This is a genomic window from Vibrio sp. H11 (genome assembly GCF_004804295.1).
Lineage (GTDB): Bacteria > Pseudomonadota > Gammaproteobacteria > Enterobacterales > Vibrionaceae > Vibrio > Vibrio ostreae.
In genome coordinates this window covers 1-57,671 of record NZ_SSHN01000006.1, presented here as the reverse complement: position 1 = coordinate 57,671, position 57,671 = coordinate 1, and the positions used below count along the sequence as shown (strand labels likewise).

Sequence of the window (57,671 nt, the reverse complement as noted above, 5' to 3'; positions counted from 1 at the left end):
TGCACAGTGGCGAGGCTCTTATGGGGGACCTTTATTTACACTGGCGCTAGCATGGAGTGTACGGGGTGGGATTTTTTTTGGGTAATGAAGTAACAGACGCAGATCTCAATTTACTTAACTTTTTTGAAAATAACACTGCCCTGATGTGGGAGGCTCGCTTTATTGATGCGAATCAGGATAATGGAGCGCAGTAACCAATCGTCATGAGGCCAGGTTTATGCATATTCATATTTTGGGGATCTGCGGTACGTTTATGGGCGGCGTCGCTATGCTGGCGCGTCAGCTGGGGCATAAAGTGACCGGCAGTGATGCCAATGTTTATCCGCCAATGAGTACCATGCTTGAAGCTCAGGGTATTGAAATTATTGAAGGTTTTGACCCTTCGCAACTTGAGCCCAGACCGGATCTGGTGGTGGTGGGTAACGCCATGAGTCGTGGTAATCCGTGTGTCGAATATGTGCTGAACCACAATTTGCGCTACACCTCCGGCCCGCAATGGCTGCAGGATTTTCTCTTGCATGATCGCTGGGTGCTGGCGGTATCCGGTACGCACGGCAAAACCACCACTTCCAGTATGCTGGCCTGGATTCTGGAAGATTGTGGTTATCAGCCCGGATTTTTGGTTGGCGGTGTGCTGGGCAACTTCGGAATTTCCGCCCGGCTGGGCGAAAGCATGTTTTTTGTGGTCGAAGCGGACGAATATGACAGTGCTTTTTTCGATAAGCGTTCTAAGTTTGTGCACTACCATCCCCGCACTCTGATCCTGAATAACCTTGAGTTCGATCATGCGGATATCTTTGATGATCTGGAAGCGATCAAGCGACAATTCCACCATTTAGTGCGCACTGTGCCAGGTAATGGCCGCATTCTTGCTCCGCGTCAGGATCCAGCGCTGCAGGATGTGCTCAGTCGCGGCTGCTGGAGTGAAACCGAGTTCAGCGGCGAGCAGAGTGACTGGCAGGCGCATAAACTGCAGCCGGATGGCAGCCAGTTTGAGGTTCTGTTCCAGGGGCTGCTGGTGGGCACTGTGCAGTGGGATCTGGTTGGCGATCACAACGTCAGTAATGCCCTGATGGCGATTGCTGCGGCGCGTCATGTCGGCGTAACGGCCGATCTGGCCTGTGAAGCGCTGGGTCGCTTTATCAATACCAAACGTCGTCTTGAGCTGAAAGGCGAACAGAACGCTGTGACGGTGTATGACGATTTTGCTCATCATCCGACCGCGATTAAGCTGACGCTGGGCGGGCTGCGTAATAAAGTCGGTACCGCGAAAATCATTGCGGTGCTAGAGCCGCGCTCGGCTACCATGAAACTGGGCGTGCACAAACAGACGCTGGCGGCTTCGCTGGACGAAGCTGATTCCGTTTATCTGTTCCAGCCGGATAATCTCTCCTGGTCGGTGCAGGAGGTTGCCGAGCAGTGTCGCCAAGCGGCGCATGTCGGCACTGATATGGCGCAGTTTGTCGCCCAGATTACCGCAGAAGCGCAGCCGGGCGATCAGATTCTGGTGATGAGTAACGGTGGTTTTGACGGCATTCATGCCAAGTTGCTGGCGGCTCTGGAACAGCGCGAGTGTGCGGCCGGTTAATCAGCCCGGGCGTCTCATCAAGGATAACAGACGAATATAATCATTATGACAACAGACAACAAAGCCATCACTTTAGCCTGGACCGGCGCATCCGGCGCACCGTACGGACTGCGTCTGCTGCAGTGCCTGCTGGCAGCCGATTACACCGTTTACCTGCTGATCTCTTCAGCGGCGCGGGTGGTGCTGGCAACCGAGCACGGGCTCAAGTTACCATCAGGCCCGGATGCGGCCAAACAGGCGCTGGTCGAACACCTCGGCTGCAATGCGGATAAACTGGTGGTGTGCGGCAAGGAAGACTGGTTTTCTCCGGTGGCATCGGGTTCAGCGGCACCGAAACAGATGGTGGTGTGTCCGTGCTCGGCCGGTAGTGTCGCTGCTATCGCGCATGGCATGTCGGATAACCTGATCGAGCGGGCTGCTGATGTGGTGCTCAAAGAGCGCGGCCAGTTATTGCTGGTGGTGCGCGAGACACCGTTCTCAACCCTGCATCTGGAAAACATGCATAAACTGTCGCAAATGGGCGTCACCATCATGCCGGCGGCGCCCGGTTTTTATCATCAGCCGCAGTCGATTGAGGATCTGATCGACTTTATGGTGGCGCGCATTCTGGACCATCTCGGCATTGAGCAGAAACTGGTCGCGCGCTGGGGCTACGATCAGCGCGTGTGAGTCGCTTTTTAACGCAATTCGACATACAATCGCAACCACTCATCGGGGAGCTTACCATTGTCGGCGTGAATAGGATTATTTGCACCGTCGTGGCGCTGAGATCAAGCCAGGCTTGGGACCCGCATTAGTCACAAACTCCGCTGCCTGTGCGTCACTCGTACCCGCAGGCCAGGGATGTGGTTAGACACCTGAACCAGATAATGCTGGCGTAGGAATTGAGCAGGGTTTGCGATACCGGACTCCGGACTGACCTCATCCTCCCCTCAAGCCTGTGCCGCTCAATGAGGAGAGCGAGCCTTGAACATCACTCATACTGCGGTTGCTGTGGCAACCTTATATTCTGGCGCCTTACTGGCCGCCACGCCAACGCTGACCGTCTACACCTACGATTCGTTTGCCTCTGAATGGGGACCGGGTCCGGCGGTGGAACAAGCCTTTGAAGCCCGCTGCGGCTGCGATCTCAATTTTGTCACGCTGGATGACGGCGTGTCGATTCTAAACCGGCTGCGCCTGGAAGGCAGTAACACTAAAGCGGATGTTGTCCTCGGGCTGGATGACAATCTGATGACGGAAGCCAAACAGACGGGTCTGCTGGCCAGACACGCGGTGGATACCTCGGCGCTGACCCTGCCAAACGGCTGGCATGACGATACCTTTGTGCCTTATGACTACGGTTACTTTGCGTTTGTGTATAACAAACAGAAGCTGGCCCATCCGCCCGCCAGCCTGAAAGAGCTGGTTGAGCAGCGCGATGACCTGAGCGTGATTTATCAGGACCCGCGCACGTCGACACCAGGACAGGGCTTGCTGCTGTGGATGAAATCGGTCTATGGAGACCAGGCTGGGGCGGCGTGGCAGCAGATGGCACACAAAACGGTGACGGTGACCAAGGGCTGGTCGGAAGCGTATTCCATGTTTTTAGAGGGTGAAGCCGATATGGTGCTGTCGTACACCACTTCGCCTGCTTATCACCTGATCGCTGAACAAGATGATCATTATGCGGCGGCGAACTTCACTGAAGGCCATTACATGCAGGTTGAGGTGGCGGCGAAAGTCAAAAACTCACCTCAGGCGAAACTGGCCGATGAGTTTCTGCAATTTATGCTCAGCGATGCATTCCAGGCGGTGATCCCGACCCATAACTGGATGTATCCGGCCACGGCGGTCACGCTGCCGGACGGTTTTTCGACGCTGACCGTGCCGGACAAGGCGCTGGCCTTCACGCCGGAACAGGTTGCCGCCCAGCGCAGAAGCTGGATTCGTGAGTGGCAAAACGCGCTGACGTTCTGATCCTGATGCAAGTTACTGTTCCTAAAACCGGTCTTTGGGTCGCGGCGCTGGTCGCGGCCTTTGTGTTTTGTGCGCTGGCCGCTTTGTTGTGGCAGGCCCCGCAATTACAGCTCAGTCAAATCTGGGGCGATGCTTATTATCGCCATGTCACCTGGTTCAGCTTTTACCAGGCGTTGTTGTCAACCCTGCTCAGTGTCGGCCTGGCGATCCCGGTTGCTCATGCGCTGAGCCGGCGTCGCTTTCGCGGCCGGGCGCTGCTGCTGCGCTTGTTTGCCAGTACTTTGGTGCTGCCGGTGCTGGTTGGCGTGTTTGGCCTGCTGGCGATATACGGCAAAAGTGGCTGGATTGCAGACTGGCTGCAGCAATGGCAGATAAAAATGCCGTTTTCGATTTATGGCCTGAGCGGCATCCTGCTGGCGCACGTGTTTTTTAATCTGCCGTATGCGTGCCGGTTGTTGCTGCACAGTCTGGAGAGTATACCGGCCGAGCAGCATAAGTTATGTGCTCATCTTGGCATGAGCGGTTGGGATAAATTCAGGTGGGTGGAGTGGCCGCGTATGCGCCAGCAACTGGCTAATGTCAGCGGCATGGTATTCATGCTCTGTTTCACCAGTTTTGCCACTGTAATGGCGCTGGGCGGCGGGCCGAAGTCGACCACTATCGAGCTGGCGATTTATCAGGCGATCAAGTTTGATTTTGATTTACAGACCGGTGCACTGCTGGCGTTGTGGCAGATGCTGTTGTGTGGCGTGCTGGCGCTGGCGCTGCAACGGTTATCTCGCCCGTTACCTGTCAGCACGGGCGCTTGGTCTGACCGGCAGTGGCTGACGGATTCACGCCTGGCGCGCGGCTGGGATGCGTTATGGATTGGCTTGGCGCTGTTACTGGTGGTGCCACCGCTGCTGATGGTTGTGGTGAGCGGGCTCAACAGCAAGCTGTGGCCGGTGCTGAGCAGCGGGCCATTCTGGTCTGCGCTCGGCGCATCGTTGCAGGTGGCGACACTGGCGAGTTCTCTCGCGCTGCTGGCCGGGATCAGTATCGTGCTGACCAGCCGCCACTGGCGTTTGCACTATCAGCCACGCCGCGCCAATTCGATTGAACTGATCGGAACCATTATTCTGGTTACGCCGGGTCTGGTGATCAGTACCGGTCTGTTTCTGCTGCTGCGTAATCTGACCGATGTGTTCAGCCTGGCGTACTGGATTGTGGTGGCGGTCAATGCCCTCATGGCGCTACCGTATGTGGTAAAAAACCTCAGTCAGCCGATGTTGCAGGTCGCACAGCAATACCAGTTTTTGTGTGCCAGTCTCGGCATGCAGGGCTGGCAGCGTCTGCGTCTGGTCGAATTGCGCGCGCTGCGCAAGCCGCTGGCTTACGCCTTTACCCTCAGTTTTCTGCTCTCGATGGGCGATTTGAGTGCGATTGCCCTGTTCGGCAGTCAGGAGTTTCGTACTTTGCCGCTCTATTTATATCAGCTGCTGGGCAGCTACCAGATGCAAGCGGCTGGCGTGGTCTCTGTGGTGATGCTGCTGCTGAGTATTGGATTGTTTTATTTGATCGAGCGTTTGTTCCACAGCCGCTTGATAAAGGCCAGACACGGAGAGAAGCATGTTAGTGCTGGATAATGTACGTTATGAATACCAGAACGAATGGTTTCACTTTGAAATGACGGTCGAACAGGGCAGCATCGTCGCCCTGATGGGGCCGAGCGGAGCTGGTAAATCGACCTTGCTCAGTCTGGTGGCGGGATTTATCGACCCGGACCTGGGCGATATTCGCGCCGGAGCCGGGCTGATGAGCTCGGTGATTGGTCTGGCACCATTTCAGCGCCCGTTTTCGATGTTGTTTCAGGAGCACAATCTGTTTGCGCATCTGACGGTACGCGAGAACGTGGGTCTCGGCCTGCATCCGGGGCTGAAGCTGAGTCAGATTCAGCAGCAGCAGGTGGCTCAGGCGGCGCAAATGGTCGGGGTCGGGCATCTGCTGGAACGGCTACCGGAGCAATTATCCGGCGGGCAGAGACAACGGGTGGCGTTGGCACGCTGCTTTGTGCAGCCCAATCCGGTTTGGTTGCTGGATGAGCCGTTTTCTGCCCTCGATCCTGTGCTGCGTGAAGAGATGCTCAACCTGGTCCGCAGCCTGGCCGCTGAGCGTAACATTACCGTATTGATGGTGACTCACCATCTTAGTGATGCGCGTGCGATCGCTTCGCATTTTGCCTTTATGGCTGAGGGACAGGTGCAGTGTATGGCTCCGATTGGCGAGCTGACCGCCAACCATCCGCATCCGCCGTTGGCGGCATTTGTCCGTGCCGGCGAATAAAAAAAGAGGTTGGCATCAGCCAACCTCTTTGCATTGATTACATCACAAGCCGCTAATAATGCGCTCGCTCGTTTAATACGGTTGATCGTTGAGTATTTTCAGAACCTGGAAAATCTCACGCGACGCTTTCGGCGCTTTATTCGCTTGCTTCTCTTTTTTCGCCTGACGCGCCAGTTGGCGCAGACGCTGACGATCCGCTTCCGGGTACATTTCCATCACGTCCTCAATCGCACTGTCGCCTTCTTCCACCACACGATCACGCAGCTGTTCCAGTTTGTGCAGCACGGCACTGGACTGAGAATGCTTGTTACGTAATTTATCCAGCGCCGCTTGCAGTGGCTCAGGATCGATATTACGCATCAGGCGACCGATGTATTGCAGTTGACGACGGCGCGCTTCATTTTTAAAGCGCTGTGCGTCTTTAATTGCCTCGGCCAGATCGTCAGGTAACGGGAATTTTGCCAGAGCAGAAGGTTTGAGAGCCACCAGCTCTTCACCGAGCTTTTGCAGTTCAATCATATCGTTTTTCAGCTCGGTCTTACTGACCAAGATGATTTCTTCTTCATCTTCCCAAGGGGCTTTTTGATTCTTACGCGCCATCTTCATTCACTAATGAGTTATTTATGTCTGCTATTTTAGCAAGAATCGTGGGGAGAAAGCGAAATTCTTGTTATCCTAACCAGATTAAAGCGCAACAGTTGGATGAGATATGGATGTAAAACAGCAAGTCGCTGCGCAACGAGCCGAGCTTGAAGCTGCCGTTGCAAAAGCGCTCGACATGGCTTCAGCTCAGGCTGACGCCGCTGAAGTCGCCATTACCAAAAGCACAGGTTTAAGCGTTTCGACCCGCATGTGCGAAGTGGAAAACGTGGAATTCAACAGTGACGGTGCTCTGGGCATTACCGTTTACCGCGGACAGCGCAAAGGCAGCGCATCAACGTCGGATTTGAGTGAGAAGGCTATTCAGCAGACGGTGCTGGCGGCGCTCGATATTGCACAGTTCACTTCGGAAGATCCGTTTGCCGGCCCGGCCCCGAAAGAGTTGATGGTACAGGATGTGCCGGATCTGGATCTGTTCCATCCGGATGAGCCGAATCCGGACAAAGCGGCGCGTATTGCGATTGAAGCCGAGCAGGCTGCGCTGGCCTACAGCAAGAAAATCAAACAGAGTGACGGCGGCAGCTACGACAGCCACTACGGCGTTAAAGTATATGGTAACAGCCATGGTATGCTCGCCAGTTATGCGTCCAGCCGCCAGAGCATCAGTTGCTGCGTGATTGGTGTTGGTGAAAATGGTGAGATGGAGCGTGATTACAGCTACACCGTGGCGCGCCATATTGATGATCTGTGGTCACCGCAAGCGGTGGGTCTGGAAGCGGCAAAGAAGACAGTATCGCGTCTTGATGCGTGCAAGATGAAAACCGGCCACTATCCGGTGATGTTTGCTGCTGATGTGGCGACGGGCCTGATGGGCCATCTGGTGATGGCGATCAGTGGCGGAAACCTGTACCGCAAAGCGTCGTTCCTGCTTGATCATCTGGGTGAGCAAATCCTGCCGTCGTGGTTCAATATTGCTGAGCGTCCGCATGTACTGCGCGGACTGGCTTCGAGCCCGTTTGACAGTGAAGGTGTGAAGACCGAAGATCGCGAAATCATTACCGATGGTGTTCTGGCCAGTTATCTGCTGACCAGCTACGCGGCCCGCAAGATGAAGATGACGCCGACCGGCCATGCCGGTGGTATCCACAACTGGTTTGTGAAGCACACCGGCCAGGACTTTGAGCAGATGCTGCAAGAGCTGGGTACCGGCCTGTTAGTCACCGAAGTGATGGGGCAGGGTGTCAATGTGGTCACCGGTGATTACTCGCGCGGCGCGGCGGGATTCTGGGTTGAAAACGGCCAGATTCAGTATCCGGTCTCCGGTATTACCATTGCCGGTAACCTGAAAACCATGTTCCAGCAGATTGTGGCAGTGGGCAGTGATACTGAAACCCGCTCACAGATTCAGACCGGTTCGATGCTGATCGAATCCATGAAGGTGGCGGGTGAATAAACGGCCCCGAAGCAAAAAGCGCTGACCTGAGGTCAGCGCTTTTTTGTTGCTTGGTTGATAACCTTATGGCCGGTTATCCGGTAAGCATGATCAGGTAATGAACATCAGGTAATGAACAGGGTCGCCAGGCCAAGGAAGACCGACAGACCGACTACATCCGTCACGGTGGTCAGTGCCATCCCTCCCGCCAGGGCCGGGTCGATATTCATTTTCTTCAGCACTACCGGAATCGTCACTCCGGCGATGCCGGCCACCAGCAGGTTGGTGAGCATAGCCGCGGAAATAATCCCGCCTAGCAGCCATTCCCCTTTCCAGGCGACGACAATCGCACCGATGATCAGTGCCCAGGTGATGCCGTTCAGCAGGCCGATCGCCGCTTCTTTAAGCAGCAGTTCACGCCGGTTACTGTCACCGATATGACCCAGAGCCAGGCCGCGGATCACCAGCGCAACCGTCTGGTTACCGGCCACCCCGCCCATTGAAGGGACGATGGTCATCAGAATCGCGATTGCCGCCATCTGTTCCAGCGTGGCTTCAAACATGTTGGACACGGAAGCGGCGGCCAGTGCGGCCAGCACGTTGGCACCAAGCCAGATGCTGCGCTTGCGAGCCGATTTAAACACCGGTGCAAAGGTATCTTCGTCATCGTCCATACCGGCCATACTCATCATCGAGTGTTCGGCATCTTCACGAATCACGTCCACCACGTCATCGATGGTGATCCGGCCGACCAGGTGCTGATTCTCATCCACCACCGGCGCCGAAACCCAGTTACGCCGTTCAAACAGACTGGCGATGTCTGAGTCTTTGGTATCGACCCGAATCGCTTCGTCTGCGTCGTCCATCACTTCACTGACCGGAACATCCGGCTGGGTGGTGATCAGCGTGGTCAGCGATAGATGGCCAATCAGGCGGCTTTCATCATCAATGACGTACAATGCATCTGTCGCCGCCGGCAGTTCGCCGCGAATGCGCAGATAACGCAATACCACGTCGACGTCGACATCACCGCGAATGGTGATAACGTCGGTGTTCATCAGGCCGCCGGCGGTATCTTCCGGATAGGAGAGCGCCGTTTCGACCCGTAAGCGGTCGGCGGCATCCATCTGGGCCAGCACTTCCCGTGACAGCCCGTCCGGTAGACTACGCAGAACGTAGGCCACATCGTCGGTGTCCATGCCTTCAGTGGCTTCCGCCAGTTTTTCTGGTGCCATTTTGGACACCAGCGCATCTTTGACGTCTTCGCTCAGCTCGTCGAGGATCTCACCATAATCTTCCGGGTCGGTCAGTTGCCACAGTACGTCACGTGCTTTACGTGGCGAGGCTTCTAACAGGTTGGCGATGTCTTCGGGTTCCATGTCCTGCAGTTGGCGACGAACATGGACAAAGCGGCCGTTTTCCAGCGCTTCGGTGATCTCTTGGAGGGTGAGGTGAGCTTGGTCAAATTCAATCTGCTCTGCCATAGCTTCCCCCTAATCTGTGAATGGTGACAATATTTTGAATAATATCGTACTTTTATGTCTTATTTAATAAGAAGTTATTAATCGTCAGCCGATAGTTTGGTTAATGAAACTTCTTTCTGTGTGGCACAAAGTGTCATCGGGGCAGAGGTTTGCTTGGTAACAGGCATTTACTTGTTAACAGGCGTTGTATCCGCACCAGACATTCAGTCATCTTCTTCAAATTTGTCTTCGATCAGATGGCAGACGGCATCCAGCGCCTGCTCAGCTTGTGAGCCTTCCGCGCAGATGGTGACATTCTGGCCCTGAGCGGATTCCAGCATCAGCAGTCCCATTACGCTGTCGGCGGTGGCTTCTTTGCCATCCTGACTCTGAATGGTGAGCACGGCATCAAAAGATTGCGCCAGCTCGACCAGTTTGATGGCGGCACGGGCGTGAAGACCAAGACGGTTCTGGATAAGAACAGTACGGCAAGCTTGTGGCATGTCTGCTCCTTATGAGCGATTTTTTTCTAACGAGGTGTGGCGGATCTGAACCTGATGCCCCATTTCGGCAAAATATTCGCCCAGCTGCTGGGTCAGGTAGACCGAGCGGTGTTTGCCGCCGGTACAGCCGATCGCTATGGTCAGATAGCTGCGGTTGTTTTTTTCCAGCAGGGGTAACCAGTGTTCGATAAACTTCTGGATCTGATATTTCATCTCCATCACATCGCTGTGACTTTCCAGAAACGCTTTGATTTGTGCATCAAGACCGGTCAATGGTCTTAAGTCCGGCTGCCAGTGCGGGTTAGGTAAAAAACGCACGTCGAACACGTAATCAGCGTCGCTCGGCAGGCCGTATTTAAAACCGAAGGATTCAAACACCATCACCAGGTCTTTGCGTTCACGTCCTTCGATACGGCGTCTGACTGTTTCACTCAGTTCATGCAGTGACAGGTCACTGCTGTTGAGCACCAGATCGGCGCGCTCTTTGAGCGGTGCCAGTAACTGGATTTCCATCTCAATCGCCTGATCCAGGGTGGGCTTGCTTTCGCTCAGCGACAATGGATGGATGCGGCGGGTTTCACTGTAGCGTTTGAGTAGTGTCTGTTTACTGGCATCAAGAAACAGCACGCTGACATCATTGTTTTGTTTGAGCTGGTCGAGGACATCATCAACCAGGCCCGGCTCTTTCGGCAGGTTGCGGATATCAATGCTGACCGCAACATTCTGCTGACTGCCTTGGACTGAGTGAATAAAGGCGTCCAGCAAGCTGACCGGCAGGTTATCCACACAGTAGTAGCCGAGATCTTCCAGTACCCGCAGCGCGACACTTTTTCCGGCTCCGGATTGACCACTCACAACAATTAAACGCATGGTGAGACCTATTGAGGTTGGTTGACCATGATACTGTACAGCTCTTGATCGCTTTTGGCGCCACGCAGCTGTTTAAGAGTCTGCTTGTCATTCAGGCGTTCAGCCATCGACGACAGCGTTTTCAGGTGTTGCTTACACTGTTCTTCCGGCACCAGCAGAGCGAACAGCAGATCGACCGGACGGTTATCGATAGAGTCAAACTCAATCGGCTCTTCGCACTGCAGCAGCACCGCAACCGCTTCGTCGCTGGCAGTCATACGGGCATGAGGGATGGCAATGCCGTTACCGATACCGGTACTGCCCATTTTCTCGCGGCTCAGCATACATTCGAACAACTCGGTGGCGTTCAGACCTGTGTGCAGGGCGGCTATCTCACTGATGATTTCCAGCGCTCTTTTTTTGCTAGAACACTGGACTGCACTCTTGGTGCAGTCCAGTGAAAGTACTTCGCTTAATTGCATGTTAGTGGCTACTTAGCTTTTCTTTATGCTTGTTGAGTTGACGAGAGAGTTTGTCCACCAGGCCATCAATCGCTGCGTACATAACATCTTCTTCCGCAGTGGCGTGGACTTCTCCTTGGTTAATATGAAGCGTAGCTTCAGCGATTTGGCGCGTTTTTTCAACACGTAAAATCACCTGACAGTTATTAATATGGTCGAAAAATCGCTCAAGCTTTTGAAATTTAGAGTGAACATAGTCTTGCATTGAATCGGTAAGTTCAATGTGATGGCCTTGAATATTGATTTGCATAGACTTTCCTTCTCAGTTAGGCCTTATAGCAGGCGTTTGCGCTGACTCGATGGGGAAATACCCAAGGATTCCCGGTACTTAGCAATAGTACGTCTTGCTACCTGAATCCCTTGATCAGCGAGTAGGGCCGCGATCTTACTGTCGCTTAATGGTTTGGCTGGGTTTTCCGCAGCGACCAGTTTTTTGATCAGAGCTCGAATCGCGGTAGATGAACATTCTCCGCCGTTGTCGGTACTGACGTGGCTGGAAAAAAAGTACTTCAATTCGAATATGCCACGTGGGGTATGCATGTATTTCTGTGTGGTAACACGAGAAATGGTTGATTCATGCATGTCCACCGCCAGCGCGACGTCATTAAGAACCATCGGCTTCATGGCTTCTTCACCATACTCGAAGAAATCACGCTGATGTTCAACTATGCACTTGGCAACTTTGAGCAGCGTCTCGTTTCGGCTCTCCAGACTCTTAATTAACCATTTCGCTTCTTGCAAATTGCTGCGGATATAGTTGCTGTCGGCATTGTTACCGCGCACCATATCGGCGTACTGCTGGTTGATCTTGAGTCTTGGCACGCTGTCCGGATTGATGGTCACAATCCATTTGCCATGTTCTTTAAACACCGACACATCGGGAATGACATACTCCGCATGCTCGGTGGCAATCCGGCTGCCCGGACGCGGGTCCAGTTGTTGGATCAGTTGCAGCACTTCACGTAACTCTTCCTCTTTGAGTTTAGTCTCTTTCAGAATGAGTTTGTAATCGCGGTTGCCAAGTAGGTCGATGTACTGAGACAGGAGGAGTTTGGCTTCGTCCAGCCAAGGGGTCTCTGCCGGAAAGGTGGCCAGTTGCAGCAGCAGGCAGTCCTGCAGGTTGACGGACGCCACACCCAGCGGGTCAAACTGCTGAACCCGCTTTCTGACCGCTTCAATTTCACCCAGCTCAATCGCTTCACCGGCAATCTCTTCGCCGGTAAAGTTTTCCAGAATTTCTTCCAGTGACTGGGTCAGGTAACCGTAGTCGTCGACGGCATCGATCAGCGCCATTGCAATCGTGCGGTCGGTTTCACTAAACGGCGTGAGATCCAGCTGCCACAGCAGATAGTCCTGCAGTGACTGGGTGGTTTCGCCCTGATAAACAGGCGCATCGTCGTCAACAGAAATACCGGTGCTGCCGGTATTGGCACTGTAGACATCTTCCCAGGTGGTATCGATTTCCAGTTCTGAGCTGATTTCCGATTTTTCGATCAGCTCTGAGCTGTCCTGAGGTTCAGGTTCGGCAACATCAGCACTGGCTTCTTTTTCCTCACGATGGGGCTCGGGTTCAGACGGTGCCGCGAACTCTTCCATCGACTCTTCAACATCAAGCAGCGGGTTCGATTCCAGCGCTTCCTGAATTTCCTGTTGCAGATCCAACGTCGATAGTTGCAGCAGACGAATCGCCTGTTGCAACTGGGGTGTCATGGCTAACTGCTGACCTAGCTTGAGCTGTAATGAGGGTTTCATTCAGTATTGACTGCCTTGTTTTTGTTAGGATTGATCTCAATCTATGTTAATCATAGACGGAATTGTTCGCCGAGATAAACCTGTTTCACTTGCTCGTTGTCGAGCACTTCCTGTGGTGTGCCTTCCGCAATTAAGCGGCCCTGACTCACAATATAAGCTTTTTCACACACATCCAAGGTTTCCCGGACGTTGTGGTCGGTGATCAGCACGCCTAAACCGCGATCACGCAGATGTTCGATGATTTTTTTGATGTCGATAACCGAAATCGGGTCAACCCCGGCAAACGGTTCGTCGAGCAAGATAAATTGCGGATTGGCGGCCAGCGCTCGGGCGATTTCCACTCGGCGGCGTTCACCACCGGACAATGCCATACCGGCACTGTGGCGAATGTGCTGGATATGAAACTCTTCCAGCAGATCCTCCAGTTTATCCTGGCGCTCTTCACGGGTCATCTCTTCCCGCGTTTGCAGCACAGCCATGATGTTGTCTTCCACCGACAGCTTACGGAAGATGGAAGCTTCCTGTGGCAGGTAACCGATACCGAGCCGTGAACGGCTGTGCATAGGCAGCACGCTGATGTCTTGTTCATCGATGCTGATGGTCCCTTCGTCACGTGCAACCAGGCCTACAATCATGTAGAAAGAGGTGGTTTTACCCGCACCGTTCGGACCGAGCAGTCCGACGATCTGACCGGATTCAACCTTAAGGCTGACGTCGGAGACCACTTTACGCTTTTTATAGCTCTTGGCTAAATGTTCTGCTTTAAGTGTTGCCATAGTCGTTCTTATTGGGCCGCTTGAGGCTGCAGTACGGTCGAGACACGTCCGTTGCCTTCACCATCTGCAATCAACTTCTGCGACGAAATTTTGTAGCGGATTTTTTTACCGCGGATTTCACTGTCATCCTGAGCCAGCATCGCTTTTTCAATCATGGTCAGTTCGTCTTCGGACATCTTGTAATGCAACTCTTTCGCTTCACCGTACAGAGTCTTACCCTCATCCGTCAACTGGGAAAAAGTCGCCAGGTTGCCATAACCTTCGATGGTTTCAATCTGGCCGGATTTGGCATCGCGTACCACAACCAGTTTATCGGCGTTAATGTTGATGCTGCCCTGCTTGAGTTTTACATCACCCAAAAAGGTCACGCGGTTGCTTTTCATGTCCAGTTGCTGACTGTCTGAATCGATGTAAACCGGTTGCTTAGAATCGGTGGTCAGAGCCAGTGCCTGGCCGGACGCCAGCAGGCAAGCAATCAAACTAAGGTGTGAGAATTTCATATCTACCTTGCACATGGTTATACAGAACAGCCGAGTGTTCGGAGAAATTTCCTTTCATCGCCTGTCCGCGAGTTTCAAACTGCGGGCCGTTCATTTTAACTTCGCTGTCGGCCCAAAAATCGCGGTTATCGAGCTGAATACTCAGCTTGGCCGTTGACAGTTCGTCAAAGGCAGAGCCCGCCAGTAAGTTGTTTGCCATCACGTTGTCATACAAAATCAGCACATGGTCTTTGGTCAGAATGCCGCGATTGGCGGTGACCTGCCACTCCTGGGTAACCCCTTGCTGATAGACTTTCAGTACCGGATATTCGAAAGTGGTGTTGCCACTTTTCGCGTAGTAATCCAGATGCTGTGAAGTAATAACATAGTTCCGCACGCCTTGCTGATTATACGAGACGTTATCCAGATTTTTACCACTAAACATCGGCAACTCATAATTAGGAGCCACCTGAATAGCGCTGTTTTGCTTTTTGTCCAGCAGGTAATAGGCTGACCAGGAAGCAATAAAGAGAAGTATCGCGTAAAGGATACGAGAAAAACTCATATACTCAGGCCTTTATGTACGTCGAGCTCATTCCGTGCTTGTAAAATTAAATCACACACTTCGCGTACTGCGCCGTGTCCGCCTTTGATGCGGGTCACGTAATTGGCCCGCTTGGCCAGCAGAGGATGGCCGTCAGCCACACACACTTTGAGGGCGACTTTTTCCATCACCGGCCAGTCGATCAAATCATCACCAATGTAACCGGTATGCTTTGGGTCGATCGCCAATTTTTCGCAAATATCCTGATAGGCTTTGACCTTGTCGTCCTGACCTTGGTAGATCAAAGAAATGCCCAGCGCCTGCATCCGGTTTTCGACGATTTGCGAACGTCGTCCGGTGATAATGGCTATCTCAATGCCGGCATTCATCAGTGATTTTACGCCATATCCGTCGCGGGTATGAAATGTTTTCAGCTCTTCGCCCTGATTGCCCATGTAGATAAGCCCGTCAGAGAACACGCCGTCTACATCACAAATCAGCAGTTTTATCTGCCCGGCGGTAGCCAGAATATCAGCAGCGACCTCGCCGTACAGAGTTTCGACCATCTGGCTCATTACATCACTCCTGCTTTTAATAAGTCGTGCATATTCAAAGCACCGACCACCTGGCCGTTTTCGACCAGCATCAGGCCGTTAATGCGCTTGTCCTGCATCAGGTTGAGTCCTTCTACGGCCAGAAGATTCGGTGAGGCGACGGTCGGGTGACGGGTCATCACTTCGCTGATTGTCGCGCTGTGAATATCGATGCGTTTGTCCAGGATACGACGTAGGTCACCATCAGTGAATATGCCGACCAGCTGATCATCACCCTCGACCACTGCGGTCATCCCGAGCCCTTTGTGACTGATTTCGAGCAGGGCATCACGTACCAGCGCATTCGGCTGAACCTTGGGTAAAGCGTCACCCGAATGCATGATATCGCTCAGCTTCATCAGCAGTTTACGCCCCAGAGCGCCCCCTGGATGCGATAAAGCAAAGTCTTCGGCGGTAAAGCCGCGCGCCTGCAGCAGAGCAACCGCCATCGCATCTCCCATCACCAGCGTGGCGGTGGTGCTTGAGGTCGGCGCCAGGCCGAGTGGACACGCTTCTTTCGGTACCGTCATCTGCAGGTGAATATCGGCCAGTTTAGCCATATTCGATTGCGGATTACCCGTCATACTGATGATACGATTATTGAGGCGCTTTAAAACCGGGAACAGAGCGAGAATTTCGGACGACTCACCGGAGTTGGAAATGGCTAGGACAATATCGCCGCTCTCAATCATACCCAGGTCGCCATGTGAGGCTTCGCCGGGGTGAACAAAGAAGGATGAGGTGCCTGTGCTGGCGAAGGTGGCCGCCATTTTACGGCCGATGTGGCCGGACTTGCCGATGCCCATCACCACGACTTTACCGCTTTTATTCGCCAGAATCATCTCACAGGCACGGCAGAAGTCATGGTTAAAATATTGGTCCAGTTGTTGTAGTGCTTCGATCTCCGTTGCCAGCACCTGGTTGGCAACACTGCGGTAGTCAAAGTTATCCGACATCCTACACTCCCGTTAAGCGGTCATATTCATGAACAGGTAAATCTGATATGCCAAAAAGGCAACGAACAGGATAGTGCCTTCAATGCGGTTGATGCTGCGTGATTTACCCAGCGCCATCATCAGCAGCAGGACCGAGACCGCCAGCATCACCCAGAAATCGCGCCCCATTGCGTGCTCACTCAGCACGGAAGGGTTGAGAATGCCCGGCAGGCCCATGACCGCCAGAATATTAAAAACGTTGGAGCCGATAATATTACCGACTGCCATGTCATCTTCACCTTTCAGAACCCCTGCCAGAGAAGCCGCCAGCTCTGGCAGGCTGGTCCCAATCGCAATAATGGTCAGGCCGATCACCAGATCGCTCATACCGAAGTATTTAGCAATCACCACGGAATTATCGACCAGCATACTCGCGGCAATCGGCAGTAAAATCAGGCCAATCACCACCCACATGCCCGCTTTCATATTACTTACCCCTTGCGGGATCTCTGATTCGTGCTCTTCGAGCAGGGCATCGCCATTGCTCTGCTCACTACGGCTGATTTTCAGCATCGCCAGAATAAACAGTGCAAACAGGACGAACAGCAGGACGCCTTCGTAAAAGCCCAGTTGGTTATCCCACAACAGTGCGCCGGCTAATAAAGTGACACCAAGCATCAGCGGCAGTTCACGACGAATCACGGTTGAGCTGATCGACAGCGGTTTGATCAGGGCGGTAATACCAAGAATCAGCGCGATGTTGGCGATGTTCGAGCCCAGCACGTTACCGACTGCGGTATCGGTTTTGCCTTCCAGCGCAGCCGTGGCGGACACCATCATTTCCGGAGCCGAAGAGCCCATAGCCAGAATGGTCATACCGATCACCAGCGGTGAAATGCCTACGTTGCGCGCCAGGGCGGCAGAACCGAAAACCAGTTTATCGGCACTCCAGACGAGCAAAATGAGACCTACAATAAGAAACGCAATGGCTTCGAGCATGACAATTCCTAACTTTATGAATAACTGAACGAGTAACCGCTAATTTTGACGTGTTGGTCATTAAAAGGGAAGTCGAAGATACAATTTATTGTCGCATTTTCGTGGTTCTGTGTGGTGATGATGCGCTGTTACTGATCGCATGTTTTGCTGTTTTCATCATCACAAGCGGATGTCGGTGGGTATTGATTTGATGATATTATCAGCAAACCAGAACTGCAGGCCGAATGGGGCGTGAATTGCTAATTGTCGGTTAAATGTAATTGAACGGTGCTTTTAATTTCGCAGTAATGTGCTTATGATTGCCCATTCTTAGCAGGAAATCCGACAACAGCGAATTGTGAGTATGTCTGAAACCGAATTAATCACCATCAAAAATCTGACCTTCTCCCGTGCGGAGCGCGTGATTTTTGATGACATCAGCTTGCAGGTTCCGAAGGGGAAAGTGACCGCCATTATGGGGCCTTCTGGTATCGGAAAAACCACCCTGTTACGTTTGATTGGCGGCCAGTTACTGCCCGAAAAAGGCGAAATCTGGTTTGACGGCCAGAACATTCCCGCCCTCAGCCGCAGTAAATTATACAAAATCCGCAAAAAAATGAGCATGCTGTTCCAGTCCGGAGCCCTGTTCACCGATCTTAATGTGTTTGACAACGTGGCGTTTCCGCTGCGCGAGCATACTCAGCTTGATGAATCGCTGATCAAAACCCTGGTGCTGCTTAAGCTGGAAGCGGTCGGCCTGCGTGGCGCAGCCCAGCTGATGCCCAGCGAGTTGTCGGGTGGTATGGCCCGCCGTGCTGCGCTGGCGCGCTCTATTGCGCTCGATCCTGAACTGATCATGTTTGATGAACCGTTTGTCGGGCAGGATCCGATTACCATGGGTGTGCTGGTTGAGCTGATTCGTAATCTCAATCAGGCGCTGGGTGTGACGTCTGTCGTGGTGTCGCACGATGTGCCGGAGGTAATGAGTATTGCCGACTGGGTCTATTTACTCGCTGACGGTAAAGTGATTGCGTATGGCACGCCAGAGGAATTGCGTCGTAACGAGGATCCGCGCGTGCAGCAGTTTTTGCAAGGCAATGCTGATGGTCCGGTACCGTTTCGCTTCCCGGCGCGGCCGATAGAAAAGGATCTGTTCCATGTTGGATAATTTAAAACACGGTATCAGTGGCCTGGGCCGACGTTATTTTGCCGTGTGTGAAGCGTTCGGCCGGGCCAGTCTGATGTTATTCGGCGCCTTAGCCGGTCGTCCGCGGCCACTGAAAAATCTGCCGCTGCTGATCAAGCAACTCTACAGTGTCGGCGTTCAGTCGCTGGCGATCATTATCGTTTCCGGCCTGTTTATCGGCATGGTGCTCAGCTTGCAGGGGTACGTCATTCTGGTCGATTACGGCGCAGAAACCAGCCTGGGGCAAATGGTGGCATTGTCGCTGCTGCGTGAACTGGGCCCGGTGGTGACCGCCTTGCTGTTTGCCGGTCGTGCCGGTTCGGCGCTGACGGCAGAGATTGGCCTGATGAAAGCCACTGAGCAGCTGTCCAGTCTGGAAATGATGGCGGTTGATCCGCTCAAGCGTGTCATTGCGCCACGCCTGTGGGCCGGACTCATTTCTATGCCGCTGCTGGCGATGATCTTTATGGCGGTCGGTATCTGGGGCGGGCAGTTGGTCGGTGTCGACTGGAAAGGCATTGACCACGGCAGTTTCTGGTCCGCGATGCAGGCCTCGGTGGAGCTGGGACAAGATATTGGCAACAGTGTGATTAAATGTGTGGTGTTTGCCATTACTGTCACCTGGATTGCTCTTTTTAATGGCTATGATGCGATTCCGACGTCTGAAGGCATCAGCCGTGCAACAACACGAACCGTAGTGCATTCGTCACTGGCTGTATTGGGCCTCGACTTTGTACTGACCGCACTGATGTTTGGGAATTAATCATGCAACAAACACGTAAACTAGAATTTTGGGTAGGCAGTTTTGTGCTGGCAGGAATTTGCGCAATTCTGGTAATGATTTTTCAAGTCGCTGACGTGAAAAGTCTGGGCTCTGGGGATACTTACACGCTCAAAGCGGAATTTGACAATATTGGCAGTCTGAAAGTGCGCTCGCCTGTGAAAGTGGGTGGCGTAGTGGTTGGCCGGGTGGAAGACATTTCGCTCGATAAAGAGCGACTGCTGCCAACCGTGACCCTGTCTATCGACAGCCGTTACAGTCAGTTCCCGGATACGTCCAGCCTGCAAATTCTGACCTCAGGTCTGATTGGCGAGCAGTACATCAGCCTGATCCCGGGCTTTGTATTTGAAGATGAACAGATGCTGAAAGAGGGTGATCGGATTGAAGACACCAAATCAGCCCTGGTTCTGGAAGATTTGATTGGTCAGTTCCTCTACAGCGTAGGTGGATCTGACGATGAGAAAAGTGAGTAATCTATGATGACTAAATCTATGATGTGGAAGCGTTATTTTGTCCTGCTGCTCAGTGTTCTGGTCTCTTGGTCGGCAAGTGCGGCGCAGGACGTTGATCAGACCAACCCGTATCAGATGATGAAACAGGTCGCTCAGCAGGCGTTTGACCGCCTTAAAGCGGAACAGCCAAAAATCCATCAGGATCCGAACTATCTTAAAGTGATCGTTGAAGAAGAACTGATGCCGTATGTCAATGATCAATACGCAGCTCTGAAACTGCTGGGCTCTAACCTGCGCGGCGCGAAACGCGAAGAGGTGGGTGAGTTTATTCAGGCCTTCCGCGCTTATTTGATCACTAACTACGCTCAGGTGCTGACCCAGTACACGGATCAGACCCTTGAATTTGCGCCGGAACTGCCAGTCGAAGATGACCGCCGCATCACCAGTGTGAAAGTTGATATCATTGATGCGCCGCGTCCGAACATCAATCTTGAGTTCAAACTGCGCAAAGAGAAATCCGGTGAATGGCGTGCTTTTGACATGGTTGCGGAAGGCATCAGTCTGCTGTCGAGTAAGCAATCAGAGTGGAACACGAAAATTCGTCAGGAGGGTATTCTGGCGGTGGCCAAAGAGCTGGAAAAACAGGCGCAGCAACCGATCCGTTTTGAGAGTAAATCCGAATGAGCCATCCGCAATGGCAAGTCCTCAGCCCCGAGCAGTGTGCTCTGAATGGCGCGCTGGACCGGGACAAAGTCCCGTCTTTGTGGGTGATTTTACAGCAATGGCAACCACAAAGTGCGCGTTGTACCCTCTCTTTGCGTGATGTATCACGAGTCGACTCAGCAGGGATGGTAATGTTAATTCATTTAATAGAGCATGCAAAAAAACAAAACTGTCATATAATGCTCAGTTTCGTGCCAGAACAACTGCGCACACTGTTTCAACTGAGCAACATCGAAACCATGATGGCTCAGCACTTAGAACAACCAGCCGGGGTGAATTGTGGATAGCGCACAAGTACAACAGATATTAGAACAAGCACTCGAACTTCAAGAGATTCACGTCAAAGGTGAAGGCAGCCACTATGAAGTGCTGGCTGTGGATGCTGCATTTGAAGGTATGAGCCGTGTGAAGAAACAGCAGATGATTTACGCTCCGTTAATGGAGTACATCCAGCGCAACGACATTCACGCCGTTTCGATTAAAGCGTTCACGCCAGATGAGTGGGCTCGCGATAAGAAGTTGATGTCGCTTTAAGGTTTGTGAATGGATAAGTTTCGAGTTATCGGGTCAGATAAGCCCCTGCAGGGCGAAGTGACCATCTCTGGTGCAAAGAATGCTGCACTGCCTATTTTATTTGCTTCGATTCTGGCTTCTGAGCCGGTCGAGGTCGCCAACGTTCCGCATCTGCGTGATATTGACACCACGATGGAGCTGCTTAAGCGCCTGGGGGCCAAAGTTGAACGCAACGGTTCAGTGCATGTCGATCCAAGCCAGATTGACCAGTACTGCGCGCCGTATGACCTGGTGAAAACCATGCGTGCTTCTATCTGGGCTCTGGGTCCGCTGGTGGCGCGTTTTGGCCAGGGTCAGGTGTCTCTGCCGGGCGGCTGTGCAATTGGCGCACGTCCGGTCGACCTGCACATCCATGGCCTGGAGCAACTGGGTGCGACCATTGCTCTGGAAGACGGTTACGTCAAAGCCAGTGTCGATGGCCGCCTGCAAGGCGCTCACATCGTGATGGATAAAGTCAGCGTCGGTGCCACCATTACAATTATGTGTGCTGCGACACTGGCAGAAGGCAAAACCGTGCTGGATAACGCCGCGCGTGAGCCGGAAATCGTCGATACCGCGATGTTCCTCAATCAACTGGGGGCCAAAATCAGTGGTGCCGGCAGCGATACCATCACCATTGAAGGCGTGGAACGTCTGGGTGGCGGTAAACATTCGGTGGTGGCTGACCGCATTGAAACCGGTACTTTCCTGGTTGCCGCGGCCGTATCAAATGGCAAGATTGTGTGTCGTAACACCAACGCAAAATTGCTCGAAGCGGTACTGGCTAAGCTGGAAGATGCCGGCGCACTGATTGAAACCGGTGATGACTGGATCAGTCTGGATATGACCGGCCGCGATCTGAAAGCTGTGACGATTCGTACCGCGCCGCATCCGGGTTTTCCGACCGACATGCAGGCTCAGTTCACTCTGCTTAATATGATGGCGAAAGGTGGCGGCGTGATCACTGAAACCATCTTTGAAAACCGTTTTATGCATGTGCCTGAACTGATGCGTATGGGCGCTAAAGCAGAGATCGAAGGGAATACTGTGATCTGTGGTGATGTCACGTCTCTGAGCGGTGCTCAGGTGATGGCGACCGACCTGCGTGCATCGGCCAGTCTGGTGATTGCCGGCTGCATTGCCAAGGGTGAAACCATCGTTGACCGGATTTATCATATCGATCGCGGTTACGAAAAGATTGAAGACAAGCTATCGGCACTGGGCGCCAACATTGAGCGCTTCAGCGAGTCGAGTTAAACTGCTGTTTTGTTTATGGGCCGAAATCCGTGGGTTTCGGCTTTTTTATTCGAGCTCCTTTGGAGAATCTGGATGATTGCTTTATTGCGTATTATTGCGGTGGTGATGTTTGCTGTCGTAATGTTTGTGTTTGGTTGTGGCTACTGTCTGCTCAGTCCGCGTAACCCGAAGCACGTGTTCACGTTTGGACGTATGTTCGGTGCGATGTCGAAAGTGTTCGGCATTAAACTGGAGCTGCGCATTCCGGACAATGCTTATAACCGCGGCCAGGCGATTTACATTGCCAACCACCAGAACAACTGGGATCTGGTTACGGTTTCTTCGGCAGTGACGCCAAAAGTGGTGACGGTCGGTAAAAAGAGCCTGGCGTGGATGCCGTTGTTCGGTCAGCTTTACTGGCTGACCGGTAATATTCTGATTGACCGTGCCAATAAGACTAAGGCGAAAGGCACGATCGATCAGGTTGTCGACAGCATGAAAAACAGCGATGTGTCGGTATGGATGTTCCCGGAAGGGACCCGTTCGCGCGGTCGTGGCTTGCTGCCGTTTAAAGCCGGTGCATTCCACGCGGCGATCGGCGCCGGTGTGCCGATTATTCCTATCGTGTGCAGCTCAACCGATAAACTGCGTATTAACCGCTGGAACAATGGTCATATCATTGTTGAGATGCTGCCACCGGTCAGCACGGAAGGCCTGGGCAAAGAGCACGTGCGTGAGCTGACTAAGCAGTGTTACCACGACATGAAAGCTAAGCTGCAGGAGCTGGATGAAGAAGTTGAGCTGCTGAACAGCCACAAGGTGACATCCAACAGCTAAGGCTCAAGCTCAGCACTGCCTCAATAGCAGCAGGAGTGGATCGTCAGCGATAAAAAAGGTTGCTCAGAGAGCAACCTTTTTTGATCCGGTCACGGATGATTGGCGCACTGCAGTTTATTTGTGTACTGCAGTTTACTTGCGTACGGGAATCTATTTACGTACTGCAATCGCTTCGATTTCGATGCCAACATCTTTTGGCAGACGAGCAACTTCCACACAAGAGCGAGCAGGGTAATGAGCAACCTGGTGCTCATCAAAGAACTTGCCGTACACTTCGTTCACTGTGCCAAAATCGTTGAGGTCTTTGACAAACACGGTCAGTTTGACGATGTCGCCAACAGTCAGGCCTGAAGACTCAACCACAGCTTTCACGTTTTCCAGTGACTGGCGAGCTTGCGCGGCGATATCAGCCGGAACTTCACCTGTTGCCGGGTTTACCGGGATCTGACCTGAAGTCAGAACCATGTTACCTAGGTCTACGCCCTGAATGTACGGGCCGATTGCTGCTGGTGCAGACTCAGTATGCAGAACTTTAGTCATGCTTGTTTATTCCATTGTTTAAGCAAAAAGCGGGACGATTAGTGTGCCTGTTCTTGCCTGAGAGGTAAAGAGCCAGTCACCCATTCCGTGCGACTGGCCGTCGTATCCGATCACTGAAAATGACCTCATCAGGCTTCGCGTTCAGTCACGATTTCGCGTGAGAATACTTTTTCGCAGTACTTACACTTAAGGCGGATATCGTGGTTTTTTTCGAAAATGCGGAAGCTGCTTTCCACCGGTTCATTGTGTGAAATGCAGTTGCTGTTCGGACAGGCGAAAACATCGTTGATACGCTCAGGCAGCACCAGTTCAAGCTTCTTCACCACCTGATAATCTTCAATCTGGTTCACGGTCGCGTGTGGCGCATACAGCGCCAGCTTGTTGGCCTGCTCTTCACTGATGAACACGTTCTCTATTTTGAGCAGATCTTTATGGCCCAGAGCCGAAGAGGGCAGATTCAGGCCGATCGTGACACGCTGACTGGAGTTGTGCATATCAAACAGGCGCAGCACCTTGATGCCGACTTTGGCCGGAATGTGGTCGATCACTGTGCCGTTTTTAATCGCTTCGACTTGCAGTTTGGTTTCTTTACTCATAACAGACTCCGGTTACAGTGATTCATTCAGGACAAGGGCAAGCAGGGCTTCACGAGCGTACACACCATTTTCTGCCTGCTGGAAGAAGTACGCGTGCGGAGTCTTATCGACATCTGTGGTGATCTCGTCCACGCGTGGCAGCGGGTGCAGCACTTTCATATTGGGACGTGCGTCCTTCAGGTGATCGGCAGTCAGCACGTAAGCCGATTTGATATGTGCGTATTCCGATTCGTCAAAACGCTCTTTCTGCACCCGGGTCATGTACAGAATATCAAGTTCAGCAATCACGCTTTCCATATCATTGTGCAGGCTGTATTCAATCCCGGCGTCGTCAAGATCTTCACAGATGTAGTCCGGCATCGCCAGTGCTTCCGGCGCGATGAAGAAGAAGCGGTTGTTATTGAACTTCGCCAGCGCCTGAGTCAGCGAGTGCACCGTACGGCCATATTTGAGGTCACCGACAAAAGCCACGTTGAGGTTATCCAGACGGCCCTGGGTTTCATACAGCGAGAACAGATCGAGCAAGGTCTGGCTCGGATGCTGGTTAGAACCGTCACCGGCATTGATGACCGGCACGCCGTTGGAGAATTCAGACGCCAGACGCGCCGCACCTTCCTGCGGGTGGCGCATCACAAACGCATCCACGTAAGAAGAGATAACCTGCACCGAGTCAGCCAGGGTTTCGCCTTTTTTAGCCAGAGAAGTGTTACCGCCGTTATCAAAACCGATCACACTGCCGCCGATACGCTGAATCGCCGTTTCAAACGACAGGCGGGTACGGGTTGATGGTTCAAAGAAACAACTCGCGACCACTTTGTTCTTAATCAATTCCGGATTTGGCTGCGCTTTCAGCTGGCCCGCGGTTTTGACAATCAGTTCCAGCTCTTCACGAGACAGCTCAGAAATGGAGATGATGTGCTTTTGATAAAGCGAATTCGCCATGATCTTCTTCCCTTTAATATGTAGCAATACAAAGCTTTTAGCCATAAAAAAGCCCCCCGATCTGGGAGGCTTTAAAATCATTGGTGAGGAGCAAAAAATAGCAGGCCCTGTAAGCATAGTCGCTTACCAAACGTGCTTGCAGTATCTAGAACCTGATTCAGTTTCACTGGCTACCCCTCAGACAAATTGCTCGGAATTATACGCCTAGTTTGTGTGAGCGCAAGGATAATCAGCTGCCGAGGGTCGCGACCATAATCGCTTTGATAGTGTGCATGCGGTTTTCTGCTTCATCGAACACGATAGAGTGGTCAGACTCAAATACCTCTTCGGTGACTTCCAGTCCTTTCATGCCGTATTTCTGCGCCACTTCTTTACCGACGGTGGTTTCATCGTTGTGGAAAGCTGGCAGGCAGTGCATGAATTTGACCTGCGGATTGCCGGTGGCTTCCACTACGGCCATGTTAACCTGGTACGGTTTCATCAGCGCAACCCGCTCATCCCAGGCTTGCGGAGCTTCGCCCATTGATACCCATACATCGGTGTAGAGGAAATCGACTCCGTTGACACCTTCATTGACATCTTCGGTCAGCGTGATGCTGGCACCGGTTTGCTCGGCGATTTGCTGGCAGGTTTGCACCAGTTCAGCTTCCGGCCAGTACGCTTTTGGTGCAACCAGACGAATATCCATGCCCATTTTCGCTGCGCCGACCAGCAGGGAATTGCCCATGTTATTACGGGCATCACCCAGGTAAGCAAAGCTCAGCTGATGGAGTGGTTTGCCGCCACCGTGTTCTTGCATGGTGAGAAAATCGGCCAGGATCTGGGTCGGATGGAACTCGTCAGTCAGGCCGTTCCAGACCGGAACACCGGCGTATTGCGCCAGCTCTTCAACGATCGCCTGACCATAACCACGGTATTCGATGCCGTCATACATACGACCCAACACCCGAGCGGTGTCTTTCATTGATTCTTTATGGCCGATTTGCGAGCCGGACGGGCCGAGATAGCTGACTTGCGCACCCTGGTCAAATGCGGCCACTTCAAACGCACAACGGGTACGGGTTGACGACTTTTCAAAGATAAGCGCGATGTTTTTTCCCACCAGCTTTTTCTGTTCTGAACCTGTGTATTTAGCACGTTTCAGATCCGCCGCCAGGTCGAGTAAAAATTGAATTTCCTTCGGCGTGAAGTCGAGCAGTTTGAGAAAATTGCGGTTACGTAAATTGAAAGCCATATCTCAGTCCTTAGCAATAACAATTGAGTCTGGCTAGTAAAACATACTAATGCGGTTAAAGTGAATAATTATTTTAAATAAATGGCGAGATATTCGAGATATCTCGCCAGATGTGATTATAAATTCTCTTCGGCGAATTCGGCCAGACGGCTGCGAACCACGCCATTGAGGTGGATGTTAGCGCTGCCTTCAAAGTTTTTGAAGCGCTCTACCATATAAGTCAGGCCGGAGGTCACCGGAGTGAGGTAAGGGGAGTCAATCTGCGCCAGGTTACCGGAGCAGACGATCTTAGTGCCTTCGCCACAGCGGGTAATGATGGTTTTGATTTGCGAGGCAGTTAAGTTCTGGCATTCATCAAGCAGCACGAACGCATTCTGAATGGAGCGGCCGCGCATAAAGTTAATCGATTTAAACTGGATATTGGCTTTGTCGACGATGTACTTGAGCGAGCTCTCGGTACAGTGGTCATGTTTGTGCAACGCTTCCAGGGTATCGGTGACCGAGGCCAGCCACGGCATCATTTTCTCTTCCTCGCTGCCGGGCAGAAAGCCGATGGATTCGCCGATGTCGGGCGTGTTGCGGGTTACGATGATCTTATCGAACATTTTCTTCTCAATGGTCTGCTCCAGCGCTGCCGCCATCGCCAGCAGGGTTTTACCGCTCCCCGCTGCCCCGGTCAGGATCACCAGGTCGATATCGCGGTCAAGCAGGGCGTCCATCGCCATACCCTGATAAATATTTTTCGGGGTAATGTCCCACGCTTTGCGATGCAGCATACGCTCACGGCTTAAATCGCGCAGGGTAATTTTGTCTTCATTGATGACTTCAACCCGGGCAGCAAAGTCACTCTCTTCATCCAGCACATACTGGTTGATGTAGGTCGGTTCAAATGGTTCACGGTCGAGTTTATGGTAGGTTTTGCCTTCCAGGGTGTAGCTGTCGACATTGCTGACCTGGTCCCAGAAATTACCCGGCCGGGTCTGGAAGCCTTTGGTCAGGTACTGTACGTCGTCGATCAGTTGGTCGCTGCGGTAATCATCGACGAAGCGTACCCCGGCGCCTTTGGCGCGCAGGCGCATGTTGATGTCTTTCGTGACCAGCACTACTTCACGCGGCGCACGTTTATTTTGCAGGTGCAGCACCGCGTTAAGAATGCGATTGTCGCCTTCCTTGTCGGTGAAGGCTTTCACGGTTTCCGGCACGTCATAATCGGCCAGGATGGCTATTGAGCCGGACGCGTTCGTGTGAGTGGTGAACGGGATGCCTTCGGTGATTTCATCCGGGGTGGCGTCGTGGAACAGGTTTTCCAGCGCCCGGATGGCGACGCGTGCGTCGCGCGCGACATCGCGTTTACTGTCTTTGATTCGGTCGAGTTCTTCGAGCACGGTCATTGGGATGACCACATCATGTTCTTGGAAGGAGTAAATGGCTAGTGGTTCATGAAGCAGGATATTGGTATCCAGGACAAACAGTTTCCGGTCGGTATCGCCCATAAGCGTCTCCTTGCTACTGTGTAGCTTGCTAAGCAATGGATGTTTGCATTCATTGCCCTGTCAGGGGATCGTACGCTTAGGGGTATGTGTTCGATCACCTGACGGCTGACTGCAAACCCGTGTTGATACTCTCTGTTTGAACTTGCAGACTTTGTGCCAGTTTTACTGGCTGTCGTGCGCCTTCTCGCTGAGTATAGCAACCCTTGCTGAATAGAAATGCCACTTGTTTCTTACAGTTTGATGTCAGACAGATCTTGACGAAAAAAAGCCGGGTTTGCGCGTGACCTCTATCACGCCATCAAGTAAGATTAGCGACCTTTTTCTGCACCACTCTTTTTGAACCACCATAATGTTATCCAAACGATTTTAAACCCAGTGTCTGTGCTGGTTTGTGGTCGGGTTTCCCTTCTGTGGGTGCAGTGTCAGTAGATATATTCCATTCCAAATTGATGAGGTAGTCGATACATGACTTTTGCTTTGGGGCAGCGCTGGATTAGCGATACGGAAAGCGATTTAGGTTTAGGTACAGTCGTGGCTCTGGATGCCCGTACTGTGACTTTGATGTTCGCAGCATCGGAAGAAAACCGTGTTTACGCGCGTAATGATGCCCCGGTCACCCGAGTGACTTTTAACGTGGGTGATGTCATCGACTGTCAGGAAGGCTGGTCGCTGAAAGTGGAGCAGGTGCTGGAAGAGAACAGCGTGTTCACTTATATCGGTACCCGCGAAGACAGTGGTGAGGAGGGGGTTGCGCTGCGTGAGATCTTCCTCAGCAACCAGATTCGCTTTAATAAACCGCAGGACAAATTGTTTGCCGGCCAAATCGACCGGATGGACAATTTCGTGCTGCGTTACCGCGCTCTGAATAACCAGTACCAACAACACAAAAGCCCGATGCGCGGCCTGTGTGGTATGCGCGCTGGTTTGATTCCGCATCAGCTCTATATTGCCCATGAAGTGGGCCGTCGTCATGCGCCGCGTGTTTTGCTGGCGGACGAAGTGGGCCTGGGTAAAACCATCGAAGCCGGTATGATCATTCACCAGCAGGTGTTGTCTGGCCGGGCGGAACGCATTCTGATCGTGGTGCCGGAAACCCTGCAGCACCAGTGGCTGGTGGAGATGCTGCGCCGCTTTAACTTGCACTTTTCAGTGTTTGACGAAGAGCGCTGTGTGGAAGCCTTTGCTGAAGCCGATAACCCGTTTGAGACCCAGCAGTTCGTGTTGTGTTCGCTCGATTTTCTGCGCAAAAGCCGCAAGCGTTTTGAACAGGCGCTGGACGCGGAATGGGATCTGCTGGTGGTGGACGAAGCGCACCACCTGGAGTGGAGTGTCGATAATCCAAGCCGCGAATATCAGGTGATTGAAGCGCTGTCGGAAAGTACACCGGGTGTACTACTGCTGACGGCAACACCGGAACAGCTGGGGCGTGAAAGTCACTTTGCCCGTTTGCGCCTGCTTGATTCTGACCGTTTCTACGACTATGAAGCTTTTGTGCAGGAAGAAGCGCAGTACGAACCGGTGGCGGATGCGGTCAGCGCGCTGTTCAGCGGTCATGCGCTGGCGGATGACGCTAAAAATCAGATCGCCGAGCTGCTGTCCGAGCAGGATGTCGAGCCGCTGTTCCGTATTCTGGAAAGTGACAGTGACCAGGCACAACAAGAGGCAGCGCGTCAGGAACTGATTGATAACCTGATGGATCGTCACGGTACCGGCCGCGTGCTGTTCCGTAACACCCGTGCCGCGATCAAAGGTTTCCCGGTACGTAATGTCCATCTGATGCCGATGGAGATCCCGCAGCAGTACACCACGTCGATGCGGGTGGCGGGCATGATTGGCGGCAAGATGAGCCCGCAAGCGCGGGCGATGAAAATGCTTTATCCGGAAGAGATCTTCCAGGAATTTGAAGGCGATGATGCCAGCTGGTGGCAGTTTGACTCACGGGTGAACTGGCTGCTGGAGAAAATCAAAGCCAAGCGCAGCGATAAAATTCTGGTGATCGCGTCGCGCGCCAGCACCGCGTTGCAGCTGGAGCAGGCGCTGCGCGAGCGCGAAGGCATTCGTGCCACGGTATTCCATGAAGGTATGTCAATTCTGGAGCGTGATAAAGCGGCGGCTTACTTTGCCCAGGAAGAGGGCGGCGCCCAGGTGCTGATCTGCAGCGAAATCGGCTCTGAAGGACGGAACTTCCAGTTTGCCAGCCAGCTGGTGATGTTTGACCTGCCGTTTAACCCGGATTTGCTTGAGCAGCGCATCGGTCGTCTCGACCGCATCGGTCAGAAACAGGATATCGATATTCACGTCCCGTACCTGAAAGGCACCTCGCAGGCAATTCTGGCGCGCTGGTATCACGAAGGGCTGAATGCCTTTGCTGAAACCTGTCCGACCGGCCGTGCGGTGTATGATGAGTTTGCTGAGCGTCTGATTGCATTGCTGGCCTCCGGTGAGGAGACTGGCCTGGATGAGATTGTGGCTGCATCCGCGCAGATGAACAAAACCCTCAAAGCCCAGCTCGAGCAGGGCCGTGATCGCCTGCTGGAAATGCACTCGAACGGTGGTGAACGGGCGCAGAAAATTGCCGAGCAGATTGCCGCGACCGATGGTGACACCAATCTGGTGACCTTCGCGCTGAGCCTGTTTGATACCGTAGGCCTCAATCAGGAAGATCGCGGAGAGAACGCACTGGTAGTGACGCCGTCTGAGCACATGATGGTACCAAGCTATCCGGGACTGCCGTATGAAGGTGCCACGATCACCTTTGATCGTGATACCGCACTATCGCGTGAAGACATGCACCTGATCAGCTGGGAGCACCCGATGATTCAGGGCGGTATGGATCTGCTGATGAGTGAAGGTGTCGGTGTGTCGGCGGTGTCGCTGCTGAAAAACAAAGCTCTGCCGGTCGGTACTATTCTGATTGAGCTGGTGTACGTGGTCGATGCCCAGGCACCGAAACGCAGTGGGATCAGCCGTTTTCTGCCGAAAACACCGATTCGTATGCTGATGGACTCGCGCGGCACTGATTTGTCGGCTCAGGTGGATTTTGAATCGTTCAACCGTCAGCTCAGCCCGGTTAACCGTCATCTGGCGAGTAAACTGGTCAGCTCGGTACAGAATGATATTCATCGTCTGATCAGCGCCAGTGAAATCCCGGTGGTTGAACATGTGGCGGCGATTCGTACTCAGGCCCAGCAGGAGATGCAGCACAGCCTGAACGGCGAACTGGAGCGTTTGCAGGCGCTGAAAGCGGTCAACCCGAACATTCGTGATGAAGAGATTGCAGCCCTGGAGCAGCAGATTGTAGCCCTGAACGGCTACATCAGTGAAGCGCAGTACCAACTCGATTCACTGCGTCTGATTGTGGTAGCACACAACTAACGTTTGCTGCCGGCAACGAAAAAGGCTTTCCCGCGGGAAAGCCTTTTTTATCGCTGTTATCCGGTGCTAAACCAGCTGAGGTACTGCAGCGGCTTACATCAGCCACTTCCACCATACAAACAGGGCCAGGAAGCCGAACAGGTAAACCAGGCCAATGATTGACAGGGCTTTCAGTTTCGGGCCGACTTTGAGCTCGTCCGGCAGTTCAGTACGGGTAACCAGAGTGTAGTTGAGCAGGGCAAACACCGGCGTGGTCATAAATGCCATGATCATGGCGAAATTGAGCATCGGCATCAGCGCAGAGGTAAAGAAGCTGACAATCGCCAGTGCTGCTGCAGAGACCAGTACAATCCAGCCTTGCAGCACTTTCGGGCTTTGTTGTTTTTGCTCTTTGAGCAGGCGCTGAGATTCGGCGATCACGCGCGAATAGCCGTCAATCACGGTAATCGTGCTGCCAAAAATACAGAAGAAGGCAATCACAGCAATCAGGTAACGTGACCATTCACCAATTGTCGAAGCGTACATGCCAACCAGCTGGTGCGAAAAGCCCATGCCGGATTTGGACAGCTCAACGCCAGTGCCGTGGATAACCAAGGCGCCCAGCGCCAGGAACACAATCGCCAGCAGCGCGGTGCCGATGTAACCAACGTTGAAGTCAAACAGTGCCGACTGTGCCGTCACTTTTTGCTGGCGGCACTGGCTCTTGAGCCACACCGAAGTCAGTGAGGAGATCTCGATCGGAGCCGGCATCCAGCCCATGGTCACCACCAGAAAGCCGATCGCAGCCAGAGTCCATGGTGACGGGCCGTCGGTGACTGCTGAGGTGACCGGCGCCGGGTTAAAGGCGGCAATCGCCACAGCCAGCAGGGTCGCGATGGTCAGCACCGCCATGATGACTTTCGATAAGGTATCCAGAGCGCGGTAATGACCGGCAAACAGAATAATCAGGCAAGTGGCCAGGATTATCGCGCTTAATACTGCCAGCGGCAGCTCAAACGGCACAAAGATGCTCAGCAGACTGGCGCTGAACAGCAGCAGGGCTGCGGTATTGACGATGCCGGAGAACACCGCCAGCACGGCAAAAATCCACAGATAAGGTTTGCCTAGTCTGGCGTAGCCTTCGACCAGGCTTTGACCTGTGCCCATGGTGTACTGAACGCCGGCGCGGAAAAATGGGTATTTCAACAGATTAACCAGCAGAATCAGAATCGCCAGTTGCCAGCCGTAGATGGCTCCGGCTTTAGTTGAAGCGACCAGATGAGAACCACCCACGGCAGCGGCAGCCATCATGATGCCCGGGCCCAGTGAACGCACCAGTTGGGATAATGACAGCCGCTGTTGCGATGGATAAGGGACGGCATTTTCCATTCTTGTTCCTTACAAATTTTGATGTTGTGTTGTGCGAGTAAAAGCGGCGCCTGCCTGCGTGGGCCGGCGCTCATTTTTTTATCAATATTGACCATCAATATCACAGTTAATATTCGTGTCAATTTTTAGTTACAATTTATCCAAAACTTTTTTTCATGTCCTTATTTGACCTTTGTCGATTGTTGTTTTAAACGGCACATGTCAACAGCGCAGAGAGGGTTTGCCTGCTGCATCCCGCAGGCAGTTAGGGTTATAATGCGCCGATTTTTTACTGACCTGTTGGAACGAGATAGCACATGGCGATGACTGAGTACCACCCACCGACCGATCCATGGATTGACGTGGTTTTCGAAGATGATTACATCCTGGCGGTGAACAAGCCTTCCGGTCTGCTTTCCGTCCCGGGTCGGCTGGCCGAGCACCACGACAGTATGTGGAGCCGCCTGCAGGAGCAGTATCCCGAGATCCAGGTGGTGCATCGTCTCGATATGTCGACTTCAGGCCTGATGTTGTTCGCCAAAGATAAATATATGGAAGCCGCCCTGAAAAAGCAGTTTCAGTATCGTCTGACCCATAAAATTTACTACGCCCGGGTGTGGGGCAAGGTGCAACAGGATGAGGGCGAGATTGATCTGCCCCTGATCTGTGACTGGCCGAACCGGCCCAAACAGATGGTGTGTCATGACACGGGCAAGCCGTCCAAAACCTTATATCAGGTGGTTAAACGTGAGGCGCATACCTCGGTGGTGCGTCTGTTTCCGGTTACCGGTCGTTCCCACCAGTTACGGGTTCATATGATGGCCATCGGCCATCCGATTGTCGGTGATGAATTCTATGCGCCGCAGGAGGCGATCGACTTTACTGACCGTTTGGAGTTGCATGCAGCCGAGCTGAGCTTTTATCATCCTCGTAGTCATTGGCTACGCTCGCTGTTTGTTGCGTGTGATTTCTATCCCGAAGCGCAAGAACAGATATTGCAGCATTTCGATCCTGAGCGAAAATTACCCGATTATAAAACTCTGCCCCGTCCTTAACTGCGAACAGTGGGCAGACCGAGGAGAAGTTATGTCGTTACCCACTGTTGTATTCCTTGACCGCGCCACCATACCGCGCCATATCCACCTGCCGGCACTGACCTTTTCTCATCGTTGGCAGGAGTTCGATACCACAGCGCCAGAGCAAGTGGTTGAACGCCTGCAGGATGCGGAAATCGTCATTACCAACAAAGTCGTGCTCAGTGCCGAGATCCTGGCTCAATTGCCGAATTTGCGTCTGGTCGCGGTATCAGCCACCGGCGTTAATAATGTCGATGTTGATTACTGCCGGATTCATAATATCGCGGTGTGTAATGTGCAGGGTTATGCGACCCGTTCGGTGCCGGAACATGTGGTGGCGATGATGTTTGCTCTGCGGCGTAATCTGATGGGCTATCACCATGATATCGCTGCCGGTGAATGGCAGCGCAACAAGCAGTTCTGTTTTTTTACCCACTCGATCGGTGATATTGCCGGTAGCACGCTCGGTCTGATTGGTGGCGGCGCGCTCGGCCAGGCAACTGCTGCTCTGGCGCGCGCTTTGGGGATGCAGGTGCTGTTTGCTGAACATAAAGGTCAGGCTGAATGCCGCGCCGGTTATACCCCGTTTGAACAGGTGCTGCGCGAAGCGGATGTGTTATCGCTGCACTGCCCGCTGACCGAGCAGACAAGTAATTTGATTGCTCAGCCTGAGCTTACCTGTATGAAGCCGACCGCAATCCTGATCAATACCGGCCGTGGCGGCCTGGTGGATGAAACCGCGCTGGTGGACGCGCTCAAGCAGCGTACCATTGCGGGGGCCGGGGTCGATGTATTTACCCAGGAGCCGGCGGATATTAATAATCCGCTGATTGCCAATATGGATTTGCCGAATTTGTTGTTAACGCCGCACGTCGCGTGGGGCAGTGACTCTGCCATTCAGCAACTGGCTAACATCTTAATCGACAATATTGAGGCATACGCCGCCGGTAAACAGCAAAACCGGATTGTGTAGGCGTGAGTCGGGCCGGTAAAGCGTTCATCCAGCCGGGCAACGGATACAAAAAAGGCAGCGAATTCGCTGCCTTTTCTTCATCCTGATAACTTACAGAGCGGCGATGGTCGCTTTCTGCTCTTCCAGTTTAGTCAGGGTCTCTTTGTAGCCGTCCAGCTTCTCACGCTCTTTGGCAACCACAGCTTCCGGCGCTTTGGCGACGAAACCTTCGTTACCCAGTTTGCCTTCAATGCGTTTGATCTCGCCTTGAGTTTTCGCGATCTCTTTCGCTAGGCGATCCAGTTCGGCATCTTTGTCGATCAGGCCCGCCATCGGGATCATCAGCTCAGATTTACCCACCAGTGCGGTCGCACAGGCCGGCGTTTCTTCACCTGATGCCAGGATGCGTACGCTTTCCAGTTTCGCCAGCGACATCAGTACTTGCTGGTTAGCCTGCAGACGCTGTGCGTCGGTCTCGTTGGCTGCTTTCAGCATCACTTCGAGTGGTTTACCCGGGTTGATGTCGTACTCTGCACGCAGGTTACGGATGCTGGTGATGAAGGCTTTTACCCATTCGATGTCATCCAGCGCTTCCTGATGGAAGTTGTCGGCATCGTACTGAGGCAGTGCCTGCAGCATAATGGTGTCGCCTTCCACACCCTCAACCAGTGGCTTAACGCTTTGCCAGATAGTCTCGGTGATGTACGGCAGAACCGGATGAGCCAGACGCAGGGTCTTCTCCAGCACAGTGATCAGGGTACGGCGTGTCGCACGTTGCTGCGCTTCGTTACCTTTCCACAGCACCGGTTTGGTCAGCTCCAGGTACCAGTCACAGAACTGGTTCCAGATGAACTCGTACAACGTGTTCGCGGCCATATCGAGGCGGTAGTTGTCGATGTGTTCGTTGAACGCTTTCGCTGCCAGTTCAAACTGAGATTCGATCCATTTGTCGGCCTGTGAATACTCAAGTGCAGCGCCTGCAGCAAAGCCACAATCCTGCTCTTCGGTGTTCATCAGTACATAACGGCTCGCGTTCCACAGCTTGTTACAGAAGTTACGGTAACCTTCCAGACGCTTCATATCCCAGTTGATATCGCGACCGGTGGATGCCATTGCTGCCAGGGTAAAGCGCAGTGCATCGGTACCGTAAGGTTCAATCCCGTTTTCGAATGTTTTACGCGTGTTTTTCTCGATCTTGGCCGCCAGTTGTGGCTGCATCATGTTGCCGGTACGTTTGGTGACCAGCGATTCCAGATCGATACCGTCGATCATGTCGATCGGATCCAGCACATTACCTTTTGACTTCGACATCTTATCGCCGTTTTCATCACGGATAAGACCGGTGACGTAAACCGTCTTGAACGGGACTTGTGGCTTGCCGTTTTCATCTTTGATGAAGTGCATGGTCATCATGATCATGCGCGCCACCCAGAAGAAGATGATGTCAAAACCGGTCACCAGAACTTCTGACGGATGGAACACTTTCAGGGCGTCCGTGTTTTCCGGCCAGCCCAGGGTACCGAAGGTCCACAGCGCCGAAGAGAACCAGGTATCCAGCACGTCTTCGTCTTGGCTCAGGGCAACATCAGCCGGGATGTTGTTGTCAGCACGGACTTCGTCTTCGTTACGACCCACGTAAACGTTGCCGTTGGCATCGTACCAGGCCGGGATGCGGTGACCCCACCACAACTGACGAGAGATACACCAGTCCTGAATATCACGCATCCAGGAGAAGTACATATTTTCGTACTGCTTAGGCACAAACTGAATGTCGCCATTCTCCACCGCTTCAACCGCAGGCTGGGCCAGAATACCGGCACGCACATACCATTGGTCAGTCAGCATAGGTTCGATCACCACACCGCCACGGTCACCGTAAGGGACAGTCAGGTCGTGATCTTTGATTTCTTCCAACAGGCCAAGCTGCTCAAATTCTGCCACGATCGCTTTACGTGCCGCAAAACGTTCCAGGCCTTGGTACTGAGCCGGGATCTCGGTGCTGTAAGCGTCGCTCGCTTCACCGTTCGAATTGAACACTTCCGCTGCAGCGCGCACGTTAGCATCAAAGGTGAAGATGTTGATCATCGGCAACTGATGACGTTTACCCACTTCATAGTCGTTGAAGTCGTGTGCCGGGGTGATTTTCACACAGCCGGTACCTTTTTCCATGTCAGCGTGTTCATCGCCGACAATCGGGATACGACGGCCCACGATAGGCAGCAGGACATCTTTGCCGATCAGATCTTTGTAGCGTGGATCTTCCGGGTTTACCGCCACACCGGTATCACCCAGCATGGTTTCCGGACGCGTGGTCGCGACGACAATGTAGTCTTTACCTTCAGCAGTTTTGGCGCCATCGGCTAACGGGTAGCGGAAATGCCACATGTTGCCTTTAACGTCTTTGTTTTCCACTTCCAGATCAGAAATCGCGGTGTGCAGTTTTGGATCCCAGTTAACCAGACGCTTACCACGGTAAATCAGGTCGTCTTTGTACAGACGGACAAACACTTCCTGTACTGCTTTGTAGAAGCCGTCATCCATAGTGAAACGTTCACGGTCCCAGTCAACCGAAGCACCCAGGCGGCGCAGCTGTTGAGTGATGGTGCCGCCAGATTCGTTTTTCCATTCCCAGATCTTGTCGATGAAGGCATCACGACCGTAATCGTGTTTGGTTTTGCTCTCTTCTGCCGCGATCTTACGCTCAACAACCATCTGAGTCGCAATACCCGCGTGGTCAGTACCGACTTGCCACAGGGTGTTCTTACCCTTCATGCGCTGGCAACGAATCAGGGTATCCATAATGGTGTCTTGGAATGCGTGACCCATATGAAGGCTACCAGTGACGTTCGGTGGCGGAATCATGATGCTGTAGGCGTCTTTTGATGTGTCACCGTGAGGCTTGAAGTAGCCTTTTTCTTCCCAAGTCTGATACAGATCTTGTTCGATTGATGTTGGGTTATATGTCTTTTCCATAGCGCTCTTAAATGGATACTTTGATGGTTAATACTGGCAATCTTTATAAGTGAGGTCTCTCAACAAGAGAGCTTAACTATAACGATGAACCATTATGGGTATTGGATCTCGATGGTTTGCAGCTGATAGCCCGCCTGGCGGTACAACTTATAACGTTCACGAGCCCGTTGTTTCGCATTTTCTTCGTTGGGGACGAAGTCTACCACCTCTGCGAAGGCCTTCGCAAAGGTTGTATGATTATCGGCCAAATTTATTGCCAGTTGCCGGTTCCAGGTAGGTTTGACCCCGCAGTGACCGATTTCGATCGCCGTGCCGTAGCGCGGACCTTCTCCAACCAGATTATGGGCAATAAAGTCCGTCGCGTCGACCTGCCAGAAGCGCTCTGCCATCTGCTCGGCATGGGCTTTATCATTGCATTGCAGATACACTTTGGCGCCCTGACGGGCAAAATGCTGACTGAGGAACAGCGCATAGTCAGCCAGACCGGATTCCGTCGCCTGCGGGGAATCGGGCTGGACGATATAAAACGTTGCTGTTGCCATACTTGTGCCTCATTCGGTTCACGACCAACACTCGCCGTTATTAAACATAGTTATCGATAAACATAGTTAGCGGTAAAAATAGTTAGCGGTAAACCTCGATTCGCGATAAACAAAAAAGGGCCTGACGGCCCTTTTATTTTCGGGAGTATTACTCCTCGCTATCCTGGCCACTGCGATTGAGCAGGAATTGGACCAGCATAGAGACCGGACGACCGGTTGAACCTTTCGCCGCACCAGAGCGCCACGCGGTACCCGCGATATCAATGTGGGCCCAGTTGTACTTCTTAGTGAATTTCGACAGGAAGCAACCCGCGGTGATCGCGCCACCCGGACGGCCACCGATGTTCTGCATATCGGCAAACGGGCTTTTCAGCTGTTCGTGGAATTCATCCGCCATCGGCAGACGCCATGCGCGGTCGCTGGCCTGCTCAGAAGCATTGACCAGTTCATGGGCCAGCGGGTTATGGTTGGCCATTACACCACTGATGTGGTGACCCAGTGCAATCACACAGGCACCGGTCAGCGTGGCCACATCGACCACACAATCGGGTTCGAAGCGCTCTACGTAGGTCAGGGCATCACACAGAACCAGACGGCCTTCTGCGTCAGTGTTGAGGACTTCAACCGTCTGACCTGACATGGTCGTCAGGATGTCACCCGGACGGTAAGCGTTACTGCCAGGCATGTTTTCACAGCCAGCCAGAATACCCGTCACGTTAAGTGGCAGGTTCAGTTTGGCAATCGCTTTCATGGTACCAAATACTGACGCGGCACCACACATGTCGTACTTCATCTCATCCATCGCTTCGCCTGGCTTGAGTGAAATACCGCCTGAATCGAAAGTCAGACCTTTACCAACCAGGACAATCGGCTTGGCATTCGGATCCGGGTTGCCCTTGTACTCGATGACTGACATCATGGATTCGTTCTTCGAACCACGGCCAACCGCCAGGTAAGAGGTCATGCCCAGTTTTTCCATCTCTTCTTCACCAATGATCTTGGTGCTGATGGTTTCGTAGTCGTCAGCCAGACGACGAGCCTGGGAAGCCAGGTACGCCGGGTTAGCCACGTTGGGTGGCATATTGCCGAGATCTTTACAGGCTTTAACACCGGAAGCGATAGCCAGACCGTGCGTGATAGCACGCTCGCCCAGGCTCAGTTCACGGCGGGTAGGGACGTTGAATACCAGTTTACGCAGCGGACGACGAGTCTCCGGCTTCACGGTTTTGAACTGGTCGAAAGTGTACAGGCCATCTTTGGTGGCTTCGACAGCCTGACGCACTTTCCAGTAAGTATCGCGCCCCTTAACATGCAGTTCAGTCAGGAAGCAGACCGCTTCCATTGAGCCGGTTTCGTTAAGTGTGCTGATGGTTTTCTGAATGATTTCTTTGTACTGACGTTCGCCCAGTTCGCGCTCTTTACCGCAGCCAACCAGCAATACGCGCTCAGACAGAACACCAGGTACTTGATGCAGCAGTAGCATCTGCCCCGGTTTACCTTCCAGATCACCGCGACGCAGCAGTGAACTGATATAGCCGTCGCTGATTTTATCTAGCTGTTCTGCGACTGGAGAAAGGCGGCGTGGTTCAAAGACACCGACAACGATACATGCGCTACGTTGTTTTTCAGGGCTACCACTTTTAACACTGAACTCCATGCGTACTCCTACATCCTAAAGACAAATAGAACTAAATGTTAGATAATGCGTTCTTACTTGTTGAATCCTCACTTGGATCTACCCTTTAGTTAAGCGCTCTAACACATAGTGAAATTTTAAAAAATAAAAGGTTCAACGGGAAATTATAGTGATTCAATCAAAAAAACAAGTTTTGCATAGGTTATTTCAGCGTGATTATTGTTAGATATTTGATCCGCGAGACACTTAAAAGCCAATTAGCGATCTTTTTCGTGCTGTTTTTAGTGTTTCTGAGCCAAAAATTTATTCGCGTTTTAGCCGATGCGTCTGATGGTGAAATCCCGGCTCGTTTGATTTTATCCATTGTCGGTCTGAACATGCCGGCAATGGGGTTGTTAATGCTGCCACTGAGCCTGTACATCGGGATTTTGCTCACCTTCGGTCGCCTGTACGCGGAAAGTGAAATTACAGTGATGAATGCCACCGGGATCGGTAATAAGTTCCTGGTGCGCGCTGCATTGTATCTCGGCATTATTACCTCGTGTGTCGCCGGCTTTAACGCGCTGTGGCTGTCACCCTGGAGTCAGGATAAAGTCGAATCGCTGATGGAACAACTGGCGGCGGAAAACAGTGTTGACCTGTTGCAAACCGGTCAGTTCCAGCGTTCGCCGGATGGTTCGTCGGTGGTGTTTATCGATAATATCGACAACAAAACCCTGAACAACGTGTTCGTGGCGCAACTGACGCCACGTGAATCGATCCTGCCGAGTGTGATGTTCTCCGATTCCGGTGACGTGAAAGAACTGAGTGACGGACGCCAGATCATCACCATGTATAACGGCACCCGCTATGAAGGGGTCCCGACCCGCGTTGATTACATGATCTCCAAGTTTGATGAATATGAAGGCTTGATTGGTCAGCGCGAGGTGGAAGAGAAAGGCCGCGACTGGGAAGCGATTCCGACCCTGGAACTGATGCATAATTCTGATCGCCGCGCGCAGGCGGAGTTGCAATGGCGTATTTCACTGGTGGTCTGTATTCCGCTGTTGACCATGCTGGTGGTGCCACTGTCGGCGGTCAATCCGCGTCAGGGCCGTTTTGCCAAAATGGGTCCGGCAATCCTGATTTACCTGACTTATTTTCTGGCCATCAGTGCGACTAAGTCAGCACTGGAAGATGGCTCTATCCCGGCTCTGGTCGGTATGTGGCCGATCAATGCAGCGCTGCTGCTGACGGCTATTATTGCCAATACCATGGATAGCGTGCCGGTGAGAAAATTCAAAGATAAGTTAAGACAAAAGAAGAAAAAGGTAGCCTAAGTCATGTTTAAGATTCTTGACTGGTACATCGGCCGCACCATTATTGCCACCACCATGCTGGTACTGGCCACCTTTGTCGGGTTGTCCGGTATCATCAAATATGTTGAACAGCTGCGCAAAGTGGGTGACGGTACCTACGATCTGCTGCAGGCCCTGCTGTTTGTGGTGCTGAGTATTCCGCGTGATATTGAAATGTTTTTCCCGATGGCTGCATTGCTGGGGGCACTGATTGGTCTTGGTGCTTTGGCCGCAAGTTCAGAGTTAGTAGTGATGCAGGCGGCGGGTTTTTCGAAAATTGATATTGGTTTGTCGGTGCTGAAAACCGCGGTGCCGCTGATGATTATGGTCACTCTGCTTGGTGAGTGGGGCGCGCCGCAGGCACAGAAAGCGGCGCGTGATTTGCGCGCGTTCGCAACCTCCGGCGGCCAGATTTTATCGGTCCGCACCGGGGTTTGGGCGCGCGATATCAATGATTTTATCTTCATCGCTAAAATCGATGATAATCGTCTGCATGGCCTCAATATGTGGCGGTTCGATGATAATAAACAGCTAACCAACGTGGTCTTTGCCAAACAGGCCGATTATCTCGGCGATAATCTGTGGATGATGAAAGGTGTTGAGATCACGGACATGAAAGATGACGTCGTCATCACCAAACAGTCACTGCCAGAATACCGCTGGCAGACCTCTCTGGCCCCGGATAAGCTGGCGGTGGTTACCGTCAAGCCGGAAGAGCTGGCGCTGAGTGGTTTGTATGATTATGTTCATTATCTCAAAGAGTCGGAACAGGATGCTTCCCGTTATGAACTGGCGTTCTGGCGTAAGATTACTCAGCCGTTTTCGATTGCGGTCATGATGCTGATGGCACTGTCGTTTATCTTTGGTCCGCTGCGTAGTGTGACCATGGGGGCTCGGATCTTGTCCGGGGTCATCGCAGGTTTCACCTTCTATATTTCCAGTGAGTTTTTTGGTCCGCTCAGTCTGGTGTACGGCATCCCACCGGTGTTTGGCGCTGTCGCGCCGAGTCTGGTGTTCCTCAGTATTGCTATCGTGCTACTACGACGCAAACTTTAACGGGTGTTATGAACAGAAAAGGAAAGCAGAAGCTTTCCTTTTTTATTCCTTAACAGAGGACTGCGCTTATTTAACTTTCGGCAGCACGACCACACAAGTCTTGGCCCACATGTCCTGAAAAGCACGTTTCTTTGGATCAAAAGGTACCGTCAGGTTTCCCAGTCCGAAGACTGATGTTGCCAGGCGGATCAGGGCCTGTGTCGCTGAAATGCGCGTACCGTCCGGATTACATACCACCAGTTTCCAGGCCCGCATTCCGAGGGTTTGGCCGCCGCGGGTCCAGAAGAACACGAAAAAGTAGATCCAGGCGCAGGCCAGATACAGGGTATAAGCCGGGCTCCAGATCGGGTGATGGCTAAGCAGGTCACCCGCGTCCTGATAAGGGGCATAACTGAGTATCCCCGCGGCGACACACGCTTCTAGTACAGCAACAACAACGCCACCGGCAATCATCAGGATCGCCATCACCACCAGGGTATCGTAAATCAGTGCTCCGACTCGGCGCAGCAGCCCGGCAGGAGGCAGAGTGGACTCGTTCATAACAACCTTTGTATCTAATCAACCGGCCGTCAGCATATCGTCAGGTTGGTCAGGTGAAAAGAGAGCTGCCGCACAGCTTAGTAATTGGTCGTAATTTGTTACCCTGAGCAAGAAGAGAGATCGAATGGGTTCACAAAAGCGTAACCAAACTTGCCTCTGCTCAGTCAGCAGGTAAAATTCGGCCACTATGCCAAAGCGGATCTCTGTGTAGCCGGCGGTATTGGTTACGACTCTTGGTCTGGTTTCACTTTCTGGTTAGGGAAAATCATGGCGCTTTTTAATTGGTATCACGCTTCAATCAAACACAAAATCGGCGGTCTGTTTGTTTTGCTGCTGACGTTTTTGCTGTTTGCGATTGTCTATTCAGGTTACAAAATTAAGCAGATAGACCATGAGATGCGTGAACTCGCCTATCTGGATATCCCTCTTAGCCAGATTATGCGCCAACTGGAGTTTATTGAACTGGAACAACACCAGCAGTTTGAACGCTCCCTGTTAGCGGGGAAGTCGTATGATGAGCTCAAACGCCATCAGCAGCTGGCATTTCAAAAGCACAAAATGAAGAGCCTGCTCGATAAAGCAGTACAGTTGATTGAGCAGAATCTGAGCCAGAACAAGGTAATTCTGATGCCTGCTAAGCATCAGCAGGTATTGCAGGAGATCAGCCGCTATGCGCAGCAAAGCGCTGCGTTTGAACAACATCTGGAAATGGTAGCTGGGCGCGATGTCATTTCTGCGGCGGAGCGGAATAGGATGGAAACCCTGGCCGATGAACTGGAAGCGGCCGGTACAAACATTATTGGTCATCTCGAGAGCGTTACTCGTCAGGATGCTTACTACACCGAGCGCCACGAGAAAGATTTCCTGCTGGTCAGTATACTGCTAGGCGTTGGCGCGCTGGGGTTGGGGTTATTTCTCACCGTCTATATCGTGCAGATTATTCTGCATCGCATTCGCCGCATTCAGGGCGAAATTCATACCATGACCTCGACGCTTGATCAGGGCGACGGATCATCAGAGCTTGATGTAGCGCCTATCCAGACCCGCGACGAGCTGGCGGAACTGGAATATGAAATCAATATCGTGATGTCACGTCTCAGCGTTGAGATGACCAGCCGCGAAAGGGTCGAAAAGCAGTTATTGGCGCTCGCGACTCAGGACAAACTGACTGGTGCATTCAATCGCCATAAATGGGAAGAGCAGATCCAACTGCAACTGGATCTGGCCGAGCGTGGTGGTTATGACTTTGGTCTGGTATTGCTGGATGTAGATTATTTTAAACGGGTCAATGATCGTTATGGTCACCAGGTAGGTGACCAGCTACTACAATTGTTGGTCGCTCAGCTCAAGCAGCGTATTCGCTCTACTGATATGCTATTTCGCCTCGGCGGTGAGGAATTTGCGATTGTGTTACCGATGCAAAATGGTGACAGCAGCTATCAACTGGCACAAAATCTGAGACAGCTGGTGGAGGATTTACGCGAAGGGGATTTGCCTGAGTTTACTATCAGCGCCGGTGTCACCAGTTATATAGCGCAGGACAGTGAAGCCTCTTTGTTCAAGCGGGCGGATATGGCGCTGTATCAGGCGAAAGCACAAGGGCGTAATCGGGTTATCTTATTGGTGCAAAATGAGTAATAACGAGAGAGTTAGCCTGAATTAAGCGAGTTAGGATTGGTGGCGAAATATTCAGCAAACAATTTAGTTTTCAATATATTGTTATTGCACCGTCTTCGTTCTTACGTATAATGACCAACCATTGAAGGGGATTCCCCCTAAGATGCCGGTGTGGTGAAATTGGTAGACACGACGGATTCAAAATCCGTTTCCTTCGGGAGTGGCGGTTCAAGTCCGCCCATCGGTACCATGATTAGAAAGGTCGCTTATTACAGCGGCCTTTCGTCGTTTTAGGTGTTTGAAAATATTCAACTTTTCAGGTGCTTATCTCAAACCTCCTTTCCTGCTATCGCCTCTTTTTTTCCCAAAATAGACTCCCTTTATCAACCTTAAAATTTCTCCCATGGTCCATATATGGTTCATCGCATGTCGCTTCTGTGCGCAAGGGAATCCTAGTAAATCCAACAAATGCAAAAAGCTGCCGTCGCGCAAGCCAGTATTATCAAGGACTTCGAGCGAGAAGAACCATGGTACGACCATGGTGATTTTACGGTGCTATGGGGGCTGGTTTGGTTTCTATGGAACAACTGATCGTTTTGATGGATAGTCGAAAAGTCGGTTTGAGATAGGCGGTTTTGCGGTGTGTGTTGTAAGGGCGTTGGGGTAGTACATACACTAACAGATTTCAAAACGACCATGATAGAGCTTGATAAATCTCTTACTTAACCACTACTCGGTAGTCCATTATAGGTCTGTCAACCAATTTACGCACAGCCACTAGAGTCGGCTTTTATAGGGTGATTCGGTATCGCTATTACTAACCCTTAATCGGAGAGTTTAGCTATTGTGGGTGCGTTGTGGAGTTATAGTCGCTCCCAATCTTTGTAGTTGGTAACACTGGGGAAATATAACTGGTTGTTCATACTCGATTTGATACATTTTGAGGGGTCAATACATGGGAGTCTAACCATCAAGATGAGCAGAGTTTTATCTTTCGTTATTGATTGTTATATGTTCTTAAGGTCAGTCTTCACATATGCAAAGAGCTGCTAAGTGTGTTCCATTTCAAAAATCACACACACTCACTAGCTTGAGCTGAAATCTCTGGTTTATGCATGGAGGTTGATAGTCTATTGTATTCTTATGTGATATTGACCCAAGGATTGAATGATGAGAGAAGTTATCATTACTGATTTGACGCGATTCTCTACTAATGAAAAGGTTTGTACTGCTGCAATCGACGTTAACACAGGCGAATGTTTTCGACCAATGCCTTATCTTCTTAGTGCAAGATGTGAAGAGCTAGGTATACACCCCGGTGCTATCTTGAAAGGAAATCTAGACTTTAAAGCTGTTTTAGAGCTACCTCATACAGAAGATGCCAACTATTCAGATCTTAAATTTCATGGTGCTTGTAGTGGCGAATTGTTTAAGCAAGTGCTTGACGCTTCATTGTCTAATACAATTGTTGAAGGCTTTGACTATGACTTTGCCGAAGGGCAAAAGCATATTCCTCACGATACCCAAGTGAACGTATCTATCATTACAGTGCGAGTTAGACCTTGTCAGCTATCAATTCATGAAGATATGTATAAACCCGGTAAAATCAAAGCGACACTGATAGATAACGATGGTCACAGATATCCATATCTATCCATTACAGACAGAGGCTTTTTTGATTTTGCTAAAAAGCATCAGGATGATGGAAGGTTGCATGAAGTCACAAACTTGATTAATCGGCAGGAAGAGGTTTATCTTCGTATTGGTCTAAGTCGTCGGTTTGATGTGTCTGGGCGAGATGGTTATTGGTTGCAAGTTAATGGAATATATACATTCCCTCAATTTCATCGAGAGGTAAGGAGCTATGAGTAAGGATATCGATATTTTTACAATAGGCTTTACTAAGAAAAATGCAGAAACGTTTTTTGGTCTCCTTAAAGATTCTGGCGTTAAGACATTACTCGACGTTAGGTTAAATAATGTATCGCAGTTAGCTGGTTTTGCTAAAAGAGACGACTTGAAGTTCTTGTTGAAGGAGCTTTGCGGCATTGATTATGTTCACATACCCCACTTGGCTCCCACAAAGCAGATCTTAGACGGTTTTAAAAAAGGCACCATATCTTGGGATGAGTATGAAGTGCAATTCAGAAGTCTTTTACTTCAAAGAGGTGTTGAGGAACTAATTCAGCCTGGCTTACTTGAGAATGGATGCTTAATGTGTAGTGAGCATGAGCCTGATTTTTGTCACAGGAGGCTTGTGGTTGATTACCTTAGTGAACATAGTGGACTTAAACTTAATGTGAAGCACTTATACTAATGGCAAAAGTACTGATTCTTTACCCAAAGGTTTTTAACTGTTATCCCAAGTTCTATCGCAAAGTAGAAAGGATTCTGAGTAGTCTTGATGGCGTGACGGTAGTATTTCCTCAGGACTTTAATGGATTTATTTCTCAGATTACGCAGCAACTGCCTATGATAGTAGGTAGTGTTGAAAATCCTAATTGGTCGGAAGAAGATATAACTCATGGTATAGTTTTTGACGATGGCGAAGAATTTGGAGAAGAGGTTAGTCAATTAACGACAATAAAAATACCACTCAGAGTTATCCAGATAAAAATCACAAGAGTCATCAATATTAAAAAAGATCCCACCTATCAAAAGCAAGGTGACTCTGAAACATACCAATATATTGGGAGGGGTTCCTATTGGGGAAACCCGTATTCAATGTTCGACGGTCATGGTGATCGTGATGAAGTGATTAGAAAGTTTAAGTATGATTTTGACTTTGATAAATTTCCAAACATTGACAAAGACAAAGTCTACGAGCTAGCAGGTAAGAGATTAGGTTGCTTTTGTAAGCCAGAAGCTTGCCACGGTGATGTACTAGCCGATTATCTAAATGCTTGGGATGATGGGAAGTAAGTTGTATTAGGTGCGCAATTGGCTTCTGCGGAAAGTGAAAGTGTAGTCGTTTTCAGAAGTATGCTTATCAGGCTTACCAACACCAATCAGATCAGGAACAACGATATGATCACAGCTTTTAACTAACACTGAGTTATTTAGAGGGCGTTCAGAATTCTGTGTCAGCTAATTTTGGCTAAATATCTAAGACGTCATCCAAGCGACCTTCAAAATGAATCGCCAGTTGAGACAATGTCATATTCCAATTCTGTATTGGCATTGTCCATTTCTTAGAAGCATTCAATATCCCAGCATACAGTAGCTTGAGCAAGCTATTTTCATTTGGGAACCCTCCCTTAGTTTTGGTCAGTTTGCGGAATTGGCGATGTACGGCTTCAATAGCATTTGTCGTGTAAATAGCCTTTCGGACGTATTCTGGATATTTGAAGTAAACCGATAAATTTTCCCATTTGTTCCGCCAGGAACGAATCACTATTGGGTATTGCTGTCCCCATTTGGCTTCCAAACGATCCAACTCCATCTCGGACGCTTCTTTACTCACAGCCCGATAGACTGGCTTCAAGTCGGCCATAAACGCCTTCTGATGCTTAGAGGCAACATATTTCATACGACATCAAGCGAGAGTTAGATGACGTTGTGCTGTTCATCCAGGACTACTGTCGAAATCTTGTTACAGGTGAAAATATAATTGATGCCGCTTATGGTCGTCGTAGGGAAGAAAGCTCATTCTTTAATTCAGGTACAGCGTACCCACTTGAGTTAGCGTTTTATCAGAAGATGATGGCTTTAGGTTTGCATTCTGAGCATTTCCCATTCTAAGATATTTCTGAAAACCCAATAGCCTATGAGTGGCTCAATCATCAAAGCAGAACTGGATGCCAGTTCAACAACAAATACCTTTCATCATGAGCACCACCTTAGCTTTAAAGTTGAGGTCGTGTATAGGTATTCGGATAACCTTGTAATCGGTCACTGACTAGGTGAAAACGCTGAGGCAAGTAGCTGAAACGGTTCAAGGTTTATTAGTGATAGGGGTGGGTAAAGCCGAACCATATGGTTTCATACTGTATCGTTCGGCTTTTAATTTTTAGTCTATACAATTCCTATTGTTACTTAATACGACTTTCTTCAACTTAGTACTTAGGTGGCTTATGGCTGTTACCCGATAGAATTTTGAATGTTCTGAAAGCAAAGTCATCAGTCATACTTGATACATAGTCGAGGATCAAATGTGCTCTGAATAACCATTCGTTTGTATAATAGTTATCGCCGACTGGTTTGTAGTCGCCTTCACGAAATGAACTCACTGAGCTTTTATAGAGTTCAATGTAGCTACTTGGTAAACCAGAAATGAGAAGGGTTTCAATACTCAGCTCCTTTTCATTAACGGTAACGTCTAAAGGATCAACTATCCGTGAAAATGCATTAGCACTTAATTCTAATATGCATTTATATTTTTCTAGTATTCCCGTTATGATACTAAGGCCAGAGAGTTCAGGTGTTACAACTGAGGGGCTTAGGTATATGTTTCTTTCCGTGTATATCTTTAGTGCTTTCAACCAAGCATGATGAACACTAGGTTTTGCTATTAGAGAATGATTGTAATTGCCTTCACGGATAGCTTTCAGATTATCCACATATATTTGGGATGCTCCATCTACTTGCTGAAGTATATGTTTTACTCTTAGTCGGGTAAATAAAGTGTATTGAGGATTCTCATTTACTTCCTTAAAAATCTTGTTTGTAGTCGCTTTCCAAAAACGTTTGTAAACTTTTTTCTTAATACCGTATTTTTTACAGACATCTATGTATAAGGGTTTTAGTTCAATTTTAATAGATTCGAAGGAGATCACTTGCTTCTCGAGACCATCTTCAATATCACTGATGCAGTATGCAATATCATCTGCGGCTTCCATCACAAACGCTATTGGGTGTCTTTTTCTTATGTTTTCATCACCGAAAAGGACTTTTCGAATTTCGTGAACAATTCCTTTTTCTGTCAAGAAATAACCTGGCTTCTTCGAGAAATAGCTATTTTCACTCCTATCAATGTTATCTGAACACGCTACATATTTCATGAATCCTGACAGTTGAGTTGTTGTCAGGTTCAGCCCTAGTCGATCAAAATCCCCTTGTACACGACAAATAATTCTCAGTCCTTGAGCATTACCATCAAAGTTTTCAAAATCATGTTTTAGGTAGTGTTCGTATTCATGGTCAGTATTTGGGGCTAAATAATCAGGATGGGTACCTTGTTCTCTTCTTTGAGCTATTTCTTTGTTTGTATTTGATATGGATTTAATAAATGATTGATTTCCGTTAATTGAAAACCACTGTTTTATTGCTGTCTCTCCAAAATGCCCAAAGGGAGGGTTTCCGATATCATGGATTAAACAAGCTGTTTCTGAGAAAGTTTCAAATGCCCGTTCTAACTCACATATTTCCTGTCGTGATGAATTCTTATTTTTGTTTTTTATTGAACAGGAATTTAGCTTATTTATTATTTCTCTCGCAATAAATTTTCCAATGTTGGCTACCTCAATAGAGTGAGTTAATCGTGATCTCACGGAGGCGTTTTCTTCTAGAGGAAATACTTGAGCTTTTGACTGTAGTCGTCGAAAAGGACCTGAGAATATCACTCTTCCTTGATCACTAAGAGCTTCTTCGTAGACGCTTCTACCATCGACACTAGATTTTCGTAAGCGTGCACTATTTATGTATGGGTAAGTAGACATTATTTAACCTTCATCATTGATATATCATTCTGAGTTTAAAGTTTAATACAGAGTTGAATAAAAAATGTTCGGTGCAAAGATTATGCAGAAAAACATGATTCATATCTCTATTTCTAGTTGTTCTCATAGTGGGGGCAAGTCAGGGGGCATAATGGGATAGTTGAATGTGATAGGTGATCACTTGCGACCAAGGTGGTTTTAACAGCTGTCTTGATGTCGGACTCACTGAACAACTCTCGATAATCGAGAAACTCAGGCAGAGCTTTAACGTAACAACCCTGTGTCATGTGTTCAGTGTCCACCGCAGCAGTTACAAATACTGGCGTTGTCGCCCTAAGCGTGTTTCTCCAGAGTTGGTGAAGCTAAAAAGTCTTATTAAAGAAGTTCATACGGCAAGCAACGGCTCTGCTGGTGCGAGAAGCATTGCCGACATGGTGACAGCTCAAGGTATAAAACTGACACGTTATCGAGCTTCTAAGATAATGAAATTATTAGGGCTGGTAAGCGGTCAAACACCGAACCATCGTTATCGAAAGGCATCACAAGAACACGTAGAGACCCCCAACCATCTATCTCGACAATTTGCCGTTACCTCTCCAAACCAAATCTGGGTAGGTGATGTGACGTATGTCTGGACGGGACAGCGCTGGATGTATCTTGCTGTTGTCATCGATCTGTTCGCGAGAAAGCCAATTGGTTGGGCGATGTCAGTCTCGCCTGATAGCAAGTTGACAGGAAAGGCACTCTCTATGGCGTTTGAATCACGAGGTAAGCCCAAAGGCGTGATGTTCCACAGCGACCAAGGAAGTCATTACACCAGTCGTTCTTATCGGCAACTGCTGTGGCGTTATCAAATCAAGCAAAGCTTATCGAGGTGAGGTAATTGCTGGGACAACAGTCCGATGGAACGGTTCTTCAGAAGCTTAAAGACAGAATGGATACCAGTGTCGGGTTATCGGAGTTTTAGCGAAGCGAGAGAACATATAACTCGATACATCACGGGCTACTACAGCCAACTCAGACCACATCAATATAATGGTGGTCTAACACCCAATGAGTCTGAACGACTGTATTGGGAAAACTCTAAAACCGTGGCCAATTTTAGTTGACCACTACACTTCCGTCGTTTTGGGCTCAGTGAACACGGGGCGGGAGAACAAAAGGGACAGCAAGGTCCCCTTTATCGTTATGGTTTGCTTGCAGATTATTTGGCCGTAATCACACTCATAACCAGTTTGCCGTCTTCGCGTACCGGACCATCTTCTTTGGCACCTAACGTGTACTCAAAAATACCGGTTTTCATGCCGCCGGCTTCGCCGTGTAACATTAACATCAGCATCTCACCAGATTTTACCGGTTCAGTCAGTATCGCTGTGACGTCGCTGTTATTGCCTTTCTTAACCGGCGAATAACCAACCACCGGACCCGGTTTCATTTCTTTATCAGTGCGGTGCACCACCATCCAGCCATTGTCGCCCGCCATTATCATGTTGGCAGACACTGTTCCACCGGAAACATCCTGATCAGTGGCTTTAACGCCGAGATGATGTCCGGCCCATGCCAGAGAAGAAGCGGTAGTTAGTACAGTGAAAAGACAAAAGGTTTTTGCTGAAGCTGTAAAACGATTTTTCATAATATTTTCCTGTTGCAGCGTAATCTTAAACACGATTTGTCAGCGCTACTTCTGCCAACTATCTCTGATACGTAGCGACATCGGTTGCAGTTCAACCATGGACGTAAAAAATTGCATTTATTTTTGTGTCCTGATATTTAGGTCTTTGAGCGCCACTTCGACTAAGGGCATCAGATGTGATTACTCACCATGGCTTTTCGGGCAGATGATCGAGTGGTGGTATGTTGAATTGGAATAGTCTGGTAACCAGTAAGTTGCAAGGCAGGCTTACGGATAAAATGTCAGTTTGAGGTGTAAAAGCACTCTTTTCAAAGGCTCGACTTATTTTACATAAAGTGATTACACAATATCCATTGACTAAAACAAGGTGCTAGTCTCACTTTCATCAAAACAGGCAATGTATATACGATAACTGATCGAAAAATGTGATATCGTGCGCGAAAATTTGTGGCTTATATGCAATTTATCGTATTACGTTTGGTTTGGTTTCGCATTATATGATTATTAAGATAAATAGATTAGCGGTATTTTTTGTTTGTAGTGGCTTCGTTTTTTCTGCTTGCGCCGATTCGTTTGAGAGTTCTGAGAATGTTTATTGTAACAAGTCTAAGACTGGCAATATGGTATTTGAGCAGTGCAAAGACAGCACCACCGGTTTGACCTGGAGCCGGACAATAATAGAAGCGGGCAACAGTCAGTACTTACGTGGTACAGACCGCGAAGGTAAAGAGTGGACTGCGATTCGTGAAATTCGAGGTAAACATTATAAAACCACGTACAGTGACAAGCATGGTAACCCTTTGCGTATCGAGGAGTGTGACAGTGGCGTGTGTACCGAAATCGTGATGAACTGAGCCTGGTATTCAGTCTGGCTCATTTGGCTTAGTGAGCCTTAGGGCGTCGAGCAATATGTTTGGTAATAACAATACCCCCCGAAATTTTCGGGGGGTATTGTTTGTGTTTATCACGGCCTGAAGATGAATATTATTCAACAGCTACCAACGGTTCCTGGCTATCACGCCATCGAGCCAGCGCTTGGATATGTTCCGGCCTGATTCCGCAACATCCTCCGAAAAGAGTGGCACCGAGTTGATACCAATGCTGCGCTAATACTAAGTAACTTTGTGGTGAGAGTTCGGAGCTTGGTGTACTCGTGTTTTGTGCTGTGAGCGCAGAGTCTGTGGTGGTGGAAAAATTGATGTATCCGCCAAGTTCGATATCTGCACGCTTGATGCGTTCCGCGGCACGAGTAATAGCCTGGGAAATGACGTCGGTTGTTTCACTCTCAAACAGAATACCCTCGCCACCGTGCTGGACGATAAAATCAATGGCATCAATAGCGGATTCTCCGGAGCGCAACTGAAGCTCGGGGGTTGTTTCGTTGCTCAGCGATAAAATGTAGTAACAGGGCTGTTGAGCGTGTTGCAGAACCGATTGCACTAATGTGAGTTCAGCTATACTGGCTATCTCTTCTGCGAACCACAGATCAACGTAGCGGTTTTGGGCTGCAAACAGAGCGTGATAGATACCCAGTGCAGATTCAGCATCAAACAGGTCAGGGTCGTCATTGCCATACGGCGGAGATAACGCACCCGCAGCCAGAACTTTATTCCGGTGCTTCACTTTTTCGTGCTGTACGACGGACTGAGCGATAATCGCGGCTTCGCGTGCCAGTGACTCACCTTTGGCCTGATAGCACTCTTGACCGAGATAAAAGGGTACGCAAGCGGAGCTGTTCGCAATGATGACTTGCGCTCCGGCATCAATAAAATTTTGATGAGCCTGGCGCACATAGCCTGGTGTTTCCAACAGTGCTTGTGCACTCCACATTGTTTGTGAAAACGGGGCACCGATTCGTTCTAATTCTCTGCCCATACCACCGTCTATGATGGTTAATTTTTTCATCTTAAGCGCCTGAAGTACGTGGGATGATGGCGGTTATTGAACCATATTGTGATTTGTATCAAATTGAATTCTGTTCAATGTTACTATGAATTAAATTCACACTTTAATCTTGGCTTAGTGTCATTTTTTGGACGTGAACAATGTTAGTACTCTGATTTATTGCATGTGATGGGAAGGAAGTTGTCGCTATTATTGTGCACGGAAATTTGGCGGAAGAAAACTAATAGGCAACGGTTAATGGAATGATAGAAGTGTCTGGAGATAAACTAAATTTAAGAAGACTCATTTTACTGTTGTGCCTATTCACGGCATTTATCACCCTAATCAATGCATTTTACTCCATGTATCGGGTGCAGAGAGAGTTAATCATCGCCAATACTTTGGCTTCTAATCAGGTGTATGCCGAGAAGATGGCCGAAATGACAGATGCATTTTTGACTTCAGCACTCAATCAGCTCGCGTTTAGTGCCGCGGTGCTGAGTGATAAAATAGCGGATCCTGAATTGTTGTTAGCTGAAACTGAACGGTTAAAAAAGCAGACCGATTCATTTAATTCTGTGGTCGTGGTCAACGCTGATGGCGTGATTAAGGCGATTGCGCCGCAAACGCTGCCAGTGACAGGTATAGCTCTGACCGGCGTCAACTCGCTCCAGTCTCTCACAGCACAAAAGCCGCTGATTACCGATCCTTTCGTCTCTCCAGCGGGCAACTATATTACCAGTATCTCTTATCCGATCTTTTCAGCTTCCGGCCACTATCAGGGATTTGTCAGTGGCACGATTTATCTGGAGCAGGAAAACATGCTGGCCACGTTACTGGGTAAACACAGTTATCGTGACGGTTCATATCTGTATGTAGTGGATCATAATCGTACTTTGATTTATCACCCGGACCATCGGCGCATCGGTCAGGTGATCACGAAAAATGCTGCGATAAACGCAGTCGCACGTGGTGAAAGCGGCCACATCGAGACTTTAAATGTTTTCGGTACTGAAATGCTGGCTGGTTATGCTCCGGTTAAACAATCTGGTTGGGGTATTGTGGCGCAGAAACCGCGTGCAGAGGCGTTGATGGTTCTTGATGATCAGTTGCTTCAAGTGGTGTGGCAATCGATTCCGATAGGTATCGTCACCCTGATTATTATCTGGATATCGGCGATTTTTATCTCAAAACCACTTTGGCAACTGGCCAGCGCGGTTAAGAAACTTGAAAGTGACAGTTCACTCATGGATGAGATGAAACTCGTCAAACCTTGGTACTTTGAGGCTGCTCACCTCAAACAGAGTTTCTTACGTGCATTCGGAGTTGCGTCTAACACCATCGATCGACTGCAGTCCGATAGCTTAACTGATGCTATGACCGGATTGTTGAACCGACGTGGGTTAGAAAAAAGTATTGAGAGTTTTACCGTCCGCCAGATGCCATTTTCTGTGCTTGCGCTCGATTTGGATTATTTCAAGAAGGTGAATGATACCTATGGGCATGATGCGGGTGATGAGCTGTTGCGGGAAGTATCGAGTTTGATGAAACAGCAGGCACGGGAGCAAGATATTGTGTGTCGTGCAGGCGGGGAAGAATTTATCCTGTTGCTCAGTAATACCCATATCGCCCGGGCTTATGAGGTGGCGGAACGTATCCGGGCCTCAGTGGCCAATCATAGTTTCACTATGGTGCCAGCCATTACTATTTCAATTGGTGTGGCATATTGGTCCGCTGGTGATGAGGCGATTGAATCAGTGATGAAAAAGGCGGATATGGCACTGTATCAGGCCAAACATAATGGTCGTAACCGTACTGAGATGAGTGATTGTTAGCTAAAGATGCGGAAGACAAGCTGGCTGGACTTTTGCGTGCCTGAGTTCCTTTCTATAGAGCGACATACCAGTATTCAGATTTGGTGAGAGGAATCGACTATGCTTCTTATAAAAGCAGGAGGTGTCTATGTTTATCCTCACACCGTATATATTTTTTTCCGGCCGCTGTGAACAGGCGCTCGACTTTTATTGCCAGTGTTTTGATGGCCATGTATTAACCAAACGCTATTTTCATGAAGCGCCACAGCTGATTAAAGGCGTTAACCCGAACTGGATCATGCATGCTGAACTGGTCACGCAGCATATGAAGTTAATGCTGTCTGATGGCATTGCAACGCAGGAACTCAAAGATAATCAGATTGCACTGTCTGTGGTGATGGATGACATTGATCGTCAACTCGTATTATTCGAACAGTTAGCTGAACAAGGTAAAGTGATGATGCCATTAGAAGACACGTTCTGGGGCACCCGATGCGGAAAAGTTGAGGATCAGTTCGGTGTTCGCTGGATCATTAATTGCGAAGTTTGTTGAAGATCTCGCTTTATACGCAGCTCTCTGAGTATTGTATTGATGACCTTATTATTGAGTTCTTCTAATATATGAACACCTAATATCAAGGCCCCTGATTAGTAGGAGCCTGCGTACCAAGGACAGAGTGATAGAGTGGCAAGTATCAAAATTACGGTCGATAGGCTGCAACCTGGGTTACATATCCGTTTGCCGGTCAAATGGAATGAGCATCCTTTTCTGTTTAACAGCTTTAAGATTACGACTCAGGAGCAAATCCGCCTGATTCGGCATCTGGGTATCCAGCACGTATTTTTGAATCCGGCCCAAAGCGATACCTCGCCTTTACCTCCACAGACTCAGGGGCAGTCGGAAGCTGAACAGAGTAGTGACCCAGCGATTGACGATGAAGCTGACAAGTTATGGCAGGAAAAGCAGAAACGAATCGAGAAACTGAATGCTTATCGGCGCCGGGTTTTGCATTGTGAGAAAGAATTTGAACGCTCACTGGCCCGTATGCGTGCGGTTATGAACAAAATTCGTAATCGTCCGCAGGATGCGGTCGATGAAGCTAAGCAGCTGGTCGACGATGTTGTCGACAAGCTGCTCAGTGAGGACAGCGTCACCCTGCACCTGATGAACAGCAAAAGTGAGTTTGAAGACATCTATTTCCATTCACTTAATGTTTCAGTGATTGCCATGATGATCGGAAAGAACAAAGGATTTCCTGCCGACAAATTAAAAGAGCTCGCCTTCGCCTGTCTGTTTCATGATATTGGTAAAATGCGCGTTCCGAGTGCAATTGTCAGAAAGCCGACTCCGCTTAGCGAACCGGAAAAAAACTACCTTAAACTGCATACCAAGTATGGTCAGGAGTTAGCGGCTAATATAGAGGACTTTCCGGCTAGTGCAATGCGAGTGATAGAGCAACATCATGAATTGAATGATGGCTCTGGCTATCCGCAGGGCTATAAAGAAGAAGAGATTGATGAATTAGCGCAGGTGGTCGCAGTCGCCAATGCGTTTGATAACCTTTGCCACCCCAATGTGGTGGCTGAGCAAAAAATTCCTTATATCGCGTTATCTCACCTTTATAAGAATTGCCGCCATCTGTATAACCATGAAAACCTCAATATCATGGTCAAATTCATGGGGGTGTTTCCGCCCGGAACAGTGGTTCAGCTCTCTAATGATATGGTGGGGCTGGTCATCTCGGTGAATGCTAAGCATCTGCTGTTTCCTAATGTTCTTATCTATGACCCTTCAGTACCACGTACTCAGGCTCCGATTATTGACCTGGCTAGTAAAGACATAAAGATAGTCAGTGCGATATTACCGAATAAGTTACCGGACAAAATTCGTGATTACCTCAATCCTCGTTCACGGATTTCCTATTTTTTTGATAGTGACGATTAGTTATCCACAGTATTTTGTGAGTAAATTGTGGGTGTGCTGAGAGTAAAGTCTGCATAAAAAGTCGTTCGTTTGTTTAATAACCAAACGAACGTTTTTTTATAAAAAAAGTGATTTTTAGTATTGCCAAGTTGAAGCAACTCTCTATAATGCCGCCTCACTGACACGGCAGGCGCCACAAGGCTTCAGCGCTGGTCAGCGAGGTGAAAAGCTTCTGAGAAATAAATTTGAAAAAGTGTTTGACTCTTCAAATTAACTCGCTAGAATGCACCTCCGCTTTGAGAAGAAAGTTTCGAAAAAGCAACGCTCTTTAACAATATAAACCTATCAATCTGTGTGGGCACTCGTTGATGATAATCGAAGATGATTCTAAAGAATCAACTTAGGTATCAATGAACTGAGTGACCAAATTTGAATGAGCAAT

The 57,671-nt window shown here is 50.3% G+C and carries 53 protein-coding genes, 1 tRNA gene and 2 pseudogenes; 29 read left to right on the top strand and 27 right to left on the bottom strand.

Annotated features, from left to right (window positions below; all coding sequences use genetic code 11):
- Positions 1 to 217 precede the first annotated feature (217 nt).
- The 5 genes from mpl (at position 218) to thiQ (ending at position 5,869) form a co-directional block, all read left to right on the top strand.
- Entirely contained in the window at positions 218 to 1,588 is a 1,371-nt protein-coding gene (mpl, locus tag E6C74_RS11120) for a UDP-N-acetylmuramate:L-alanyl-gamma-D-glutamyl-meso-diaminopimelate ligase (protein ID WP_136485120.1), read from the top strand.
- A gap of 45 nt (positions 1,589 to 1,633) precedes the next feature.
- Positions 1,634 to 2,257 carry a flavin prenyltransferase UbiX gene (locus E6C74_RS11115; RefSeq protein ID WP_168797017.1) on the top strand — a complete coding sequence of 208 codons (624 nt, stop codon included), beginning with the start codon at positions 1,634 to 1,636 and terminating at the stop codon, positions 2,255 to 2,257.
- A 297-nt stretch (positions 2,258 to 2,554) separates the two neighbouring features.
- Positions 2,555 to 3,547 (top strand): thiamine ABC transporter substrate binding subunit, encoded by a 993-nt coding sequence (gene thiB, locus E6C74_RS11110; RefSeq protein ID WP_136485116.1) that lies wholly within the window; start codon positions 2,555 to 2,557, stop codon positions 3,545 to 3,547.
- Positions 3,548 to 3,552: 5 nt separating this feature from the next.
- The gene (thiP, locus tag E6C74_RS11105) at positions 3,553 to 5,172 is read left to right on the top strand and encodes a thiamine/thiamine pyrophosphate ABC transporter permease ThiP (RefSeq protein WP_136485503.1); all 1,620 of its coding nucleotides are present in this window, start codon (positions 3,553 to 3,555) and stop codon (positions 5,170 to 5,172) included.
- Positions 5,156 to 5,869 carry a thiamine ABC transporter ATP-binding protein gene (thiQ, locus tag E6C74_RS11100; protein ID WP_136485114.1) on the top strand — a complete coding sequence of 238 codons (714 nt, stop codon included), beginning with the start codon at positions 5,156 to 5,158 and terminating at the stop codon, positions 5,867 to 5,869. The genes thiP and thiQ overlap by 17 nt, the downstream gene beginning before the upstream one ends.
- Before the next feature lie 72 nt (positions 5,870 to 5,941).
- Here the strand turns inward: thiQ and yjgA are convergent, their stop codons facing one another.
- Positions 5,942 to 6,469: a ribosome biogenesis factor YjgA gene (yjgA, locus tag E6C74_RS11095; RefSeq protein WP_136485112.1), complete on the bottom strand. Its 528-nt coding sequence runs from the start codon at positions 6,467 to 6,469 to the stop codon at positions 5,942 to 5,944.
- Between the two features lie 109 nt (positions 6,470 to 6,578).
- On the opposite strand from yjgA, the gene pmbA reads away from it, so the two are divergent.
- Positions 6,579 to 7,922 (top strand): metalloprotease PmbA, encoded by a 1,344-nt coding sequence (gene pmbA, locus E6C74_RS11090; protein ID WP_136485109.1) that lies wholly within the window; start codon positions 6,579 to 6,581, stop codon positions 7,920 to 7,922.
- A gap of 104 nt (positions 7,923 to 8,026) precedes the next feature.
- Here pmbA and mgtE read toward each other — a convergent pair whose 3' ends face one another.
- The 12 genes from mgtE to E6C74_RS11030 all read right to left on the bottom strand — a co-directional run bounded on the left by mgtE (position 8,027) and on the right by E6C74_RS11030 (position 17,315).
- Positions 8,027 to 9,385 carry a magnesium transporter gene (gene mgtE / locus E6C74_RS11085; protein ID WP_136485107.1) on the bottom strand — a complete coding sequence of 453 codons (1,359 nt, stop codon included), beginning with the start codon at positions 9,383 to 9,385 and terminating at the stop codon, positions 8,027 to 8,029.
- A 203-nt stretch (positions 9,386 to 9,588) separates the two neighbouring features.
- Entirely contained in the window at positions 9,589 to 9,867 is a 279-nt protein-coding gene (locus tag E6C74_RS11080) for an HPr family phosphocarrier protein (RefSeq protein ID WP_136485105.1), read from the bottom strand.
- Between the two features lie 9 nt (positions 9,868 to 9,876).
- Entirely contained in the window at positions 9,877 to 10,737 is an 861-nt protein-coding gene (rapZ, locus tag E6C74_RS11075; protein ID WP_136485103.1) for an RNase adapter RapZ, read from the bottom strand.
- A gap of 8 nt (positions 10,738 to 10,745) precedes the next feature.
- Complete coding sequence (gene ptsN, locus E6C74_RS11070) at positions 10,746 to 11,198, bottom strand: PTS IIA-like nitrogen regulatory protein PtsN (protein WP_136485101.1); 453 nt, start codon at positions 11,196 to 11,198, stop codon at positions 10,746 to 10,748.
- A gap of 1 nt (position 11,199) precedes the next feature.
- Complete coding sequence (hpf, locus tag E6C74_RS11065; protein WP_136485099.1) at positions 11,200 to 11,487, bottom strand: ribosome hibernation promoting factor; 288 nt, start codon at positions 11,485 to 11,487, stop codon at positions 11,200 to 11,202.
- A gap of 23 nt (positions 11,488 to 11,510) precedes the next feature.
- The gene (locus tag E6C74_RS11060; protein WP_136485097.1) at positions 11,511 to 12,989 is read right to left on the bottom strand and encodes an RNA polymerase factor sigma-54; all 1,479 of its coding nucleotides are present in this window, start codon (positions 12,987 to 12,989) and stop codon (positions 11,511 to 11,513) included.
- Positions 12,990 to 13,039: 50 nt separating this feature from the next.
- Entirely contained in the window at positions 13,040 to 13,765 is a 726-nt protein-coding gene (gene lptB / locus E6C74_RS11055; protein ID WP_136485095.1) for an LPS export ABC transporter ATP-binding protein, read from the bottom strand.
- Positions 13,766 to 13,773: 8 nt separating this feature from the next.
- Positions 13,774 to 14,265 carry a lipopolysaccharide transport periplasmic protein LptA gene (lptA, locus tag E6C74_RS11050; protein WP_136485092.1) on the bottom strand — a complete coding sequence of 164 codons (492 nt, stop codon included), beginning with the start codon at positions 14,263 to 14,265 and terminating at the stop codon, positions 13,774 to 13,776.
- A complete protein-coding gene (gene lptC / locus E6C74_RS11045) occupies positions 14,246 to 14,809 on the bottom strand; it encodes an LPS export ABC transporter periplasmic protein LptC (protein ID WP_136485090.1) in 564 nt (187 codons plus the stop codon). Before lptC ends, lptA begins: the two co-directional genes overlap by 20 nt.
- Entirely contained in the window at positions 14,806 to 15,363 is a 558-nt protein-coding gene (gene kdsC / locus E6C74_RS11040) for a 3-deoxy-manno-octulosonate-8-phosphatase KdsC (protein ID WP_136485088.1), read from the bottom strand. Before kdsC ends, lptC begins: the two co-directional genes overlap by 4 nt.
- Entirely contained in the window at positions 15,363 to 16,337 is a 975-nt protein-coding gene (gene kdsD / locus E6C74_RS11035; protein ID WP_136485086.1) for an arabinose-5-phosphate isomerase KdsD, read from the bottom strand. Before kdsD ends, kdsC begins: the two co-directional genes overlap by 1 nt.
- Positions 16,338 to 16,349: 12 nt before the next feature.
- The gene (locus E6C74_RS11030; RefSeq protein WP_136485084.1) at positions 16,350 to 17,315 is read right to left on the bottom strand and encodes a calcium/sodium antiporter; all 966 of its coding nucleotides are present in this window, start codon (positions 17,313 to 17,315) and stop codon (positions 16,350 to 16,352) included.
- A 343-nt stretch (positions 17,316 to 17,658) separates the two neighbouring features.
- Between E6C74_RS11030 and mlaF the strand changes: the two genes are divergently transcribed.
- The 8 genes from mlaF to E6C74_RS10990 all read left to right on the top strand — a co-directional run bounded on the left by mlaF (position 17,659) and on the right by E6C74_RS10990 (position 23,061).
- Complete coding sequence (gene mlaF, locus E6C74_RS11025; RefSeq protein WP_136485081.1) at positions 17,659 to 18,462, top strand: phospholipid ABC transporter ATP-binding protein MlaF; 804 nt, start codon at positions 17,659 to 17,661, stop codon at positions 18,460 to 18,462.
- Positions 18,452 to 19,243, top strand: coding sequence for a lipid asymmetry maintenance ABC transporter permease subunit MlaE (gene mlaE / locus E6C74_RS11020; protein ID WP_136485079.1), 792 nt, complete (start codon positions 18,452 to 18,454; stop codon positions 19,241 to 19,243). The genes mlaF and mlaE overlap by 11 nt, the downstream gene beginning before the upstream one ends.
- Before the next feature lie 2 nt (positions 19,244 to 19,245).
- A complete protein-coding gene (gene mlaD, locus E6C74_RS11015) occupies positions 19,246 to 19,734 on the top strand; it encodes an outer membrane lipid asymmetry maintenance protein MlaD (RefSeq protein ID WP_136485077.1) in 489 nt (162 codons plus the stop codon).
- A 21-nt stretch (positions 19,735 to 19,755) separates the two neighbouring features.
- On the top strand, positions 19,756 to 20,397 hold the full coding sequence (gene mlaC, locus E6C74_RS11010) for a phospholipid-binding protein MlaC (protein ID WP_168797020.1): 642 nt from the start codon (positions 19,756 to 19,758) through the stop codon (positions 20,395 to 20,397).
- Positions 20,394 to 20,723, top strand: coding sequence for a lipid asymmetry maintenance protein MlaB (locus E6C74_RS11005; protein ID WP_136485075.1), 330 nt, complete (start codon positions 20,394 to 20,396; stop codon positions 20,721 to 20,723). The genes mlaC and E6C74_RS11005 overlap by 4 nt, the downstream gene beginning before the upstream one ends.
- Positions 20,716 to 20,970 carry a BolA family iron metabolism protein IbaG gene (gene ibaG / locus E6C74_RS11000; RefSeq protein WP_136485073.1) on the top strand — a complete coding sequence of 85 codons (255 nt, stop codon included), beginning with the start codon at positions 20,716 to 20,718 and terminating at the stop codon, positions 20,968 to 20,970. The genes E6C74_RS11005 and ibaG overlap by 8 nt, the downstream gene beginning before the upstream one ends.
- A gap of 9 nt (positions 20,971 to 20,979) precedes the next feature.
- The gene (gene murA, locus E6C74_RS10995) at positions 20,980 to 22,245 is read left to right on the top strand and encodes a UDP-N-acetylglucosamine 1-carboxyvinyltransferase (RefSeq protein WP_136485071.1); all 1,266 of its coding nucleotides are present in this window, start codon (positions 20,980 to 20,982) and stop codon (positions 22,243 to 22,245) included.
- A gap of 72 nt (positions 22,246 to 22,317) precedes the next feature.
- Positions 22,318 to 23,061, top strand: a complete 744-nt coding sequence (locus E6C74_RS10990; protein ID WP_168797016.1) for a 1-acylglycerol-3-phosphate O-acyltransferase — start codon at positions 22,318 to 22,320, stop codon at positions 23,059 to 23,061.
- 150 nt (positions 23,062 to 23,211) lie between these two features.
- Here the strand turns inward: E6C74_RS10990 and E6C74_RS10985 are convergent, their stop codons facing one another.
- The 5 genes from E6C74_RS10985 to E6C74_RS10965 all read right to left on the bottom strand — a co-directional run bounded on the left by E6C74_RS10985 (position 23,212) and on the right by E6C74_RS10965 (position 27,866).
- A complete protein-coding gene (locus E6C74_RS10985; protein WP_136485067.1) occupies positions 23,212 to 23,601 on the bottom strand; it encodes a RidA family protein in 390 nt (129 codons plus the stop codon).
- A 128-nt stretch (positions 23,602 to 23,729) separates the two neighbouring features.
- Complete coding sequence (pyrI, locus tag E6C74_RS10980) at positions 23,730 to 24,197, bottom strand: aspartate carbamoyltransferase regulatory subunit (protein ID WP_136485065.1); 468 nt, start codon at positions 24,195 to 24,197, stop codon at positions 23,730 to 23,732.
- 12 nt (positions 24,198 to 24,209) lie between these two features.
- The gene (gene pyrB, locus E6C74_RS10975; RefSeq protein ID WP_136485063.1) at positions 24,210 to 25,139 is read right to left on the bottom strand and encodes an aspartate carbamoyltransferase; all 930 of its coding nucleotides are present in this window, start codon (positions 25,137 to 25,139) and stop codon (positions 24,210 to 24,212) included.
- A 229-nt stretch (positions 25,140 to 25,368) separates the two neighbouring features.
- A complete protein-coding gene (locus E6C74_RS10970; protein WP_136485061.1) occupies positions 25,369 to 26,373 on the bottom strand; it encodes an ornithine carbamoyltransferase in 1,005 nt (334 codons plus the stop codon).
- A gap of 116 nt (positions 26,374 to 26,489) precedes the next feature.
- Positions 26,490 to 27,866, bottom strand: a complete 1,377-nt coding sequence (locus E6C74_RS10965; RefSeq protein WP_136485059.1) for a PhoH family protein — start codon at positions 27,864 to 27,866, stop codon at positions 26,490 to 26,492.
- Positions 27,867 to 28,331: 465 nt separating this feature from the next.
- On the opposite strand from E6C74_RS10965, the gene rapA reads away from it, so the two are divergent.
- On the top strand, positions 28,332 to 31,241 hold the full coding sequence (gene rapA / locus E6C74_RS10960) for an RNA polymerase-associated protein RapA (protein ID WP_136485057.1): 2,910 nt from the start codon (positions 28,332 to 28,334) through the stop codon (positions 31,239 to 31,241).
- Positions 31,242 to 31,334: 93 nt separating this feature from the next.
- Here rapA and E6C74_RS10955 read toward each other — a convergent pair whose 3' ends face one another.
- A complete protein-coding gene (locus E6C74_RS10955; RefSeq protein WP_136485055.1) occupies positions 31,335 to 32,609 on the bottom strand; it encodes an Nramp family divalent metal transporter in 1,275 nt (424 codons plus the stop codon).
- A 296-nt stretch (positions 32,610 to 32,905) separates the two neighbouring features.
- Here E6C74_RS10955 and E6C74_RS10950 point away from each other — a divergent pair, with 296 nt between their 5' ends.
- Positions 32,906 to 33,643, top strand: coding sequence for a pseudouridine synthase (locus E6C74_RS10950; protein WP_136485053.1), 738 nt, complete (start codon positions 32,906 to 32,908; stop codon positions 33,641 to 33,643).
- A 31-nt stretch (positions 33,644 to 33,674) separates the two neighbouring features.
- Positions 33,675 to 34,637 carry a D-2-hydroxyacid dehydrogenase gene (locus tag E6C74_RS10945; RefSeq protein WP_136485050.1) on the top strand — a complete coding sequence of 321 codons (963 nt, stop codon included), beginning with the start codon at positions 33,675 to 33,677 and terminating at the stop codon, positions 34,635 to 34,637.
- Between the two features lie 90 nt (positions 34,638 to 34,727).
- On the opposite strand, the gene E6C74_RS10940 is transcribed toward E6C74_RS10945, so the two are convergent.
- From E6C74_RS10940 to pepA, 3 genes are all read right to left on the bottom strand, one after another.
- Positions 34,728 to 37,589: a valine--tRNA ligase gene (locus tag E6C74_RS10940; protein ID WP_136485048.1), complete on the bottom strand. Its 2,862-nt coding sequence runs from the start codon at positions 37,587 to 37,589 to the stop codon at positions 34,728 to 34,730.
- A gap of 92 nt (positions 37,590 to 37,681) precedes the next feature.
- Positions 37,682 to 38,131, bottom strand: coding sequence for a DNA polymerase III subunit chi (locus E6C74_RS10935; RefSeq protein ID WP_136485046.1), 450 nt, complete (start codon positions 38,129 to 38,131; stop codon positions 37,682 to 37,684).
- A gap of 148 nt (positions 38,132 to 38,279) precedes the next feature.
- Positions 38,280 to 39,788, bottom strand: a complete 1,509-nt coding sequence (gene pepA / locus E6C74_RS10930; RefSeq protein ID WP_136485044.1) for a leucyl aminopeptidase — start codon at positions 39,786 to 39,788, stop codon at positions 38,280 to 38,282.
- Between the two features lie 191 nt (positions 39,789 to 39,979).
- Here pepA and lptF point away from each other — a divergent pair, with 191 nt between their 5' ends.
- On the top strand, positions 39,980 to 41,086 hold the full coding sequence (lptF, locus tag E6C74_RS10925; protein ID WP_136485042.1) for an LPS export ABC transporter permease LptF: 1,107 nt from the start codon (positions 39,980 to 39,982) through the stop codon (positions 41,084 to 41,086).
- Between the two features lie 3 nt (positions 41,087 to 41,089).
- Positions 41,090 to 42,160, top strand: a complete 1,071-nt coding sequence (gene lptG, locus E6C74_RS10920; RefSeq protein WP_136485040.1) for an LPS export ABC transporter permease LptG — start codon at positions 41,090 to 41,092, stop codon at positions 42,158 to 42,160.
- 66 nt (positions 42,161 to 42,226) lie between these two features.
- On the opposite strand, the gene E6C74_RS10915 is transcribed toward lptG, so the two are convergent.
- Positions 42,227 to 42,700 carry an RDD family protein gene (locus E6C74_RS10915; protein ID WP_136485037.1) on the bottom strand — a complete coding sequence of 158 codons (474 nt, stop codon included), beginning with the start codon at positions 42,698 to 42,700 and terminating at the stop codon, positions 42,227 to 42,229.
- A 267-nt stretch (positions 42,701 to 42,967) separates the two neighbouring features.
- On the opposite strand from E6C74_RS10915, the gene E6C74_RS10910 reads away from it, so the two are divergent.
- From E6C74_RS10910 to E6C74_RS10890, 5 genes are all read left to right on the top strand, one after another.
- Positions 42,968 to 44,338 carry a GGDEF domain-containing protein gene (locus tag E6C74_RS10910; protein ID WP_136485035.1) on the top strand — a complete coding sequence of 457 codons (1,371 nt, stop codon included), beginning with the start codon at positions 42,968 to 42,970 and terminating at the stop codon, positions 44,336 to 44,338.
- A gap of 144 nt (positions 44,339 to 44,482) precedes the next feature.
- Positions 44,483 to 44,567 (top strand) — tRNA-Leu (locus E6C74_RS10905).
- A gap of 917 nt (positions 44,568 to 45,484) precedes the next feature.
- On the top strand, positions 45,485 to 46,189 hold the full coding sequence (locus E6C74_RS10900; protein WP_206208405.1) for a hypothetical protein: 705 nt from the start codon (positions 45,485 to 45,487) through the stop codon (positions 46,187 to 46,189).
- A complete protein-coding gene (locus tag E6C74_RS10895; protein ID WP_240798174.1) occupies positions 46,182 to 46,634 on the top strand; it encodes a DUF488 domain-containing protein in 453 nt (150 codons plus the stop codon). The genes E6C74_RS10900 and E6C74_RS10895 overlap by 8 nt, the downstream gene beginning before the upstream one ends.
- Positions 46,634 to 47,239, top strand: a complete 606-nt coding sequence (locus E6C74_RS10890; RefSeq protein ID WP_136485027.1) for a DUF4326 domain-containing protein — start codon at positions 46,634 to 46,636, stop codon at positions 47,237 to 47,239. Before E6C74_RS10895 ends, E6C74_RS10890 begins: the two co-directional genes overlap by 1 nt.
- A 175-nt stretch (positions 47,240 to 47,414) precedes the next feature.
- Here E6C74_RS10890 and E6C74_RS10885 read toward each other — a convergent pair.
- A pseudogene (locus tag E6C74_RS10885) lies at positions 47,415 to 47,846 on the bottom strand (transposase); the annotation flags it as partial.
- A gap of 526 nt (positions 47,847 to 48,372) precedes the next feature.
- Complete coding sequence (gene dgt / locus E6C74_RS10880; RefSeq protein WP_136485025.1) at positions 48,373 to 49,974, bottom strand: dGTPase; 1,602 nt, start codon at positions 49,972 to 49,974, stop codon at positions 48,373 to 48,375.
- A gap of 188 nt (positions 49,975 to 50,162) precedes the next feature.
- On the opposite strand from dgt, the pseudogene E6C74_RS10875 reads away from it, so the two are divergent.
- Positions 50,163 to 51,083: pseudogene (locus tag E6C74_RS10875) on the top strand (IS3 family transposase); the annotation flags it as partial.
- Between the two features lie 95 nt (positions 51,084 to 51,178).
- Here the strand turns inward: E6C74_RS10875 and E6C74_RS10870 are convergent.
- Entirely contained in the window at positions 51,179 to 51,607 is a 429-nt protein-coding gene (locus E6C74_RS10870; RefSeq protein ID WP_136485023.1) for a hypothetical protein, read from the bottom strand.
- Between the two features lie 620 nt (positions 51,608 to 52,227).
- On the opposite strand from E6C74_RS10870, the gene E6C74_RS10865 reads away from it, so the two are divergent.
- Positions 52,228 to 52,461 (top strand): hypothetical protein, encoded by a 234-nt coding sequence (locus E6C74_RS10865; protein ID WP_136485021.1) that lies wholly within the window; start codon positions 52,228 to 52,230, stop codon positions 52,459 to 52,461.
- Between the two features lie 130 nt (positions 52,462 to 52,591).
- Here E6C74_RS10865 and E6C74_RS10860 read toward each other — a convergent pair whose 3' ends face one another.
- On the bottom strand, positions 52,592 to 53,512 hold the full coding sequence (locus E6C74_RS10860) for a homocysteine S-methyltransferase family protein (protein ID WP_136485019.1): 921 nt from the start codon (positions 53,510 to 53,512) through the stop codon (positions 52,592 to 52,594).
- 242 nt (positions 53,513 to 53,754) lie between these two features.
- On the opposite strand from E6C74_RS10860, the gene E6C74_RS10855 reads away from it, so the two are divergent.
- The 3 genes from E6C74_RS10855 to E6C74_RS10845 all read left to right on the top strand — a co-directional run bounded on the left by E6C74_RS10855 (position 53,755) and on the right by E6C74_RS10845 (position 57,250).
- A complete protein-coding gene (locus tag E6C74_RS10855; protein ID WP_136485016.1) occupies positions 53,755 to 55,326 on the top strand; it encodes a sensor domain-containing diguanylate cyclase in 1,572 nt (523 codons plus the stop codon).
- A 127-nt stretch (positions 55,327 to 55,453) separates the two neighbouring features.
- Entirely contained in the window at positions 55,454 to 55,858 is a 405-nt protein-coding gene (locus E6C74_RS10850; RefSeq protein WP_136485014.1) for a glyoxalase/bleomycin resistance/extradiol dioxygenase family protein, read from the top strand.
- 132 nt (positions 55,859 to 55,990) lie between these two features.
- Complete coding sequence (locus tag E6C74_RS10845) at positions 55,991 to 57,250, top strand: HD-GYP domain-containing protein (RefSeq protein ID WP_136485012.1); 1,260 nt, start codon at positions 55,991 to 55,993, stop codon at positions 57,248 to 57,250.
- The last annotated feature ends 421 nt before the right edge of the window (positions 57,251 to 57,671 follow it).

Coding starts and splice junctions, on each gene's coding strand:
- E6C74_RS10990 (WP_168797016.1), top strand. CDS start 22,318: ATGATTGCTTTATTGCGTATTATTGCGGTGGTGATGTTTGCTGTCGTA.
- thiP (WP_136485503.1), top strand. CDS start 3,553: ATGCAAGTTACTGTTCCTAAAACCGGTCTTTGGGTCGCGGCGCTGGTC.
- dgt (WP_136485025.1), bottom strand. CDS start 49,974: ATGTCTACTTACCCATACATAAATAGTGCACGCTTACGAAAATCTAGT.
- mpl (WP_136485120.1), top strand. CDS start 218: ATGCATATTCATATTTTGGGGATCTGCGGTACGTTTATGGGCGGCGTC.
- ptsN (WP_136485101.1), bottom strand. CDS start 11,198: ATGCAATTAAGCGAAGTACTTTCACTGGACTGCACCAAGAGTGCAGTC.
- E6C74_RS10910 (WP_136485035.1), top strand. CDS start 42,968: ATGGCGCTTTTTAATTGGTATCACGCTTCAATCAAACACAAAATCGGC.
- E6C74_RS10890 (WP_136485027.1), top strand. CDS start 46,634: ATGGCAAAAGTACTGATTCTTTACCCAAAGGTTTTTAACTGTTATCCC.
- E6C74_RS10900 (WP_206208405.1), top strand. CDS start 45,485: ATGATGAGAGAAGTTATCATTACTGATTTGACGCGATTCTCTACTAAT.
- E6C74_RS11060 (WP_136485097.1), bottom strand. CDS start 12,989: ATGAAACCCTCATTACAGCTCAAGCTAGGTCAGCAGTTAGCCATGACA.
- yjgA (WP_136485112.1), bottom strand. CDS start 6,469: ATGGCGCGTAAGAATCAAAAAGCCCCTTGGGAAGATGAAGAAGAAATC.
- E6C74_RS10915 (WP_136485037.1), bottom strand. CDS start 42,700: ATGAACGAGTCCACTCTGCCTCCTGCCGGGCTGCTGCGCCGAGTCGGA.
- pepA (WP_136485044.1), bottom strand. CDS start 39,788: ATGGAGTTCAGTGTTAAAAGTGGTAGCCCTGAAAAACAACGTAGCGCA.
- E6C74_RS10870 (WP_136485023.1), bottom strand. CDS start 51,607: ATGAAAAATCGTTTTACAGCTTCAGCAAAAACCTTTTGTCTTTTCACT.
- lptG (WP_136485040.1), top strand. CDS start 41,090: ATGTTTAAGATTCTTGACTGGTACATCGGCCGCACCATTATTGCCACC.
- E6C74_RS11030 (WP_136485084.1), bottom strand. CDS start 17,315: ATGCTCGAAGCCATTGCGTTTCTTATTGTAGGTCTCATTTTGCTCGTC.
- E6C74_RS10850 (WP_136485014.1), top strand. CDS start 55,454: ATGTTTATCCTCACACCGTATATATTTTTTTCCGGCCGCTGTGAACAG.
- mlaF (WP_136485081.1), top strand. CDS start 17,659: ATGTCTGAAACCGAATTAATCACCATCAAAAATCTGACCTTCTCCCGT.
- E6C74_RS10970 (WP_136485061.1), bottom strand. CDS start 26,373: ATGGCTTTCAATTTACGTAACCGCAATTTTCTCAAACTGCTCGACTTC.
- rapA (WP_136485057.1), top strand. CDS start 28,332: ATGACTTTTGCTTTGGGGCAGCGCTGGATTAGCGATACGGAAAGCGAT.
- E6C74_RS10945 (WP_136485050.1), top strand. CDS start 33,675: ATGTCGTTACCCACTGTTGTATTCCTTGACCGCGCCACCATACCGCGC.
- lptC (WP_136485090.1), bottom strand. CDS start 14,809: ATGAGTTTTTCTCGTATCCTTTACGCGATACTTCTCTTTATTGCTTCC.
- hpf (WP_136485099.1), bottom strand. CDS start 11,487: ATGCAAATCAATATTCAAGGCCATCACATTGAACTTACCGATTCAATG.
- rapZ (WP_136485103.1), bottom strand. CDS start 10,737: ATGCGTTTAATTGTTGTGAGTGGTCAATCCGGAGCCGGAAAAAGTGTC.
- E6C74_RS10935 (WP_136485046.1), bottom strand. CDS start 38,131: ATGGCAACAGCAACGTTTTATATCGTCCAGCCCGATTCCCCGCAGGCG.
- murA (WP_136485071.1), top strand. CDS start 20,980: ATGGATAAGTTTCGAGTTATCGGGTCAGATAAGCCCCTGCAGGGCGAA.
- E6C74_RS10955 (WP_136485055.1), bottom strand. CDS start 32,609: ATGGAAAATGCCGTCCCTTATCCATCGCAACAGCGGCTGTCATTATCC.
- pyrI (WP_136485065.1), bottom strand. CDS start 24,197: ATGAGTAAAGAAACCAAACTGCAAGTCGAAGCGATTAAAAACGGCACA.
- E6C74_RS11115 (WP_168797017.1), top strand. CDS start 1,634: ATGACAACAGACAACAAAGCCATCACTTTAGCCTGGACCGGCGCATCC.
- thiQ (WP_136485114.1), top strand. CDS start 5,156: ATGTTAGTGCTGGATAATGTACGTTATGAATACCAGAACGAATGGTTT.
- pmbA (WP_136485109.1), top strand. CDS start 6,579: ATGGATGTAAAACAGCAAGTCGCTGCGCAACGAGCCGAGCTTGAAGCT.
- E6C74_RS10895 (WP_240798174.1), top strand. CDS start 46,182: ATGAGTAAGGATATCGATATTTTTACAATAGGCTTTACTAAGAAAAAT.
- mgtE (WP_136485107.1), bottom strand. CDS start 9,385: ATGGCAGAGCAGATTGAATTTGACCAAGCTCACCTCACCCTCCAAGAG.
- mlaE (WP_136485079.1), top strand. CDS start 18,452: ATGTTGGATAATTTAAAACACGGTATCAGTGGCCTGGGCCGACGTTAT.
- mlaC (WP_168797020.1), top strand. CDS start 19,756: ATGTGGAAGCGTTATTTTGTCCTGCTGCTCAGTGTTCTGGTCTCTTGG.
- lptA (WP_136485092.1), bottom strand. CDS start 14,265: ATGAAATTCTCACACCTTAGTTTGATTGCTTGCCTGCTGGCGTCCGGC.
- E6C74_RS11080 (WP_136485105.1), bottom strand. CDS start 9,867: ATGCCACAAGCTTGCCGTACTGTTCTTATCCAGAACCGTCTTGGTCTT.
- E6C74_RS10940 (WP_136485048.1), bottom strand. CDS start 37,589: ATGGAAAAGACATATAACCCAACATCAATCGAACAAGATCTGTATCAG.
- E6C74_RS10950 (WP_136485053.1), top strand. CDS start 32,906: ATGGCGATGACTGAGTACCACCCACCGACCGATCCATGGATTGACGTG.
- kdsD (WP_136485086.1), bottom strand. CDS start 16,337: ATGTCGGATAACTTTGACTACCGCAGTGTTGCCAACCAGGTGCTGGCA.
- E6C74_RS10965 (WP_136485059.1), bottom strand. CDS start 27,866: ATGGGCGATACCGACCGGAAACTGTTTGTCCTGGATACCAATATCCTG.
- E6C74_RS10985 (WP_136485067.1), bottom strand. CDS start 23,601: ATGACTAAAGTTCTGCATACTGAGTCTGCACCAGCAGCAATCGGCCCG.
- kdsC (WP_136485088.1), bottom strand. CDS start 15,363: ATGAGCCAGATGGTCGAAACTCTGTACGGCGAGGTCGCTGCTGATATT.
- E6C74_RS11005 (WP_136485075.1), top strand. CDS start 20,394: ATGAGCCATCCGCAATGGCAAGTCCTCAGCCCCGAGCAGTGTGCTCTG.
- E6C74_RS10855 (WP_136485016.1), top strand. CDS start 53,755: ATGATAGAAGTGTCTGGAGATAAACTAAATTTAAGAAGACTCATTTTA.
- E6C74_RS10865 (WP_136485021.1), top strand. CDS start 52,228: ATGGTATTTGAGCAGTGCAAAGACAGCACCACCGGTTTGACCTGGAGC.
- lptB (WP_136485095.1), bottom strand. CDS start 13,765: ATGGCAACACTTAAAGCAGAACATTTAGCCAAGAGCTATAAAAAGCGT.
- mlaD (WP_136485077.1), top strand. CDS start 19,246: ATGCAACAAACACGTAAACTAGAATTTTGGGTAGGCAGTTTTGTGCTG.
- E6C74_RS10860 (WP_136485019.1), bottom strand. CDS start 53,512: ATGAAAAAATTAACCATCATAGACGGTGGTATGGGCAGAGAATTAGAA.
- pyrB (WP_136485063.1), bottom strand. CDS start 25,139: ATGGCGAATTCGCTTTATCAAAAGCACATCATCTCCATTTCTGAGCTG.